The sequence below is a fragment of the uncultured Maricaulis sp. genome, assembly GCF_905480005.1.
GTDB lineage: Bacteria > Pseudomonadota > Alphaproteobacteria > Caulobacterales > Maricaulaceae > Maricaulis.
Genome location: NZ_CAJQOO010000127.1, coordinates 1 through 44,956 on the forward strand (window position 1 = coordinate 1; position 44,956 = coordinate 44,956).

The following is a 44,956-nucleotide window of genomic DNA, read 5'->3' on the forward strand; positions in this document are numbered from 1 at the left end:
CGGGCGGCGAGCATCGCCGTGAGTCCCATGATGACAAGGCTGCCGAAAACCGGCGGGACCGACAGGTCGGCGATCAGATTGTCCCAGACAAGCAGGACCATGATGGCCAGCCAGACGAGGATGACCGCCTGAACCATCACCCGCAGCCAGGCCAGTTCCCGGCGTTCGGTGTTGGAGAACTGGTCGTGCAGGGCGCGTCGATAGGCCCGCAACCGGTTCAGGATCCGCCAGACATACACCGCGGATACCAGATTCCAGCCCAATACCAGGACGAATACACCCAGCACGGCCAAGGCCGCGTGGAGACCGTCTGGCAACTCGCCGGTCGCCAGGATGGCGGCGACGCTTTGCGCCGGCAGCGTCCAGATCAATACGGCATTTGCCAGGGCCAGAACCGGTCCGGCCAGGTGCCAGGCCGAGATCGACCCTCGCCCCACCGGCTCGCGGCGGGTCAGAGCCCGGACATAACCCCAGAACAAAGGCGGAAGCGTGTACAGCCCGACCAGTATCAGGCCGGCCATCAGCGCCAGGCCATCGGGCCGGATGGCGAGGATCACCGGGCTGATGGCGAGGGTGGCGAGCGTGCCAAACAAGCCGGCCAACCAGTTGCGCGGCACGTCGCCGGACTGACCGGTCAACACGACCATCACGCACAGCAATGCCTGGCCGGCGGCGGCCGAAGCGAGAATGAGCGGTAGCAGGTCGGTGACGGCAAGTGCGTTCATATTGGCGATCGATCTCTGCCTGGTGCTGCTTGTCCGGTGTCCGCGCCTGCAGGATTGGGCGCGAGAGATAACGCGCGTGGCCAGACTGCCACCCTCGCTCTCTGACACAGCCAATATCGGGAATCCAGCATGTCATCCGAATTGCTTTCACTGTTCCACATCCTGTCCGGCACGATCTGTGTCGGCGCCGGTGGAGTCGCTTTCCTCGCCCCCAAGGGCAAGCCGGTACACCGGGCCGCAGGCACGGTCTTCCTGGTCTCGATGCTGGCGACAGCCCTGTCCGGCGCCGTGATCGGGATACTGGAACCGGAACGTCTCCTGATCACCGCCTTCGCCGGTCTTCTGGCCGCCTATCTGGTGCTCACCGGCTGGCGCACTGCGCGCTGGCGGAGCAACCGGCCCGGCGGTTTTGAGTGGAATGCGATGGCCGCCATTCTTGCTTGCATGGCCGGATTGGTGACGCTGGCCGTTCTGGCCCTGCAGTCGGAAAGCGGGCGCCTGCTCGGCTTTGCCGCCGAGGACTATCTGATGCTGGCGATGATGTCGGCCCTGGGCGCGGTCGCCGACCTGACCTTGCTGATGCGCGGTCCTGTGTCGCGGCCCCATCGCATCGCGCGTCACCTCTGGCGCATGGGTCTGGCCTATTTCATCGCTGTCGGCTCTTTCTTCACCGGGCCGGGCGCCCGGGTCTTCCCCGAGGCGTTGCGGGAGAGCGGACTGCTATCGGCGCCCGAGGGTATAACGGCCCTGATGATCCTGGTCTTCCTTGTCCGGACCCTGCTCAAGCGGTCACCCCGTCACCCGGGAGGAGCGTCATGATCAGTGCCATCGGCAATCTGCCGCTCGTCGGACAGCTCCATTTCCTCGTCGGCGTGATCTGCCTTCTTGCTGGCGCCACAGCCTTCATGGTTCGGAAGGGCCGCCACCCCCATCGCCTGGCCGGGCGGGTCTTTGCCGTCTGCATGCTGCTGCTTTGTGCCAGTGGCCTGTATATGAGCCTGTCGCGCTCAATCCTGTTCACGGCCTTCCTCGCCCTGCTGGCCGGGCATGCCGTGACGACCGGCTGGATGGCCGCCGCCCGGATCACCGGCCTGGCCGAGCGGGTTGCCGCTGGCGCGATTTCCCTTGTTGCAATCGCCTCTGCCGGCTCCGGCCTGTTGGTCGCCAACCTGCCCTCGGGCACATTGAACGACTTGCCGCCGGTGGCTTTCTACAGCCTTGGCGGCGTGGCGCTCTGGATTGCCGGCATTGATGTGCTGGCGCTGCGGCGCGGGTCTGCGGATGACCGCCAAAGGCTGACCCGGCATATCTGGCGCATGGGCTTTGCCCTCTTCATCGCCAGCTTCATCTTCTTCTTCGGCAATAACAACGTCCTGCCGCCCGTCCTGCGCTCGCCGATCGCGCTCCTGGCGCCGGTCCTGACCGTGATCGGCCTGACGCTGTATGCGAGTGTGCGGATGCGCTTCGGCCGCCGCCCTGCATTCCCATCCAGGATGAAAATGCAGGGACGGCGAAAGGAGGCCGGCTAGATCACAGCCTCACCGGCCGGTTCGCGCATGTTGTAGCTCGACGCCATGACCCGCCCATAGGCGCCGCCATTGGCGATCAGGATAACGTCGCCTTCCTCGGTTTCCGGCATCAGGCGCTGGGCGCCGAGGCGGTCGGCGGTTTCGCAGATCGGGCCGACAATGTCGGCGATCCAGGCGGGCGCTTCGTCGAGCCGTGTGAGATTGACGATCTCGTGGCGGGCGCCATAGAGGGCCGGGCGGATGAGGGAATTCATGCCCGTATTGATGCCGACAAAGCGCGCATCCGGCGTGTGTTTGAGCTGGGTCACGCGGGCCAGCAGCACGCCTGACTCGGCCGAGATATAGCGGCCCGGCTCGATCCAGAGCTGGTATTTCGGATGCGCCGTCTTGAGATCGGTGAGGACCTGGTCGAGCGCATCCATGTCGATCCGGCGCACGCCGGAGGCCTCGTCGACCGAGAGGCCGCCGCCGAGATCGAGGATTTCGACATCCGGCATGTCGCGGGCGGTCTCCACCAGGAAGAGGCCAACCCGGCGCCAGTGATCGGGATCGGAAATGCCCGAGCCGGAGTGGACGTGCAGGCCGTTGATGATGGCGCCGGCCCTGGCGGCCAGGGTCTTGGCTTCGGCCAGCTCGTCGGCATGCAGGCCGAATTTGGCTTCCGGCCCGGCGGTGCGGACATGTTTGTGATGACCTTCCGGGCGCTGGGGATTGATCCGCAGCGTGATCTTGCGGCCCTTGAAAATCTCCGGCCAGGCGCGCAGCGGGTGCAGGCCGTCGAGGGTCAGGTGGACCCCCATGTCCAGCGCGTCCGCATATTCCGCCCTTGGCGCGAAATTCGGCGTGAAGAGGATGCGGTCGACGGGCAGGTCCGGCACCGCCTTGCGGGCCGCCTGGACTTCCTTGATCGAGACGCATTCCACGCCCAGCCCGGCTTCGACCGCGGTGCGGATCATGTCGGGATGGCCATTGGCCTTCATCGCATACCAGCCGCGATCAAGCCCCTTGAGACCGGCGACGGCGGAGGCGCGGGCCTTCACGGTCTCGAGGTCATAGACATAGGTGGCGCCATCGACCGGGCAGAGATCGAGCAGGGCCTGACGCCTGGCGCGCCACCAGGTGCCGGTGCCGGGCGGGGCGGTCTCGGTCAGATTCTCACCGATCTCGCGCCAGGACGGGCCAAAGGTCTTGTCCATCGGCCGCGGCTGGATGAGCTGGTCATGCAGGCGGCGGCAGAGCGGCTTGCCCTGGTCAGCATCGACTACAACGGTGAGATTGAGGTCATTGGCGGCCTGGGAGACCAGACGCACCGGGTAGTGGGCGAAGGCTTCCATGGCCGGGCCGAACTGGGCGAGGAGGGCGCGCACCCCGCGTCCGACCAGGCTGACGGCGGCGCAATTCTCGATGATCTCGACGCGGGCAATCGCGGCGAGATCATCCTCCAGCGCGCCGAGCACGTCCGGCGTCAGGCCGGGATCATCATCCAGCGAGACCGTGACGGAAGTCTCCGAGGTCGAGACCAGATCGATCGAGACGCCATGGCGGGAGAAGGGCTCGAACGCCTTGGCGAGGAAGCCCGAGGCGCGCCACATGCCGTCTGTCTCCAGCGTGATCAGACGGACGCCCTGCTTCACGGAAACCGCCTTGAGGCGCGGCGCGTCTTCCGACGGGGTTTCCGAGATCGTGGTGCCGGACATGTCCGGGCGATGGGTGCACAGGACCTGCATCTCGATCCCGGCCTTGCGGACCGGCGAAATTGCACGCGGGTGCAACACGCCGGCGCCCATGGAGGCAAGCTCCTGGGCCTCGGCATAGGCGAGCGAACGGATCTGGCGGGCCGCACCGGTGAGGCGCGGATCGGCCGAGAAGAAGCCGGGGACATCGGTCCAGATTTCCAGACGTTCGGCGGCCAGCTTGGCCGCGAAATAGCTGGCTGACGTGTCAGATCCACCGCGGCCGAGAAGGGCGGTATCGCCATCCTCGCGCCGGGCGATGAAGCCCTGGGTGACGATGACCGGCGGCAGGTCGGCGCACAGGCGTTGCAGCGCGTCGTCCGCCTCGTGCTCACAATCCACGGCGAGATAGCCGCGCGCGCCGGAGGCGGGCAGGGCGGCGAGTTGGTCGCGGGCATCGAGCCAGATCGAGTCCAGCCCGCCATGGGCCAGCCAGGCCTGGCCGAGACGGGTCGCCATCAGCTCGCCCTGGGCCATGATGCGGGCCTTGAGGCGCGGACTGGCATCTCCGGTCAGCGCCAGACCGGCCCGCAGACGCGTCAGGGCCTCGAAATGGGGCGCCAGCAGGGCGTCGCCATTCACACCGAGCTCGGCGGCGAGTTCCAGATGGCGCGTCTTGATCGCGGCCAGCTCGTCCTCGCCGGCACCACTGACAGCTTTCTCGACCAGCGTGTCGAGCAGGTTGGAGATCGTCGCGATGGCGGAATGGACGACGAAGACGCGTTTGCCTTCCGCGCGCACGGCTTCAATCCGTTTGGAGATCACACGCCAATCAGCCAGCGATTTAACGCTGGTGCCGCCAAATTTCAGGACGACCCAATTTTGCGCATGTTCCATGTTGAATTCTCCGTTTCGCAGCCCTTGCAGGGCAACGCGCGTGCATATCCGCTCGCGCGTCGATAGCCAACGCCTGAATACGATTGTCCTGCGGTTTTGGCAGCCTGCATTTCCGGGAAGCGGCTTTGCCCTTTATCCGGGCGGGAAAATCGGGCATGAGAACGGCGATGAAAAAAGACTATAAGGTTGCAAGAACACCCGCTGAAGCGGTGGAGCAGCTCGAAGCGCTCTACCAATCGTCCGTTGAACGCCTCCAGACCGCGTTGAAATCCTTCCTTGATGGCGGACCGCCGCCATCCCATGACGACCGCCAGGCTGGGGCGTTTGTCTATCCCGAACTGCGTGTGACCTATGAGCCGGACGGCCCGCCGCCGCCGGTCAGCCGCGCCTTCGGCAAATTCACCGATACCGGGCTTTATGCCTCGACCATCACCAAGCCGGCCCTGTTTGCCGACTATCTGATCGAGCAGCTGACCCTGCTGGCCGACCAGTATGAGATCACCATCGAGACCGGGCCGTCAGAGACGGAAATCCCGTTCTCCTATGTACTCGACGGGGCCGATGGTCTGGATATGGACGCGGCCTCGCCGGCCGAGCTGGTCCGTCATTTCCCCTATGCCGACCTGTCCAAGGTCAATGATGACCTGCCCAACGGCCTTAAAGTCATGCAGCAGGGCGCGGTGAAACCGCTCTCCCTGTTCGAGGCACCGCGGGTCGATTATTCGCTGCAGCGGCTGCGCCACTACACCGGCACGCCCTATGAAGACACGCAGCAATTCATCCTCTTCACCAATTACCACCGCTATGTCGACGCCTTCACCGCCTGGGCCATCCGCCAGCTGAAGGAAGACAATCACTACGAATCCTTCTCGGCGGCAGGCAATGTCAGCGTTGATGCCGACACACCGAACGCGCATGCCGTGGTCGAGGGCGCGCCCTGGCGCCGCTTCCAGATGCCGGCCTACCACCTGAAGGCTCCGGGCGGTCGCGGCATCACCCTGGTCAATATCGGGGTCGGCCCGTCGAATGCGAAGACGATCACCGACCATCTCGCCGTCCTGCGCCCGCAATGCTGGCTGATGATCGGCCATTGCGGTGGTCTGCGTCATTCCCAACGCCTGGGCGATTATGTGCTGGCCCACGCCTATCTGCGCTATGACGCGGTGCTGGATGAGGACATGCCGGTGGAAGTCCCGATCCCGCCGATCGCGGAAATCCAGATCGCGCTGGAACAGGGCGTGGCCTCGGTCTCCGGTGATAGTGGCGAAACCCTGAAATCGCGCCTGCGTACCGGCACGGTTGCCACCTATGCCGACCGGAACTGGGAACTCCGATACGCCGCCCAGGCCAAGCGGATCAACCAGTCCCGCGCTATCGCCGTGGACATGGAATCCGCCACCATCGCCGCCAATGGCCTGCGCCTGCGGGTGCCCTATGGCACGCTGCTCTGTGTCTCGGACAAGCCGCTGCATGGCGAGCTGAAACTGCCGGGTGCGGCCAATCTCTTCTACCAGCGCTCGGTCTCCGAACACCTCGCCGCCGGGATCGAGACGGTGGAAATCCTGAAGCGCGATGAGGGCGCGGCCCTGCATTCGCGCAAGCTGCGAAGCTTTGACGAGCCGCCATTCCGCTAGGGGCAGGGGAGGGACATGTGCCCGAGGCGCGTGTCCCTGATCCGCTTCAAGGCATCGATCGGGGGCTTCCGCGCCGGGCGTGGAACGACCACGCAGCGCCCTTCCTGTTGTTGTCGCCGCGCAAGTCTGGCTAGTGTGGGTTCAAACAATCCGGAACCCGCGCATGTCGACTGCCACCCCTCCGTCTCTGCCCTCCTGGTTTGGCCGCGCCCTTGTCGAGGGCGTGCTGATCGTCTTTGCCGTGGTGCTCGGTTTCATTGCCAATGAATGGCGCGAGGATGTGGCCGACCGGCGTGCGGCCGACGCGGCAATGGGGCGGGTGGTCGCCGAGATCGAGGCGAATATCGCCGCGCTCCAGGACGTGGTCGGCTATCATGAAGCTGTCGTCGAGCGGATCGGTGCGCAACTGGCGGCGATCGAGGCCGGTGAGGCGCCGGCGGACGGGGTCCTGTTCGATGCGGTGATTGCGGTGATGGATCGCGGCGTGAACGCGCCCGGCCTGTCCAGCTTCGCCTGGGAACACGCCCAACAGCATGGCCGGCTCGATATCCTGCCCTATGAACGCGTCGCGGCTGTGGCCCGGGTCTATGAAATGCAGGGCAATGGCGTCAGTGCCACCTGGCGCCAGATCGTCGAGCTGCTCTTTGCGGGACCGGAAATCATGCGCGCGGAAGACCTGCGTCCCAGCCTGCGCTTCACCCAGATCGGCTTTGCCGAGCTGGCCTCGCAGGAACGCTTCCTGATCAGCCAGTATGAGCGTCTTCTGCTGGAAATGGGCGAGGGCGCGGACGAGACGCAAGGGTGATCCGTCGGCAGCGTATTCAGCCGTGGACGGAAATTGTCGGGCTGCAGCCTTGCCGTCGGGCAGGTGATTGCGTACCTCCGATACATGACTCGCATCACACCCCTCGAAGGCGTCCATAATTTCCGGCACTTTCACGGCTATGAAGGCCTGGACGGTGCACGTGTGAAGGACGGGCTTTATCGCTCCGGACATTTCTCGCGTGCCAGCGAGATGGACTGGGATCATATCGGCGGGCTTGGCATCCAGGTCGTCGCCGATCTGCGCAAGCCGCGCGAGCGCACCAATGAACCCTCCAACTGGCCCGATCCGATCGCCCCGCGGGTGCTGGCGTCCGACAAGGGTGATAGCGGCGAGCCGCCGCATCTGCGCTTTCTTCGCTTGGGTGTGCATACGCCGGAGGGCGTGCATGACTACATGCTGTCCGCCTATCGCCGCATCCCGATGGAGAGCGGCAATCAGGATGTGTATCGCGACTCCTATCGCGCGCTGGCGACGGGCGATGCGGAGCGTGGTTTCCTGGTCCATTGCGCGGCCGGCAAGGACCGGACCGGGATTTTCTGCGCGCTCATTCTCGACGAGCTCGGTGTCGACCGCGACGAGGTGATTGCCGATTATGAGATGACCAATGAGGCGGTCGATTTCGACGCCATCATCCCGCGTATCCGCGAACGCATCCAGGCCGAGCACGGCCAGGCCATGGCACCGGAGATGATGCGTATCTTCCTGGGCGTCGACGGCGACTATCTGCGTCAGGCCTTCGAGACAATGGGCGGTGTGGACCATTATGTGCGGACGCATCTCGGCATTACCGAGGATGAGCGGGCGGCCCTGCGGGCGCGCTGGCTGACCGGCTAGGCCTGTCGCCCCATGGCTGGACCGATCCATCAGCATCGCCTCCCATGGCAGAACCCGATTGATGTGTTCGCACCCTGGGCACAATTGCCCCATGCCCTGCTCCTGCATGATGGCCGGCATGGCCGGTCGCGGATCTTTGTGGCGCCCGATGAAATAGCGAGTGGTGCGGACCGGGACGCGTTCGACGCCGTTGCCGCGCGCGGTCGGGTGGATGGCGGGCTGTGGGCCGGTCTGTTTGGCTATGACCTTGCTGCCGCCTTCGAGCGCCTGCCCCATCTCGATCCGCGCTGGCCACCGCTCGCCGTGGCCCGTTATCCGGCCTGGATCGAGTTCGACCGTGAGGCCCGGCAGGTCGAGGTCAAGGGCGTTGAAAAGGGAGCCGTCGCCGACCTGCTCGCGGCAGTCCGCCAGTCAGGCCCGGCGCCGGAAATCCCCGAGACTGATGGCGCGGCGAGCTGGCAGTCGCGCTGGTCGAGCGATCGGTATCTCGCCGCAGCCAGGCGCGCGCGCGACTATGTTCATGCCGGCGACGTCTTCCAGGTCAATCTCTCCCAGGCCTTCGACGTGACGCTGGACCCGGCCGATCATCCCTATGCCGTCTTCCGGCGCCTGGCCGAGCAATCCCCGGCCCCGCATGCGGCCTATCTCTGCCTCGATCCCGATCACATCGTGATGACCAATTCACCCGAACGCTTCCTCCGGGTTTCATCCGGTCATGTCGAAGCGCGGCCGATCAAGGGAACGCGGCGGCGGGCTGCCGATCCGGTCGAGGATCAGCGCCTGTCCGCGGAATTGTCGGCCAGCGCCAAGGACCGGGCGGAAAACCTGATGATCGTGGATCTCATGCGCAATGACCTGTCGCGGGTTTGCGCGCCGGGCTCTGTCTCGGTGCCCGTGCTGTGCGAGATCGAGTCCTATGCCAATGTCCATCACCTGGTTTCGGTGGTGGAGGGCGATCTGGCCGAGGGCAGTGATGTGTTCGACCTCCTGGCTGCAAGCTTCCCGCCCGGCTCCATCACCGGCGCACCCAAGGTGCGGGCGATGGAGATTATCTCGGAACTGGAAGGCGAGCCGCGCGGCGCCTATTGCGGTGCGCTGGGCTGGATTGACAGTGAGGGCGGCGATATGGACCTCAATGTGATGATCCGCACGGCCGCGCTGCGCCGTGAGGGGGCAGGCTGGCGCGCCAGTCTGCGCTCCGGCGGCGGGATTGTCGCCGACAGCGAGCCGATGTCGGAATATGAGGAAACACTGACCAAGGTCTCGGCCCTGCGCCGGGCTCTGGGAGCGGATGCGGAATGAGCGGAATTGCTTTCAAGGATGGCGACTGGATCGAGACTGCCCGCACCGGCTGGGGCCTCGAGGATCGCGGCGGCCTCCTGGGCGATGGCTTGTTCGAGACGCTGCATGTGATCAAGGGCAAGGCGGTCCGCTTTGACCGCCACATGGCGCGGCTGGCGCGCAGCGCAAGCGAGCTGGGTCTGCCCGGTCCACGCGATGCCGACGGGATTGCCGAGTTGATTGGCGAACTGGCCGCCCGCAATGCCCTGAAAGATGCGGTCGTCCGCCTGACCCTGACCGCCGGCGCCGGGCCGCGCGGACTTGAACGGCCGGACGAATTGGTGCCGTCCCTGACCCTGACCGCGGCGCCGCGCAAGGCCCCGCCGGCCAGTGTCGCGCTCTCCCTCAGCGAAATCCGCCGCTCACCGGCCAGCCTGACCGCACGCCACAAGACGCTGTCCTACATGGACAATGTCCAGGCCCGGCGGCAGGCGCGCGGGCAGGGGGCAGACATGGCGCTCCTCACCGATACGCGCGGCAATCTGTCGGGCGGTGATTGTGCCAATCTGTTCTGGCTGACGAGCGGGGAGGTCTTTACCCCGGCCACTGCGTGCGGCGTGCTGGCCGGAACAGTGCGGGCGGAGATCCTTGATTCCATGCCGGTCGAGGCCGGCGCGTTTCCGGTCGATATGCTGGCGGGGGCGGAGACGGTCTTCGTGACCAATGCAGTCTTTGGCGCGGTGCCGGTCACCACGCTGGACGGACGTCCGGTGGGTTCGGGTGAATTGCCGGCGAAGATCGCGGCGATCTTTGCCTGATCAGCCGCGCGAGACGACGATCGATCGACGCGGACGCAGATAGAAGATTTCGGAAATATTGAACTGGCTGACACCGAGTTCGCCGAACATGGTGTCATACTGGTAGTCGACCTCAACCATGATGACCGAGCGGTTGGGCTCCAGAACACCGCCGGGGATGGAGATCGAGCTGCCTTCGGAATAGGGCGCCATCCCGGTGGCGTCCGACCACTGGACCTCCACCGACCCATCGGAATCCATCATCACCGAGGTGATGCGGATCTCGAGCGGGGTCGGGTCGAAGGGGGCCACGATGACGGTGCCGGCATTGAGAATGTCGCCGATCTCGTCATCGGTGATCACATCGTCCTGCGCGACCAGATCGGCCAGGGCGCTGGAGATGGAGGTGATCTTGCGGTCGATGGACAGCGCCAGGCTGATCTCGACCGATCCCAGATAAAGCAGGATCATGAAGGGCGCGATCAGGGCGAACTCCACCGCGGTGACACCACGGCGATCACCGGCCAGACGGCGCAGGGTGCGGGCGAGCGATTTAATCATCGAAGGGCTCGTTCCGGAAAACGGTCGCCGACGTGATCAGGCGCTGATTATTTTCCATGTTTGACAGGGCGCCGCCGAAATTCGGGGTCATCAGGGACCAGCGGTAGAAGACGCGGACCAGGACAATGTCGCCGGCATCGCCGGGATCCCAGCCAAAATCGCCTGTATTCAGAGAGCCATCGGCCGCGACCGGGCTCGACTGATCGACATTGTCGAAGTCTTCAAAGACCTGCACGTCGATCTCCAGATTGTCGCAATCGGCCACGACGGAGATGAGGTCGCAGACTTCCTGGCGGAAACCGGCTTGTGACATGCCGCCGGTCTGGGCTTCGCCGGTGCGTATCTTCCGGGCGGCTTCAAGCACCGCGTTCTCCAGCACCGTCCCGGTAAAGAAGACTGCCGCGATTTCGATCATCGCGAAGAGCAAGAAGAAGAACGGGGCCGCAATCATCGCGAACTCGACTGCCGTTGCGCCATCTTCGGCACGGCAAAAGCGGGCAATGCGCGTGGCTTGCCGCTTGTCTGTCGGGTCTTGAGACGCGCTGGTCATCGGTTCTGTCCTGAAAACCCGGTCATGCCGGGCCTCTCCCTGATCGATTGGGGGCCGTCTTTACTGAGGGGCGTCGCCGGACATCGCCATGTCGGCAGTGGACAGGCGGCTGCGTTGCTGATCGGACAGCGCTTCGGTGCGCTCCACATCACCGCCGGTGCGCGGGATCTCGTCGCAGACCGCACCGCAGGACAGTGTCGACTGGTTCGGGCCGCGGAAGAGGGCGACCTGTCCTTCGACCGGATTGGAGACGACGATGTCGCGCTCATAGATGATCCGGCCGACCCGATCGATGGCGATCACATTGGTGCGGCCCTGCAGGCGGCCCGTCACGACAAGCGTGCGGCCGTCATGAACGAGGGCATCGGCGATCGAGGGATTGCCGACCACGATGGCCGAGGCCTCGGCGGGGAGGCGGATGACTTCAGCATGCTCCACCGGAACAGCAAGGTCGTGAGCGGCCGCGGGGGCGACGCAGACAATCGCCAGGGTGAAGGCGGTGGCAATCCGGTTGAACATTTTGGCGCTCCGTGACGCTTCAGGAAACTGGAGGCCATCCTCGCGCGCGCGTCTGAATCTTTTCTAAACGGGGCTGCATTTATTTGAATGCTTTGGTCGAGAGCGCCGTTATTCAAATGTTAACTATAGCGCACGTTCCGACAAATATATATTTTGGTAACCACGAATTTTTACTCCGCTGAAATCCTTCTCGTGTTTATTGGTCAGCGTTCAGGAGAGGTCGGGACGGATCGGCTCCTGATGGTTGGGTACCTACACGGGAGTAAACAAATGAAAATGATTTCTCGCTTCTTCAAAGACGAATCCGGCGCTACCGCGATTGAGTACGGCCTGATTGCCGCCCTCATCGCCGTTGTCATCATCGGTGCTGTTACGGCACTCGGTACGGGCGTCAGCAACAACTTCAACACGGTTGCCGGCTCGCTCTAAAGCGTCCGTCACTCGTGACAAGTTCGGCGGGGTCGCTCCATTCGGAGCGGCCCCGTTTCGTTTTGCCAACCGCTCATTAAGTTTCGCCCGTCACCTTGCCGGTCAGGGAAAGACGGGGATGAGCGCGATGCTGTTGCAGATCACGATCTTGGTGCTGGCCGGGCTGATGCTTGCGGCCGCCTTTTTCGACGCCAGCAAATTCATCATTCCAAACTGGTTGGTCGGGCTTGTCCTTCTGACCTTCCCGATCGCCGCGCTGGCGTCTGGTCTGGGCTGGTCCGAGGCCGGCAATCACCTGCTTGGCGGCCTGGTGGCGCTGGTTATCGGTTTCGCCCTGTTTGCGCCGGGCTGGATTGGCGGCGGCGATGCCAAATTGTTTGCGGCTGCGGCCCTGTGGTTCGGTTGGCCCGAAATCATCGCTTTTCTTATCCATACCGTGATGGCCGGGGGCGTTCTGGTTCTTCTCCTTCTGGCCCTGCGCTGGCTGGCGCCGCGCATTCCGGCCCTGGCCGGCAAAATCGAGGGTACGGCGCTGGCGGTAAAAGCCCCGGTCCCTTACGGAATCGCGATTGCGGCCGGAGTTTTCTGGAGCTTGCCCAAAACCGCTTTCTGGCAGGCCTTTTAGGCGTATCTGAGCGGTGTTTTACGGGCTCTGAGAAAAGGGGCCGTTAGGGCGCATTCTCCCGATAGCATTAACGCGACTTTGAGGAATTCAGCGTCTCCTAGCACATGTATTCGTGTGCCTGAGAGGTTCGAGACGCTCAATGAACGCCGTCCGCATCGCCATTCTTGCAGCCGCCGCCATCGCCGCGGTCGCGGTCGCCTTTTTCGTCCGCCAGGCCATGTCCAGCAACGAATCTCCGCAAGTCGTGCAGGTTGAGGAACGCCCCTCGGTCCGCATTCTTGCCGCCCGCCGCGACGTCGCCATCGGCGAACGAATCAGCGCGGCCGACTTCTACTGGCAAGCCTGGCCCGATGAGGCGGTCGCGCCAGGATATGTCGTGGAGAACCGTGGTCAGGGCATTGAGGACTTCGCAGGATCGGTGGTTCGGGCCCCGATCAGCCAGGGCGAGCCGATCACAGGCCGCCGTCTTGTCCAGCCCGGCGATGCCGGCTTCATGGCGGCCGTCCTGACACCGGGCATGCGCGCGGTTGCCGTACCGATCTCGGCCGAGACCGGCGCCGGCGGCTTCATCCTGCCGAATGATCGTGTCGACGTGATTGTTTCCTTCGAGGAAGAGTCCGAAGGCCGCCGCGGCTCCAGCCGCTCCTTCGTGGCGCGCACCATTGTCGAGAACGCCCGCGTTCTGGCGATCGACCAATCCTTCGCCAGCGATGACGAAGACGAGGTTGCGGTTGGTGAGACTGCCACACTCGAGCTGACCCCGGACCAGGCGCGTGCTGTCTCGGTTGCTGTGGCCCGCGGCGAGATCGCCCTGGTTCTGCGCAGCCTGACCGACAATACCGGTGACCCGGTCCTGGTCTCCGGCGGCGAGCTGCCGGAAGCCGCAGCCCAGTCCTATGAGGAGCGCCGTTCGAGCTCCGTCACCCTGATCCGCTATGGCCGCTCCCAGCAAGTTGCGCTGGGTGGCGACGAATGAGGACCGAGATGATGATCCGCACCCTTCTCCTGCTGGCCAGCCTGGCCGTCAGCGCTCCGGCGGTCGCACAGCCGACCGACACAGAGCGCGGCAATACCATGCAGGTCTATATCCGCGAACCGGGGAATGGTCCGGTCTCGGAACATCTCGATCTGCCCCTGTCCAAGGCCGCCGTGATCCATCTGCCGGTCGATGTCGCCGATGTTCTGGTGACCAATCCCAGCGTCGTCGAAGCCATCGTGCGCACGCCGCGCCGCGCCTATATCATGGGCATGGGTATCGGTCAGACGAATGCCTTCTTCTTTGATGCCAATGGACAATTGATCCTGGATCTCAATCTGCGCGTTGAGCGCGACCTGACACCGCTCCAGGAGTCGCTTGATCGCTTCCTGCCGGCCGCGCGGGTCGAGGTCGAGGCCATGAATGATCACATCGTGCTGTCGGGCCGGGCGCCCAGCGCGGCCGATGCCGACGCGGCGCTGCGCATCGCCCAGCGCTGGGTCGATGATCCGGCCCACATCCTGTCCATGATCACCGTCGAAGCCCGCGAACAGGTCATGCTGAAAGTCCGGATCGTTGAGATGCAGCGCACCATCGTGCGGCAGCTCGGCGTCAATCTGTCGACGGCCGGCAGCTCCGGCGAATTCGGCTTCGACATTGCCACCTCTCCGGACTTCTCGCGCGTCGGTCGCTTCCTGGGCGGTACGTCCGCCGCGATTGACTGGGTCAGCGGCAATACGGGCGGCGTGGAAAACGTCACCACCCTGTTGCAGGCGATGGAACGCGTCGGTCTGGTGCGAACCCTTGCCGAGCCGAATCTGACGGCGATCACGGGCGAGAGCGCGAACTTCCTGGCCGGTGGTGAATTCCCGGTGCCTGTCGGACGCGATCGCGACGGCAATATCATCATTGAATACAAGCCCTTCGGTGTCGGCTTGGGCTTTACGCCCGTGGTCCTGTCCGAAGGCCGCATCTCGCTGCGCATCTCGACGGAAGTGTCGGAACTGACGAGCCAGGGCTCGCTGACCTTCCAGTCGAACAATGTCACGGATGACGACGGAAATATCATCGGCACGGTGCCGGGCCTGACCATTCCGGCCCTGAATGTGAACCGCGCCGAGACCACTGTGGAACTGCCCTCGGGTGGCAGCCTCGTCCTGGCCGGTCTGATCCAGGAAGAGACGCGCCAGAATCTCGATGGTGTTCCCGGTGTCCAGAACCTGCCGGTGCTGGGATCGCTGTTCCGTTCGCGGGATTACGAGAACCAGGAAACCGAACTGGTCGTGTTGGTGACGCCTTACCTGGTGGACCCGACGAATCCGAACCAGATGCAGACGCCTGCGGACGGCTTCCGCAATGCCAGTGAGGCTTCGGCCCTGCTCTTCGGCCGCATCAATCGCGCCTATTCGGTCCCCGGATCGGATACGGGCGAGCGTGGCTGGAGCGGGCCGGTTGGCTTCCTGTTCGAGTAGTGGAGTTGGTGATGGTGGCCTACAAAAAGAATATCGGTGCCCTGATCGGTCTGGCGAGCCTCGTCTCGCTCGGAGCCTGCGCGACACATACGCCGCCGGCGGGACTGAATGTACCGCAAGCCACGGCCGTCGCGGAAACCTACCGCGCCGAATTCGCCGTCGATGAACGTGATAATGGCCTGACCTGGGCCCAGCAAAGCGTGCTGGCCTCGGTCGCTGCGGAATACAAGGCGCGCGGCCATGGTCCGCTGGTGATCAGCTATCCCCAGGGTGCCGCCAATGAGGACGCCGCAATCGGCGCCATCGCCGAGGCCCGCAGCTTTTTCTATGAGCAGGGCATCGACTGGCGCGTGATAACGGGCGGGGCTTATGACGCCCGCGGCCAGCGCCATGGCGAGCTGATCTTCTCCTTTACGCGATATGCCGCCCAGGCGCCGCGCGAATGCAATGGCAGCTGGGACAATATGGCGATGGAGTTCGACAATCAGCACCACAGCAATTTCGGCTGTGCGATGGCGGTGAACCTGGCAGCCATGGTCGCCGATCCGCGCGATCTCGTCGCGCCGCGCGACATGGAGCCGGGCGATACCGGTCGCCGCCAGACCGTGATTGACGGCTATCGGGCCGGCGAATCCACCGCCAGCGAGCGCAGTGATTACGAAAGCGGCGCGGTGTCCCGCGTCGCCAGCGGCAATTAGGGAGGGCCAGTCATGACCGATGCCAATCGCGCAATGAAGCAAGACCCCTTCCTGGACGGTGATGATCCCTTTCTGGATGCAGCCGATGTCGAACGCCTTCTGCTCGGTGAAGCGACGCGGGAAGACATGAACCGCGCGCCGGCGCCGCAGGAAACCGCGGATGATCTCGGCGGGGATGACCCCTTCCTGTCCGAAACTGCGGTCGAGCCGGCAGCGGCTGAGCCGGCCCGGGCGCCGCAGGATCGTGTGATCGACCCGGTTTTCGAAGATCTCCAGGATGAAGTCGCCGCGATGTCGGTCGGCGAAACCCTGTATGGCGAAGTCGATAGTGACGTGCCGGACCAGCCGGTCCCGCGCATCTCGGTCGGCGCTTTCTGCGAACGTCCGGAAACCGGCGCCCTGATCCATAATGCCGCCGGTGATCGCCGCCTTGCCAAGGCGCATGTGACGGTCGAGCTGGGTGGTCTGCCAGCCGCGATCGAGCGTTATCATGACGAGACGACGCCGAACCTGCTGATCATCGAGAGCGGCATGCGAGGGCGCGGCCTGTTTGACCAGCTCGAGGAGCTGGCCGGTGTCTGCGATCCGGAAACCAAGGTCATCATCGTTGGCGCCGCCAATGATATCAGCCTCTATCGTGAGCTGATGAAGCGGGGCGTCAGCGAGTATCTGGTGCCGCCCATGACACCGATGCATGTCATCCGCACCATTTCCGAGCTCTTCCTCGACCCGGAACAGCCCTTTGCCGGCAAGTCGATTGCCTTCATCGGCGCCAAGGGCGGCGTCGGCTCCTCGACCATCGCGCACAATTGCACCTGGGCCATGACCGAGAGCATGCAGTCGGACGCCGTCCTGGTCGATCTCGATCTGTCCTTCGGAACGGCCGGTCTCGACTTCAATCAGGACCCCGCCCAGACATTGGGCGATGCCCTGGCCGAGCCGGACCGTCTGGATGACGCACTGCTGGACCGCCTCCTGGTGCGCTGTACCGATCGCCTGAGCCTGTTCTCTGCGCCGGCCACGCTCGACAAGGAATGGGATTTCAACGCCCAGGACTATGAGACGGTGCTGGAGAAAGTCCGCCGCCAGGCGCCTTATGTGGCTCTCGACCTGCCGCATATGTGGACGCCCTGGGTGAAGCAGACCCTGCTGGCCGCTGATCAGGTTGTGGTCACGGTTGCCCCGGATCTGGCGTCCCTGCGCAATGCCAAGAATCTGTTCGATCTCGTGGCCGGTGCCCGTCCCAATGACGAGCCGCCGCGCGTGGTGATCAATATGGCGGGCATGCCCAAGCGCCCGGAAATCCCGGTCAAGGATTTCGCCGAAGCGCTCGGGACGCCGCCGACCCTGGTCCTGCCTTTCGAACCGCAATTATTCGGCAAGGCCGCCAATAACGGCCAGATGATCACCGAACTCGATCCCAAGTCGAAAGCGGCGGAGGGCTTCTCGCATCTCGCCAGCCTCGTCTCCGGCCGGACACCGGTGGCGCCGCCCAAACGTTCCTTCATCGCGAAACTTTTCGGAGGCTAGAGAGCCCATGTTCGGCAAGCGTGCCGGAGGCCCGACACCCACACCCGCACCGATGACGCCGCCGACGGCTGCGCCCAAGGATGAGGCGCGTCCGGAGCCGGCTGCGCGTCGTGAGGGCCAGGCAGCACCGGCGGCCAAGCCTGCCGCGGCGGCGCCCAAGCCGGTCGCGAAGCCGGCGCCCGGTGCCTATTCCGGACCGAAAGCGGCCAAGCGGACGGCCCGCATTGCCGAAACCGGCGGGCGTTCCGAAGAATATTACGCGATCAAGACGACGATCTTCAACGCCCTGATCGACACCATTGATCTGGGCCAGCTGGCGCGGCTGGACAATGAGACGGCGGCCGAGGAAATCCGCGACATCGTGACCGAGATCATCTCGATCAAGAACGTCGCCATGTCGATCGCCGAGCAGGAGCAATTGCTCCAGGATATCTGTAATGATGTCCTCGGCTTCGGTCCGCTCGAGCCGCTTCTGGCGCGCGATGACATCGCCGACATCATGGTCAATGGCGCCGACCGGGTCTTCATTGAGGTCAACGGCAAGGTCGAGGAAACGAATATCCGTTTCCGCGATAACGGCCAGCTGATGAATATCTGTCAGCGCATCGTCAGCCAGGTCGGCCGCCGCGTCGACGAGAGCTCGCCGATCTGTGACGCCCGCCTGATGGACGGCTCGCGTGTCAACGTGATTGCCCCGCCGCTGGCGCTGGACGGTCCGACGCTGACCATTCGTAAGTTCAAGAAGGACAAGCTGCAGATGCAGAACCTGGTGGAGTTCGGCTCCATCACGCCGGAAGGCGCCAAGGTTCTCTCCATCATCGGGGCATCGCGCTGTAACGTCCTGATCTCCGGCGGTACCGGTTCGGGCAAGACGACCCTGCTCAACTGCATGACCGGTTTCATCGAGGAAGACGAGCGCGTCGTCACCTGCGAAGACGCCGCCGAACTCCAGCTTCAGCAGCCGCATGTGGTGCGCCTGGAGACCCGCCCGCCGAACCTGGAAGGTTCGGGGCAGGTGACCATGCGCGACCTGGTCAAGAACTGCCTGCGTATGCGTCCCGAGCGGATCATCGTCGGTGAGGTGCGTGGCCCGGAGGCGTTTGACCTCCTGCAGGCCATGAATACCGGTCATGACGGGTCCATGGGCACGCTGCACGCCAACTCGCCCCGTGAGGCCATGTCGCGGATCGAGTCGATGATCACGATGGGCGGCTATAACCTGCCCGCCAAGACGATCCGCGAGATGATTGTCGGGTCTATCGACGTCATTGTTCAGGCTGCCCGCCTGCGCGACGGGTCGCGGAAAATCACCCATATCACCGAAGTGGTCGGGATGGAGGGCGATGTCATCGTCACCCAGGACCTCTTCCTCTACGAGATCAAGGGCGAGGACGAGCACGGCGATATTGTCGGCCAGCACGCCTCGACCGGTATTGCCCGCCCGAAATTCTGGGATCGCGCCCGCTATTTCGGCCTGGAGCGCGAGCTCGCGAATGCGCTCGATGCATCGGAGGCCTGATTGCGATGAATGAGGACATGATCATTGTGCTCGCTGCGGCGGCTGCCTTCATGGCGGTCGGCGGCGTCGGCTGGGTCGTGGCCGGCGCGGCGGGTGATGTGCAATCGAAAAAGCGGATGAACCGCGCAGTACATGGGGGCCTGCAGCGCGGGCGACGCCATATATCGGCGCTCGACCAGGCCGCCCAACGCAAGCGTCAGGTCCAGGAATCGCTCAAGGATCTGGAACAGAGGCAGCGCGACCAGCGCAAGAAATCCCTGTCCATCAAGGCCCGCATCCAGCAGGCCGGCATGTCGTTCACGCCAGCCGTCTTCTGGATGATTTCCGCCGGTCTCGCCGTGGCTGGCTTGTTGATAGCCCTGATCACCGGTCAGAATCTGGCCGTCACCGGCGGCATCACGGTCATCGCCGGCCTCGGCATGCCACGCTGGTGGCTGGGCCTGGCGCGTGGCCGTCGGCAGAAGCAGTTCTCGGGCGAGTTTGCCAATGCGCTCGACGTCATCACCCGCGGTGTGAAGTCCGGCCTGCCGCTGAATGAGTGTCTCAAGATCCTCGCCAAGGAAAGCCCGGAGCCGGTGCGGACCGAATTCGAGAAACTGGTCGAGGGTATCGCTGTCGGTGTTTCCCTGCCGGACGGTCTCGACCGGATGTGCGAACGCATGCCGCTGCCCGAGCTCAACTTTTTCCGCACCGTGCTGATCATCCAGCAGAAGACCGGCGGTAATCTCGCCGAGACGCTGGGCAATCTGTCCATCGTGCTGCGCTCGCGCAAGATGATGCGCGAGAAGATCGGGGCGCTGTCCTCGGAAGCCAAGTCATCGGCCGCGATTATCGGCTCGCTGCCGCCGGGCGTTCTCGGCATCGTCTATGCCACCACCCCCTCCTATATGGGCCAGATGTTCGTGGACCCGACCGGTCAGCTGATGCTGCTCGGCGGTGTGACCTGGATGTTCATCGGCATCATGGTCATGCGCGGCATGATCAACTTCAAGATCTGAGGCGGGCATGTTCGGAATCGGCTTCACAGAGATACGCGACTTCCTGACCGACCCGCAGAGCCTGATTGCCCTGGTGGCGGCTGTGCTGGTCTTCGCGACCATTGTCACCCTGTCGGCGCCGGCCCTGAGCACGGACAAGCTCGACAAGCGGATCAAGTCGGTCAACAACCGCCGCGAAGAGCTGCGCCGCAAGAGCCGCGAAGCGATGGAAGCCGTGGCCCGTGGGGGCAAGGGATCGATCCGCGGCGCGGAGGCCAAGGGCCTGGTGCGCCAGGTCGTGGACGCGCTCAATCTGCAAAAGGCCTTCGAAGATCCGGCCTTGCAGGAAAAGCTGGCGCAGGCTGGCATGCGCGGCAGCCGTCCGGCCGTAACCTTCTATTTCTTCCGCCTGCTCTCGCCCTTCATCCTGTTCGGGCTGGCGCTGGCCTATGTCTTCCTGATCAATGATTTCGGCCTGCCGCAAATCACGCGGATCTGCTTTTCCTTCGGGCTGGGCCTGCTGGGCTATTACGCGCCCAATCTCTATCTCTCCAATCTCGCCGCCAAGCGCCAGCAATCGATCATGGGTGCGTTTCCTGACGCGCTCGACCTGCTGCTGATCTGTGTCGAGAGTGGCATGTCGATCGAGGCAGCCTTCCACAAGGTCTCCAGCGAGGTCGGGTCGCAATCGATCGAGCTGGGCGAGGAATTGTCCCTGACCACGGCTGAATTGTCCTATTTGCAGGATCGCCGGATGGCCTATGAGAATCTCGCCAAGCGCACCAATCACCCCGGGGTGAAGGCGGTTTGTACCTCTTTGATCCAGGCCGAGCGCTACGGTACGCCGCTGGGGCAGGCCCTGCGTGTCATGGCGAAGGAAAACCGGGACATGCGCCTGGCGGCAGCCGAGAAGAAGGCGGCCTCCCTTCCGGCCAAGCTGACCGTGCCGATGATCATCTTCTTCCTGCCGGTCTTGTTCGTGGTCATCCTCGGTCCGGCCATTATCCGCTTCAATAGCATGTGACGAATCCGTTCTGGCGCGCTACTTGAATAGCACCATGCATGTTGAACAGGTGGACACAGTCCATGTTTTCCGGGCGCAAGACAGCCGACCAGCTCCGTGACGAGATCCGCAATGCGGATGCCGCCGTGGGCGAAGCGATGAGCGCGCTCGCCATCAATGATGTCGCGACTGCGCGTCAGGCGCTTTCGGCTGCGCCGCGGACCCATTTCGTCGACATGGGCTGGAAGGTCGGGCTTGCCGGCGCGATGATCGAGCTCAAGGCCGGCAAGATGAAGGCCGGCCTGCAGAAGCTGATCGCCGTCTGTTCGCGTCTCGATGACACTGACCTGTCCCGCGACGACAAGAATTATCTCCGCCTCTATGCCCTCTACCGGGGCAGTGACGCGTCGAAGGATGGCCGCGCGCCGGTCGAGTTGCGTGAGCTGGTCGAGGATTTCCGCTTCGACCACACGCTGGTGACGCCGCTCTTGCGCAAGGACTTCCCGCTCAAGGCGCTTGATGAGGCCGAGCCGGCACCGCCGCCCCCGCCGCCCCCACCGCCCGTGCCGAGTGATGCCGACTGAATATTTCTATTCCGCCGCGCTGCGCTTTCAGTATGGTTTCCGGAGGGGCGAGGCGATTTTTCGGTAGAACGGGATCACTCCATGAAAATCACGCGCGAGTTCGCGCTCTATTGGGGCACGGTCCTGTTATGCGGATACGGGGCGGTCACCTATGGCCGCTGGGGCCTGCTCGAACTGCTTGTCAGGACCGGCACCTGGCCGTCCGACTGGTTCGAATTTGATGCCTATGGCTATGTCGCCAGCATGTCGGTCTTGCAGGAAGTCGTCTTCGTGCTGGCCACGCTCTGCGCCCTGACGGCCTTTGCGCTGCTAGTGCTGCGCTCACGCTGGTCGGCTGCGATGTATGGCGCCTTCTTCCTCGCATCCATGGTCGACTGGCTGTTGCTCGTCGGCAATCCGTTCATCGGCATGGGGCTGAACGGCTATTTCGGGATCACGGTCAATCTGATCGCCCTGTCGGCGGTCATCATGATCACCTCGATGGGCTTGCTGAAGGGGCGACCGGCCCGGCGCTAGTTCTCGCGCACCGCGTCATAGCGGCGATTGGTGGTCAGCATGGCGCGGATATAGGCCATGTTGGCCTCGGCCATTTGCGGAGACACATCGACGCGGGCCAGTTCCTCGGCTTCGGCGAAACGGCCCTGGAGGGCGATCACGAGCGCCAGATTCTGGCGCACCGTCGCGTCCGCGCCCGGGCGCACCATCGCCTCGCGCAGCATGCGCTCTGCTGTGTCAGCCTCGCCGGCAGTGACGTAGGACATGGCCATATTGGACAGGATGGACGGTTCGCCAGGGGCGAGGTTCAACGCGTCACGGAAGGCATTGCGGGCGGCTTCGCTCTGCCCGGCCTGTTCCAGGGCAATGCCCAGCGCATTGTGGGTCTGCCAGCGACCGCTATCAATCTGGGCGGCCCGGCGCAGCGATTCGATCCCGGCGGCACCGCGCCCACCGGCGGCAAGCGCACTGCCATGGGCCAGAAGGACATCGGCATTGTCCGGATAGAGCGCCAGCGTCTGGCGGGCGACCTCGCTTGCGCGCTGGTAATTGCCGAGCTGGCGCAGGGCGCGGGACAATTCCAGCGCGGCTTCCAGATCCGACGGGTTGAGATCATGGGCTTCGGCCCAGAAGGCGGCCTGGGTGAGCAGGTCCTGGCTGCGCACGGCCTGTCGCTCGCTGGCCGAGGCCGGCACGATCGTGTTGGCATTCATCGTGTCGATGACGGCCTGTTCCTGTTCGGTCGGTGCCGTCGTCGCACAGGCTGCCAGAAACAGGGCGCCAAGCGGGGCGAGAAGGATGTGTTTGCGCATGGTAAAAGCCGGACCACTGTTGAGCATGTCTTGAATCTGGGCTGCGCCGGTCAAGAATGGGTTAATCCATCCGACTGAACCGGACTTGCAAAAGGATATGTCATGACCGCCCTGATTGCCGCCGCCACCAATGCCCGGATACTGCGCCTTGTCGGCGAGGCTGACGCGGCCTCCGCAATCGCGGCGCTGCCCGCGGATCAGCGTTCGCTGGCAGCCGGATTCAAGGGCAAGCCCGGCCAGATCGTACTGCTGCCCGATGGCGGTGACGCCCAGGCGCTGTACGGGATCGGCAAGGGCGGTGATGCCTTCGTGCTGGGCGGCGCGGCGCTGACCCTGCCGCAGGGCGCGTGGCAGCTGGAAGGCCTGCCTGCCGATATCGATCCCACACTGGCGACCACGGCCTGGGCACTCGGTAGCTACAGTTTCACTATCTACAAGCCGGCCGCGCGCGAACCGGCCCAACTGGTCGCGCCCGAGGGGGCGGATCTCGACGAGGCGAAATCAATCGCCGCAGCCGTTCATCTGACCCGCGATCTCGTCAATACGCCCGCCGATCGCATGGGGCCGGAGGGGCTGGAAGCGGCTTTCCGTGATCTCGCCGAGACGTTCGGAGCGACAGTGCGTGTGACCCGCGGCGATGACCTGCTCGCGCAGAATTATCCCATGATCCATGCCGTTGGCCGGGCGGCCGGCGAGGCGCCGCGCCTGCTCGAGCTGGAATGGGGTGATGAGCGCCATCCGCGTCTTGCCCTTGTCGGCAAGGGCGTGTGTTTCGACACGGGGGGGCTCGACCTGAAGGCGGCGCAATTCATGCGCCTGATGAAGAAGGATATGGGCGGCGCGGCCAATGCGATGGGGCTGGCCCGCATGGTGATGGCCGGCAATCTGCCCGTGCGCCTCCACCTGCTCGTGCCCGCGGTCGAGAATGCGGTCGGGGCCGGGGCTTTCCGCCCGGGCGACATCCTCGACAGCCGGCAGGGGCTCACTGTCGAGATCGACAATACCGATGCCGAGGGGCGTCTGGTGCTGGGCGACGCCCTGACCCGCGCGACCGAGGAGGAGGTCGATCTCCTGCTCGATTTTGCCACGCTGACCGGCGCAGCCCGCGTCGCCCTGGGGCCGGAAGTCGCCCCTTTCTATACTGATGACGACGCGGTCGCGGAGAGCTTGGCCCGCAGTGCCGGCAAGGTCGCCGACCCGCTTTGGCGCATGCCGCTGTGGGATGGCTATGAAAGCGAGATGGACGGTGACATCTCCGATCTCGTGAACAGTGCCGCCACACCGATGGCCGGATCGATCACGGCTGCGCTCTTCCTGCGCCGTTTCGTCGGCGAGGCCAGCTGGGTGCATTTTGACATTTTCGCCTGGAATCCGAAGGCGCGTCCGGGGCGTCCCAAGGGCGGCGACATGCATGCCGCCCGCGCCGTTTACCAAATGCTCAAGGAGCGCTTCCAGAATAAGGGCTGATCAAGCCGATCGGACTGATTCTTGGAGACCGGTATGCCGTCACAGGCGATGACATCGCTTGAGATGATGAGACGCGTGTCAGCGGACGCGGTGCGAGGCGCCGCGGCCGACCTGACCGCGCGTCAATTTGCGCTGCTTCTGGCCATCTTCATGAAACCGGGCCCGCATGCCATTCGCGATCTTGCGCGCCAGCTCGACCTGCCCAAGCCAGCGGTCACACGGGCGCTGGACGTGCTCGAACGCCAGGGCTTTGTCAGGCGCAAGCGGGACCGCGCCGACAAGCGGGATGTTTCGGTGCATCGCACTGTAAAGGGGGCGGTTTTCCTGTACGATTACGGCGAAACCGTCGCTCATCGTGCCGAGGAAACGCGTACATGTCCCAGCTGGATCCCCGCCTCACAGCCGCCCGCCCGGACCTCGCATCCGCTGAATTGAAGGGCCAGGTCGAGGCAGAGCGCTTCGTCGAGCCGGTCGATCACCAGGCGATCTGTGCTGCGGTGCCGATCCGCAAGGCGCCTGACCCGTCTGCCGCCATGGATGACCAATTGCTGGCCGGTGATGTCTTTGCCGTGCTCGAACAGCGCGAGGGCTGGGCCTGGGGGCAATCGCGGGCCGATGGTTATGTCGGCTGGGTCGAGATGGCCTGTCTGTCGCCGGACCTGCGGCCCGTCGATCGCAAGGTCACCGTCCTGCGCACCTATGCCTTCTCAGAGCCCAGCATCAAGTCGGTGCCCAATCACCTGCTCAGCCTGAATGCCGGTTTCGCGGCGGGGCGCCGCGAGGGGCGCTTTGTCGAGGCTGTCGGTCTGGGTTGGGTGATCGAGGCGCATGCGGCACCGCTGGAGGCAATGGCCGGTGATTTCGTCGCGGTCGCCGAAGCCTTCCTCGGAGCCCCTTATCTGTGGGGGGGCAAGGAGAGCCTGGGGCTGGATTGCTCCGGCCTGGTCCAGATGTCGCTGCAGGCATCCGGTCAGGCGATCGGGCGGGACGCCGATCAGCAGGAGGCCGCGCTCAAGGCCGTCTGGCGTGACGTGACAGACAATCCGGAGCGTGAGCGCGGGGATGTCGTCTTCTGGCCCGGCCATGTCGGGATCATGACCGATAGCGAGCATTTCCTGCACGCCAATGCCTCGACGATGGATGTGACGCTGGAACCCTTCGCCGAAGCCGAGGCGCGCATACGGGCGGCGGAGAATCCTGTTCGGGCCATCTATCGGCAGCCCTGATCGGCACGCGCAAAACCCGCTGACAAAGAAAGATCCCCGGACAAAGAAAAAGCCCCGGACGATGTCCGGGGCTTGATCATGTCGCGATGGCGAAAGGGCTATTCGCCGCCTTCGGTGTCCTGCTGGGCTTGTTCAGCCATGTCGTCAGCGGCTTCGTCCATGCTGCCCATGGCGTCTTCCACGGCTTCGGCCGGGGCGTCGACCGGCAAGGGGGCCGGAAGCGGCATCGGATTGTCCGACAGGGAGCGCATATAGGCGATCAGCTCGAGGCGGGTGTCGTCATTGCCGAGACCGCGGTAGGACATCGCCGTTCCGGACGCATAGCCGGACGGGTTCTCGATGAAGGCGTCGAGCGCTTCATAGGTCCAGGCACCATCCAGGGATTGCAGCGCTGCGGAGTAGCTGAAGCCGTCGCGCGAGGCGATGTCTGTTCCGACAACACCCCAGAGGTTCGGGCCAACGCCATCGGCGCCACCTTGATCAAAGCTGTGGCAAGCGGCGCAGCGGCGGGCTGCGCGTTCGCCGGCACCGATATCAGCGGCAGCCAGAACCAGACCGTAATCGGTCGGGCCTTCGACGATCACTTCGGTGGTCGCGCCAGCGCCGATCGCGGCCCAGTCAACCGGGTAAGCGGTGTTCTCGGCCGTCAGCTCATGCGCAGCGTGGGAAGGAACCAGCATATGCCCCAGTTCCATGATCGCCAGGACCGCCAATACTGTTGCCAGCACGACGCCGGCAACCTTGTTCCAGAAGAGTTCGCCCATGGACGCCCCCAAATTCAATCAGGTTGAAAATCGATCCGTGTTTGGCACGCACCGCGCCATCAGGCAACACCGCAACGCGCTCAGATACTGCGGTAACACGACGCACGGGCGAAACCCGTCCGGTTTGGCGGTCTGCCATCGGCTGGCTAGATCGCCTCGTCGGCCCAGAGTTCGGCCAGTCGGCGGGCAATGGCGATGGAGGGCGGCATGGCCGCGTCGGGATGGCGCCCGGCCAGCATGTCGCGCACCTCGTCGCGGCTGAACCAGCGGGCCTGTTCCAGCTCGTGCGGATCGATGGTCACCGTGGCATCCAGAATGGGCGCGACGAGGCCGATCATCAACGAGGAGGGGAAGGGCCAGGGTTGCCCCATCACATAGCGGATGCCGGCAATGTCGGCCTTGACGCCCGCCTCTTCCTCGAGTTCGCGGGCGCAGGCTTCTTCCAGTGTCTCGGCGGGTTCCACAAAGCCGGCCAGGGCCGACCACATGCCTTCCGGCCAGGCTTCCTGGCGACCGAGAAGGCAGCGGTCTCCGTCCACGGCCAGCATGATCACGACCGGGTCGACGCGCGGATAGTGTTCGCTTTCGCAGCTGTCACAGACCCGGCGCGCGCCGCCCGACTTCACACGGGTTGCTGCGCCGCAGGTCGCGCAAAAGCCATGGCGACCGTGCCAGGCATGCAGGGCCTTGGCCTGGGCGTAGATCGCCGCCTCATCCTGGCTCAGGGCCATCGCGGCCTGGCGCGCGGGCAGAATTTCGGCATCCAGCGGCAATTGGTCGGCACTGGCCAGGGTGACCGCGAAACACGGACTGCCCTTGTAGTGACCCAGGAAGAGCGCGGTGGACATGTCTGCCTGTGGCGCGATCTCGGTGCGGCGGAACCAGTATAGCGCCGTGCCGCCTTGCAGGGCCGGGTCGCCGTCCAGCGTGACCAGCCACCAGCCGTCATCACCGGTCAGCAGATCCGACAGGGCCGCCTCATCGCGTCTCAGCAGGTCGCCACGGTCCAGCGGGGATCCGGCAAACACCAGCGGGTCACGGCCGGCGAGGATGGAGCGATCATTCATGGGCAATATCCGAACGCGGTGTGGTCTGGGTGCAGGCATAGATACGTTTGACCAGGCCTTCAACATGGCGTGCGTCCGGACGGCTGATGTCCGCCTCTTGCTTTTGAGAATGAGTCGCAATTATATGGGTGCAGGAGGTATCGATATGGCTTGTAATTTTCATGGCAATGCCCGCGACGTGGCCGCGGCACCCGAAGCGGCGGCCCACGCCCGGATCGCGGTCAGTGACTGGCTCGAAACCCAGGCCCGGGTGATCGGATACTGGCGTGATGTCCTGGTCGCGGCGGGCGGAAATCTGGCCCTGATCGAGGCCCTCGACGATCATGCCCGCTTCCTCGCCGCGGCTTCGCATCGGGGCGAGGGCGATTTCCTGCAGACCCAATGACGCCACGCCTTGCACGCCAGCCTCAGGCACGCGATATAGGGGGCGGAAGATCGGCGGTGGACGAGCGCCTCGCCAACCCGGTCAGATCCGGAAGGAAGCAGCCGTAACGAGTTTTGCTCGGGTCGCTGTCCGGTCTTCCACTTTACTCCGCCCCGCAGGCTCCGGCGACGGACGGCGGCCCTGGAACACCCGACCCGATGAGCTGTCATGGATGATACGCCGCTCCCGACTGATGCCGACGGAGCGGGCGACGTCCTGATGCCCGGGCTCGATCTGCCCACGGACGGCCCGACACCGGGCTACCAGGTCCTGGCGCGCAAATATCGCCCGCACACCTTTGAAGACCTGATCGGCCAGGACGCCATGGTGCGGACCCTGACCAATGCCTTTGCCGCCGGCCGCATCGCGCACGCCTACATGCTCACCGGCGTTCGCGGCGTCGGCAAGACCACCACCGCGCGGCTGATCGCCCGCGCGTTGAACTTCCAGACCGACGAGATTGATGCGCCGTCGATGACACTGGGCGAAACCGGCCGTCATTGTGAGGCCATCGCCCGCTCGGCCCATGTCGATGTCATGGAGATGGATGCCGCATCGCGGACCGGTGTCGGCGATATCCGCGAAATCCTCGAAGGCGTCCGCTATGCCCCGGTCTCGGCGCGCTACAAGGTCTACATCATTGATGAGGTCCACATGCTCTCGACCTCGGCCTTCAACGCCTTGTTGAAGACGCTCGAGGAACCGCCGGAGCATGCCAAATTCATTTTCGCGACGACGGAGATCCGCAAAGTCCCGGTGACGGTGTTGTCGCGTTGCCAGCGTTTTGACCTCAAGCGGATTGATCGCGAAGTCCTGACAGATCATCTCGAGCGCATTTGCGGGCTCGAAAAAGCCTCGGTCGAGCGCGATGGCCTGTCCCTGATTGCCCGCGCCGCCGAGGGCTCGGTGCGTGATGCGCTCTCCCTGCTGGACCAGGCCATTGTCCAGGGCAGCGAGGCCGATGGCCCGGTCAGCGCGCCGCAAATTCGCGACATGCTGGGCCTGGCGGACCGGGCCCGCGTGCTCGACCTGCTCGAACAGACCCTGACCGGCAAGACGGCTGATGCCCTCGCCGAGCTGGAATCCCTGCATGATGCCGGCGGCGACCCCGTCGTGATCACGCGTGACCTGCTGGACTATGTCCATGCCACGGCGCGCGTGAAGGCGGCCGGTCCCGAGGCTGATCTGGGCGAGGCTGCCGACACGGTGGCCCGGATCGTCACCCTCGCCGAAAGCCTGTCCCTGGGGCAGCTGACCCGGATGTGGAAAATACTCCTGACAGGTCTTGATGATGTCCGCGCTGCGCCTGATGCGCTGGCGGCGGCCGAGATGACGGTTCTGCGCCTGGCCTCGGCCGCGGCCCTGCCCCCGCCAGAGGACGCGGCCCGATTGCTCGCCGGCATGCCGCGCGCATCCGGTCCGACGGAGGCGCCGGGAAAGCCTGAGCCGGCCGCCGCGCCGGCCGAGCCGGCGGCTGCCGAACCGGTTACACACCATCGCGCCCTCAACGCGCCGGAAGCCGCCAGCTCTGTCGAGCAGGATGCGCCGGCCATTTCCGGTCCCCAGACCTGGGAAGCGCTGATGGCGATGCTGCGCGAGAAGCGCGATATTGCCCTGCAATCGGACATGGAACGCCATGTCCGTCCGGCCGCCTTCAAGCCAGGCTCATTCAGCTTCCAGCCCCTTGAGGACGCCCCGCGCGACCTCGCCCAGCGCCTGTCGCGCCGCCTTCTGGAATGGACCGGTGAACGCTGGATGATCCTGGCGGATGCGGGTCTGAAGGGCGGCGAGACCTGGCATGAGCGCAAGCAGCGGCTGAAAGCCGAACGCCTCGAGGCGGCGCGTCATGACCCGGCGGTCACCGAAGCCCTGCGGCTCTTCCCCGGCGCCGAGATCGTCGCCGTGCGCGACCCGGAGCCGCGCGATGACACAAACAACACGGAAACAACGGAGAAACGCGCATGAAGGACCTGATGGGCCTGATGAAGCAGGCGCAGGCCATGCAGGAGAAGATGACCGAGGCCCAGGCCCGGCTCGACGAGACGCAGGTTGTCGGAGAGGCTGGCGCCGGCCTGGTCAAGGTCGTGCTGACCGCCAAGGGCGACATGATCTCGGTTGATCTCGACAAGAGCATCATGGATCCGGAGGAGCCGGAAATCCTCGAGGATCTGCTCAAGGCCGCCCATGCCGACGCCCGTCGCAAGGGCGAGGCCGCACAGCAGGAAGTCCTGAAGGACGCTGCCGGTGGCCTGCAATTGCCGCCCGGCATGCAGATGCCCTTCTAGCGCCCGGCCCGCTGATGAAATCCGCCTCCGCCGGCCCCGAGATCGAAAGACTGATTACCCTGCTGGCCAAGTTGCCGGGCCTCGGCCCGCGCTCGGCGCGGCGGGCGGCCCTGCACCTGCTCGGCAAGAAGGACGCATTGATGCGCCCACTCGCCGATGCGCTGGCCGATGCCGCGGACAAGATCCGCGCGTGCGCCGAGTGCGGCAATCTCGATGTCGCAGACCCGTGCACGGTCTGTGCGGCCCCCAACCGGCTCGAGAACGCCATATGTGTCGTCGAGACAGTGGGTGATCTTTGGGCGCTGGAACGGGCCGGCGCATTCAAGGGCCGCTATCATGTCCTTGGCGGCGTGCTGTCGGCGCTGGATGGGGTGCGTCCGGAAGACCTCAATATCGCCAAGCTGGTCGAACGGGCTGCGCGCGAGGAGGTCAGCGAGATCGTCCTCGCCCTCAATGCCACGGTCGATGGCCAGACGACGGCGCATTATCTCGCCGACCGGATGACGGATTGTTCTGTCTCCATCACTTCACTGGCGCGTGGCGTCCCGGTCGGTGGCGAGCTTGACTATCTTGATGACGGCACCCTGGCCGCCGCCTTTCGCAGCCGCTCAAGCGTCTGAATACGCTGACTATTGCCGATTTCCCCTGTTCAAGGGACAAAATCGATCTACCCTCTTCCAGGCTTTCGGAGGAGAGGGGCGTGGACACAGCACCGGATCATTCGAATTTGGACATGCCGCCGGACCGGGTGACACGTCGCGCCTTTATCCTGTTTTTCTGCGTCGGCCTGTTCATGGTCTCCCTCGTGCTCGCGGCCATCACGGCCGTCAAGATCCAGGCTTTCCATTTCGGGCCGCTGACAGTTCTTGTGCCGGCCGGCACCATCGCCTTCGGTCTGACCTATCTGGCAACGGATGTGATCTCGGAAGTCTGGGGCCGCGGCTATGCGCTCTGCGTCGTCTTCTCGGGCCTGCTGATGCGCTTCCTGATCCTCATCCTGCTGCTCTATGCGATGCATGCCGAGGATGTGATCCCCTTCATCACGGTCGGCGGGAACTGGACAGAGACCCAGCAGGCGGCATTCGTCGAGGTTTTCTCGTCCGGCAATCGCACGAATTTCGCCGGCATGGTCGCTTTCGGCGTCAGCGCGCTGGCAGATGTCCTGATCTTCCATCATTTGCGTCAAAGGGATGCCGGCAAGAACCGGCTCTGGCTGCGCAATAATATCTCGACCATGGTGTCGCAGACGGTCAACAGCGCCATCTTCATCTCGGTCGCCTTTGCCGGCGTCCAGACCTGGTCGGTGATTGGCAGCCTGATCCTCGGCCAGGTGATCGTGAAGCTGTCGGTGGCTGCCTTTGACACGCCGATCGTCTATCTTTTGCGCAATATCGCAGAAGGACGGAAACTGACCGATCTTCGCGGCTAGTCCGGAGCGGGCCTGGTCAGGGAATGACGGGGGTTAGGCGCAACAGGGCACCATCGCGATCATCGGTCAGCAGGTAGAGATAGCCGTCTGCGCCGTTGGCCACATCGCGAATACGAGCGCCGAAATCGTCCAGCAGGCTTTCCGTCGCGATGATGCGGTCCCCCTCGATTTCCAGCCGCACCAGCCGCTCACTGACGAGTCCGCCGACGAAGGCGTCTCCCTGCCAGTTCTCGAAGGCGTCGCCAGTATAGAAGGCGAGGCCTGACGGGGCGATGGACGGGTCCCAATACCAGACCGGCTGTTCCAGGCCCTCGCCATGGGTGGCGTCCGAGATCGGCGTGCCGTCGTAATTCATGCCATAGGTGACCAGCGGCCAGCCATAATTGCGCCCGGGATTGATCAGATTGATCTCGTCGCCGCCACGCGGGCCATGTTCGTGCGCCCAGACCGAACCGGTTTGCGGATTGAGGGCGATGCCCTGGACATTGCGGTGACCATAGGAATGGATTTCCGGCAGGGCGCCGCTCAGGGACACGAAGGCATTGTCGAAGGGCACGCTGCCATCCTCATTGAGGCGAATAATCGTCCCGAGATGATTGCCGAGATTCTGGGCCTCCTGGCGATAGAGCCCGCCTTCCCCGAGGGTCAGCAATAAAGTCCCGTCCGCCAGGAAGATGACGCGGCCGCCAAAATGCATGCCGCGATCCTTGTCGACATTCACACGAAACAGGGTCTCAACCGCCTCGAGTTCGGTCGCATCGGCGTTCAGTCGACCGCGGGCGAGGGCCGTGTGATTGCGATCGCCGCGCCCGGCGCTGTAGGCGAAATAGAGCAGCCGGTTGGTCTCGAAATCCGGATGCACAGCGAGGCCGAGAAGGCCGCCCTGACGAATGGCCAATATGTCCGGGAGGCCGGTGATGTCCGCTTCGCGCAGCGCGCCGTCCTCGATCAGGCGCAGCCGGCCGGGCCGTTCGGACACCAGCATATTGCCGTCCGGCATGACGGCGATCGACCACGGATATTCCAGCCCGTCAGCAACGGTCTCGACGATGAAGTCGGCCTGCTGCGTCTCGAATATGGGATCTTGCGCCTCACCCGGCGCGGTCAGGGCAATCATGGCGGCCAGCGCTGCGAAGACGCGCATCGTGTTATTCCCTCTCTTCATCGGGACCGAACACGAGACTAGCGCACTTGCGCGCCGACGGCAGGGGCGACGGCATCAAAACCTGCAGATTCAGGAAACATCGTTAAAGCGCGATGGATCCTGCGAAGCTCGCGAGGCGCGGAGCCAGCTGTGGCTGGAAGGCGCTGACCTGGGCCCAGCGTCGACGCAAGCGACCCGGCAATTCGCCAAGTTTCCCCGGGGCCCGTTCCGCCATCTGTTCGGTCATCTCCCAGGTCCGTATGCCAAGGGCTGCCAGGCCCGGCGCCAGAACGCGCCCGGGCGCGAGCGCCGCGGTGTCGTTGGCGTAGTATTTCTTGTAGTGATCGCCACCACTGCCCAGATCGATCCGGCGCAGGCCGCGTTCATGCGCCTGTTCCATCAGCCCGTGCAGCAAAAGCAGGCCCGGCGAATAGCGCGACAAGTCCGGATCATAGGCCGGGAACCAGGAATGGTAGATGTCCGCGCCCACAAGACCGAACTCGACGGCGGCCAGTCGATCACCGAACCAGAGCGCGGCGGTCAGGCCGGAAAACTCCTGCCCTTCACGGCGACGCAGGTCGCGCAGTACGCGCTGGACCCAGTCGATACCGAAGACGTTGAGCTTGCCGGTCTCGCGATACTGTTTCTGCTTCCATTCGGCGAGGGCGTTGAAGGCGGTTCCGTCCGGATCACCGAGCGTGACACGCATTGGTCCGAAATCGCGCTCTGCGGCACGGGCTCGCCGCGCCGCTTTCTTGAAATGATCCTTGTGGAGCGCCTTGCGGTCCTCGAGGAAGGCCGCGCCATCCGTGCCAAGGTCCGCGATATGGCTGTAGGCGGTGGCTGTTGCTGATGGATCGGTGCTTGCGGTCGGCTGGTGCCAATTGTCGAAGACCAGAGCAGAGCCGCCGGCAGCACGGACCAGCGCCTTGCGGGCAATGCGGCTCGGCTCGGCGGCAATCACGCCCTGATAATCGCTCATCGGTGCGCCGACCGGGCGGACAATGCCGCCATGGGCGGTGTGGTGCGGGAAGAATCCGATCGTTTCGCCATTCTCCTCGATCACGGCGACGCGCACATCCGGGCGGGTCCGGGCCACGGTTTCAGCGAATTCGAACCGGAAATAGGGGCTGATGAGCTTGCCATTCGGGCACGCCCACTCATTCCACTGCACGATTTGCTTCGCGGAAATGTCCTCGATTGAAACGATTTGCGTTCGCACTTTGTCCCTCCCGACACGTTCCCCCCTTTCCAAGCAAGGTGCGGGCCGTTTTGGGGGCTGGGCCTTGATTGGGGTGACCAGTTTTGTCTGCGGCGCGTGACACGCTGTCGGCGGAGGCGGTCTGCCAGCTGGCCGCTGCGACCCGACTCATCCAGAATGTCCTGCAATCAGGAAGGCGACAGACACCGTGACCCTCACCGATATCTCCCCGGAAACCTGGCTTGTTCTGGCCGGAATGGCCGTCCTTCTTGGCGTGATGCTCGTGATCTGGCTGCGTCCGCGCGGCGCGGCGTCCGAAGCCGGCCCGGATCCGGAGCTGGAACGGCTGCGTGCGGAGCGCGATGACTGGCGCATGCGTCAGGAAGAGGGGGCGGCGGCGCTGGCTGCGGCACGCGAAGCGCTGGCGCGCCTGGAAGGCGTAACCGCCGAGCGAGACGGTCTTCGCACCAAGCTGGAAACGGTGACAGAGGAGCGCAACAGCCTCAATGCCCGTCACGAATCCCTGAAGACCGAGCATGACGCCACCCAGCGCCATCACGGTGAGAAACTGGCTGAGCTCGAAAAGGCGCGCGAGCGTCTCAGCGAGCAATTCAAGCTGACGGCGAATGACATACTCAAGGCGTCCGGCGCCGAGTTGAACAAGCAGAGCACGGAGAATCTGCAGACCCTGCTCAAACCCCTGCGTGAGCAATTGTCGGAATTTCGCACCAAGGTCGAGACCGATGCCAAGGAGCGTCATGGCCATGCCGGCGAGATCAAGCAATTGATGGAAACCGTGCGCAAGGATGCGGCGCGGATGTCGGATGATGCGCAGAAGCTGGCCAATGCGCTGCGCTCCTCGTCCAAGGTCCAGGGCGATTGGGGCGAGATGGTTCTGGCGAGCATTCTCGAGCGCGCCGGCCTGCGCGAGAATGAGCACTACGTCACCCAGTCGACCGAGCGCAATGAAGAGGGCGCGCTCCTGCGTCCCGACGTGATTGTGAAAATGCCGGGCGACCACCAGCTGGTCATCGATTCCAAGGTCTCGCTCACCGCTTTCGAGCGGTGTGTGAATGCCGAGGATGACGAGGCTCGCAATGCGGCTTTGAAACAGCACCTCGCCTCGGTTCGGGCGCATATCAAGGCGCTCGGCGAGAAGGATTATGCCAAGCTCTATGAGGGCGTGAATTTCACCCTCATGTTCATTCCGCTGGAAGGTGCGGCGTCGCTCGCCCTGCAGAATGATCCCGAATTGTCGAGCTATGCCTGGGACCGCAATGTCATGATCGCGACGCCGACCACGCTGATGATGGCGATGCGGACGGTCGGCAATCTGTGGACGATCGACCGCCAGAATCGTCATGCCATCGACATCGCCGACCGAGCCGGAGCGCTCTACGACAAGTTCGAGGGGTTTGTCGGCGACCTGGAAACCGTCGGCAAGCGGATCGATGGCGCGAAGGATGCCTGGGCCGCGGCCAAGGGCAAGCTGGTCGAGGGACGCGGCAATCTCGTGCGCCAGACCGAAATGCTCAAATCACTCGGTGCCAATGCCCGCAAATCCCTGCCGGCCGAGTATCTCGATGCGGCCGGTGCGGAGGAGGCAGAGACCGACGACACGCCCAAGCCTGCTCTGACAGCTCCGGAAGCGGTCGATTCTTGATCCTTTAAGCGTGCACGACTATCTAGGGTTCATGGCTGTTCTTGAAATCCGCACCGTTCCCGATCCCGTCCTCAAAGAGGTGTCGCAACCTGTTGAGAAGGTTGATGATGATCTCCGTCAGCTGATGGATGACATGCTGCAGACCATGTATGCCGCGGACGGCATTGGCCTGGCCGCCATCCAGGTCGGCGTGCCCAAGCGTGTCATCGTGATGGATCTCGCCGGCCCCGACGAGGAGCCGCAACCGCGCTATTTCGTCAATCCGGTCCTCTCGGATCCGTCTGACTCGCTGAAGCCCTATGAAGAGGGCTGCCTGTCCGTGCCGACCGTGTTTGACGAGGTCGAGCGCCCGGACCGGATCCGCATCCAGTTTCTCGATTATGACGGGAATGAATGCGAGGAGATCGCCGAGGACATGTTCGCGGTCTGCATCCAGCACGAGATGGACCATCTCGAGGGCGTGCTCTTCATCGACTATCTCTCCCGCCTGAAGCGCCAGCGTGCGGTCCAGAAGGTGAAGAAGATCGAGAAGTCCAAGGACCGCGACGCGGCCTGACCCTGGCAAGAGAATTGGTCGCATGCACAGTTTTGAGTTTGACCTCGACGTTGACGAACAAATGGCTGTGTCTCGCCGCCTAGGCAGTCGTATGGTGCGACCGGTCTCACGATTTCTCATGTTCGTAGTGATGTTTGTGGTCGGCGCTGGGCTGATGATGGCCTCGTTTGGGCTGGCGTTTATCAGCCTGCAGTTCATCGGATTGGAGGACTTCGCTTTCTTGCTCGCCCTTCCATTGTTTTTCCTCTGTTGGGGAAAGGTCGGAGTCCGTGTCTGCCAAGCCTTCATGCGCCGAGTGACAAATGCTCAAGACCATCAGGGCGAGCGCGTTGATGTCACGGTCTCCGATGCCGGCGTGACTTGGGCGACTCCCGGCGCGCGGACTGAACTCGAATGGCGGGCCGTTGAAGCCGTCTATGACGAGCGCGAAGCCGTCATGTTTCGGACCGGGGGCCTATGCTACTACATTCCCAGTCGACTTTTCTCGAGCCCGGCTGCACGGGCTGATCTGATTGAGATGTGCCGATCAGCCCTTGGCCCGGTTGCACTCAAGCGTAGCCACCTCTGATCCTGTCATGCCCGTCAGTCATTTCGTGAGCCATGCCGGATTTCGCGGCGAGCAAACCAGACTAGCTGAAATCCAACACCCAAGGGCATTGGAACGATGCGTAGCGTCCTGCTGCGCCGCGTAGTCTTTGCTGAGTGCCATGCGGGATTGACCCTAGCCTCGCCCGTGAGGCTCCGCAAAATTGATCAGCGGTCCGGCCGGCACGATCCTGGTCGGATTGATCGTCCCGTGGCTGGCATAATAATGCTTCTGGGCATGCTCGAAATTGCACGTCCCGGCGATGCCGGGCTGCTGGTAGAGATCGCGCGTATAGGCCCACAGATTGGGGTAATCGACCAGGCGCCTCAGATTGCATTTGAAATGCCCGAAATAGACCAGGTCGAAGCGCAGGAGTGTCGGCAGGAGACGCCAGTCCGCCTCGGTTGGCGTGTCGCCGGTCAGATAGCGCGTCCGGCCCAGTAAATGCTCGAGATGGTCAAGCGTTTCGAAGAGCGGGAAGACCGCTTCTTCATAGGCCGCCTGGCTGGTCGCGAAGCCGGATCTGTAGACGCCGTTATTGACCGTCTCGTAGATACGTTCATTGAGGGCATCAATGTCAGCCCGCTTGTCGTCCGGATAGTAATCGCCCGCTTTCGCGCCGACCGCGTCGAAGGCCGAATTGAACATGCGGATGATCTCGGCGCTCTCATTGGAGACGATACGCCCGGTCTTCCTGTCCCACAGGACGGGGACGGTGACGCGGCCTGAATACTCCGGCTCGGCTGCCAGATAGACCTGATACATCAGGTCCTTGCCCTGAAGCTGATCGCCGACAATTCCGTCCTCGTCGCGCGCGAAGGTCCAGCCCTGTTCGGCCATGTTCCAGTGCACGACCGAAACCGGGATCATTGCGTCCAGCCCTTTCAGCGCGCGGTAGATCAGCGTGCGGTGTGCCCAGGGGCAGGCATAGGAGACATAGAGGTGATAGCGGTCCGGCTCGGCCTTGAATCCAGCGCTGCCGGTCGGGCCGGCGGCTCCGTCCGGCGTCACCCAATTGCGCAACTGGGCCTCCGAGCGTTCGAAACGCCCGCCGGACGTGTCGGTGTCATACCAGGTGTCATGCCAATGGCCGTCGACGAGCAGACCCATGGTCTCTCCGATCAGATTGCTGTGGGGAAGGGTTCGGCCCCGCCCGGCATTATCGCCGGGCAGGTCCGGGGGGATGTCAGAACTTGCCGGCCTGGAAGTCGCGCACCGCCTGGTGCAGTTCCGCTTCGGTATTCATGACGAAGGGGCCGTAGCGGGCGACCGGTTCATTGATAGGCTTGCCCGCCACCAGCAGCAGGCTGGCGCCTTCGGGCCCGGCCTTCAGCTCGATCCGGTCGCCATCTTCCAGCACGCCGAGATCGGGATCATCAACACGGCCTTCGCCGGATGAGACAGACCCCTTGTAGACCGCGATGAAGGCGGTGTGATCGGGATCGATATCCTCTTCCAGCCGGGCGCCGGGTTCGAGCACGATGTCGATCAGGGTGGGCTGGATGGCGACGGATTTCGCCGGACCGGTCACGCCGGTCGAGCTCGATCCGGCGAGCACGCGCAGGCGCGCCCCCGAACGGGTCTCGACGGGCACTTCGCTCTTGTCAAACTCCTGATAGCCGGGGTCGGTCATCTTCAAAGCGCCCGGCAGATTGACCCAGAGCTGGAAACCCCAGAGCCGGCCATTATCCTGTTCGGGAATCTCCGAATGTACGATGCCGCGACCGGCTGTCATCCACTGGATGCCGCCGCCTTCGATGACGCCGGCATGGCCCTTATTGTCGCCGTGGCGCATCTTGCCATCGAGCATGATGGTCACGGTCTCGAACCCGCGATGCGGGTGGTTCGGGAAGCCGGCCATGTAATCGGCGCTGTCGTCCGAGCGAATCTGGTCCAGCATGAGGAAGGGGTCGAGCTCCATCAGGCCGCGATGCCCCAGCATCCGGGTGAGCTTGACGCCGGCCCCGTCCGAGGTCGGAAGGCCGCGCGAGACCTTGGTGATCCGGCGCGTCCTGGTGAGGGTATCGGTCGCGGTCATGAAGCTGCGTTCCTGTCCTGTGCCCGCTTGGGTGTTGTTTCACCTGGCAATGTAGGGATTTTCTCTGCGAGTGCCATGGAAACTGGCGAAAGAGATTGTTTCCATTGTGGAAGCGATCAGGCAGGCTGTCGGTAGTTTGAGGAGTGAATCATGCGCTTGGCTGTCCTGTTATCCCTGCCCCTGGCTCTCGCGGCCTGTTCGAACGAACGACCGGCTGCCGAGGCGGATCTGTTTGACCGGCTCTCGGCCCTGTGCGGCCAGGCGTTTGAAGGCCGGGTCGTCAGCGATGATCCCCGGGATGCCGATTGGGCATCACAGGTTTTGACCATGCATGTGCGGGAATGCTCGGCGTCGGAAATCCGCATTCCCTTGCATGTTGGCGAGGACCGTTCGCGGACCTGGGTCATCACCCGCGAGGCGGCCGGTCTTCAGCTCAAGCATGATCACCGCCATGAAGACGGCAGCGAAGATGTTCTGACCCAGTATGGCGGCATGACCATCACGGCGCCCACCGAGACGCGCGCCGAATTCCCGGCTGACCAGTTCTCCCGGATGCTGTTCGATCGCGAAGGTATTGCCGCGTCGATGGCGAATGTCTGGTCCATCACGCTGGCCGAAACCCGCTTCACCTATGCGCTGGATCGCCCCGACCGTCACTTCGAGGCCGAGTTTGACCTGACCGTGCCGGTTGATGCGCCGCCGCCGCCCTGGGGCGCGGAATAACCGCAAACCGTCTTGACGGCAGGGCCGTGTTCGCGCTCAAACCCGCGGCATGACCTTACGCCTTGCCTTCATGGGCACGCCGGATTTCGCGGCGCGCTCTCTCGCTGAAATCGCTGCCGCCGGCCATGAGGTCGCGCGGGTCTATACCCAGCCGCCGCGTCGCCGGGGGCGGGGGCAATCCGAGCAGAAGACGCCGGTTCACCAGCTCGCCGAAATACTGGGTATCCCGGTGTCGACGCCAGAGAGCTTCCGCGACCCCGCGGTGATCGAGGACTTCGCCAGCCTCGACCTCGATCTGGCCGCGGTTGTCGCCTACGGCCAGATCCTGCCGCAAGCCGCGCTTGATGCGCCGCGTCTGGGCTGTCTCAACCTGCACGCCTCCCTGCTGCCGCGCTGGCGCGGTGCCGCGCCGATCCAGCGTGCGATCATGGCCGGCGACACGCTGACGGGTGTCCAGCTGCAACAGATGGAGGCAGGTCTCGATACCGGTCCGATCCTGTTGTCGGAGACCGTTCGCATTGCCCCGGCCGAAACCGCATCCAGCCTGCACGACAAGCTGCGCGATGCCGGTGCGCTGATGTGGCCGCGTGCTCTGTCGGCGCTGGAACGCGGATCGCTGGAAGCCGTGCCGCAATCCGATGAGGGCGCGACCTACGCGAAGAAGATTTCCGCGACCGAGGCCCGCATCGACTGGACCCGCGCGGCCGGCGAGCTGTCCGCCCATATTCGTGGCCTGTCGCCCTTTCCCGGCGCCTGGTTCGAACTGCCGACCGAAAAGGGTCCGGTCCGGACCAAGGTATTGATGGTCGAGGCGGTCGACGGCGCAGGTGCGCCCGGGACGGTTCTTGAGGGTTTGACCGTGGCCTGCGGCGACGGCGCCCTGTCGCTCACCCGTCTGCAGCGCGAAGGCAAGGGCGCCATGGATGCGGCGACCTTCCTCAATGGCAATCAAGTCCCGGCCGGGATGGTGCTGGGCTGATGCCGCGCTACAAGATCACCATCGAGTATGATGGCCGTCCTTTCTCGGGCTGGCAGCGTCAGGACAATGCGCCCTCCGTCCAGGAATGCCTCGAGCGCGCGGCAACCAGGCTGGATGGGGCACCGGTCCTCGTCTATGGCGCCGGTCGGACCGATAGTGGTGTGCATGCGCTGGCCCAGGTGGCGCATCTCGACCTCACCAAGGCGCTGACCGCGGACAAGGTGCGTGACGCCATCAATTACCACCTCAAGCCGGAACCGGTCGCGGTGACCGAGGCCGAGCCGGTGGGTGACGAATTCCATGCCCGCTTCTCGGCCAGCCAGCGCCATTATCTCTATCGCATGATCGATCGCCGGGCGCCGCTGACGCTGGATCGGGGACAGGTCTGGCGGGTGACGCGAAAGCTTGATGCCGAGGCCATGCATCATGCCGCCCAGGCGCTGGTCGGGTCGCATGATTTCACGACTTTCCGCGATGCCCATTGCCAGGCCGAGAGCCCGGTGAAGACGCTCGATGCGATCTCGGTCTCGCGTTATGGCGAAGAGGTGCAGCTGACCTGTTCGGCGCGCTCCTTCCTGCACCGCCAGGTCCGCTCCATGGTCGGCTCCCTGGTCGAGGTCGGGGTCGGCAAATGGTCCGCCCGGGATTTCAAGGATGCGCTCGACGCGGCGGATCGCAGCCGCTGCGGCCCGGTCGCCCCGGCCGATGGCCTTTATCTGACCGCGGTCGATTATCCCGCCTAGGCCGGTCCTAGTTTGCGGCGAATGCCTGGCTGATTGCGACAAGAATGATATTGGACACCAGCAGCGGGACGGCAGCGGTGAAGGCCGCCGTGATGGTCGGCAGGCCCAGTGTCACATAGGCAATGCGCCAGTGAACGAGGATGCGCAGATAGCCATAGAGGTAGAAGAGGAAGTCGCGCAGCTCGGCATTGATGACGCCGATCACCTGCAAGGACAGGATGGCGGCGATCACGCCATAGAGCCAGACGACACCCCAATTATGCACCACGACCCAGGGCAGGAAACGGTGTTGCGCCCCGACAATCATCACGGCGAGCGCGGCTGCGATGGGGAAGCTGACCCAGGTCGCGAGGACGACCGAGAACTGGATAAAGGCGTCGATCCGCACGCCGAGAAACTCGCGTTCAAAATAGATCAGGATCACCAGCGGCAGCGCCAGGAGCAGGCCGCCGAAAGACCGCCAGAAACCGGTCAATGAGACATCGAAACAGGCCTCGCCACCCGGGCGGAAAGTGAGGAGACGCAAGGCCCCCTGCATGCCGAGCCAGCCTTCTGCGATCAGCCTTATCATGCGGGTGGGCTCCGGAAATAACCATCCAGGATGCGGGTATAGATCCGCGTCAGTGTCTCGATATCGCTGATCGCCACGCGCTCATCAACCTGGTGCATTGTCGCGCCGACCAGGCCGAATTCGGCAACCGGGGCGTAGAGCTGGATGAAGCGGGCATCACTGGTGCCGCCGCCTGTGGTCAGGGCCGGGCGACGTCCGGTCTCGGCTTCCACACCGTCCTGCAACAGGGTGGTGAAAGGTCCGGCCGGAGTCAGGAAGGCTTCGCCGGTGACATGAATGTCGACATCGATATGCCCATCGAAATTGAAGTCGACGAGGGTGGCTTCCTCGCGGATCCACTCGCTCAACGCATCGCCGGTATGGGCGATATTGAAGCGGATATTGAAACGTGCCGAAGCGCTAGCGGGAATGACATTGGTGGTCGGATTGCCGACATCCACCGAGGTCACTTCCAGATTGGAGGGCTGAAAGGGCGAGACGCCGTCATCCAGCTTGCGCGCCAACAGGCGGCCGAGCAGGTCGAGCAGGGGCGGGATCGGGTTTTCCGCGCGCTCGGGATAGGCGACATGGCCCTGGCGACCGGTGACGGTCAGCGTGCAATTGAGCGAGCCGCGCCGGCCGGACTTGATCGTATCGCCCAGCGCGTTCGGATTGGTCGGCTCGCCGACGAGGCAATGATCGAATGTCTCGCCCTCTTCGGCGAGCGCCTTGAGGACAGCCTTGGTGCCATGGATGGCCGGGCCTTCCTCATCGCCGGTGATCAGGAAGGCGATTGAACCGTCGGGCTCGCCGGCCGTGTCCAGATAGCGGCGGACCGAGGCGACCATGGCGGCGATCGCGCCTTTCATGTCAGCGGCGCCGCGCCCCCACAAAAACCCGTCCTCGGCCGCTTCGGCGCCGAAGGGTGGTTTCTGCCAGTCATCCGCCGCGCCAGGCGGAACCACATCGGTATGGCCGGCAAACAGGAAGCAGGGCGATGCAGTGCCGCGCCGGGCATAAAGATTGTCGACCTCGCCGAACGGGTAGCGCCGGCAGGCAAAACCCAGTTGTTCCAGCGCCGCCTCCAGCACGCCAAGCGCCCCGGCATCGGCCGGGGTGATGGACGGGCGCCGGATCAGGGCCTGGGCCAATGGCAGCGGGTTGGTGAGATCGTCAGTCGTGCTCATAGGGCAAACATAGCCAGTTCGCGCCTCCAAGCCAGATCAGGGACGCAGCGATTTTTCCATGGCGAAGCGTCTGAACGCGACGCCGCGGATCGCGACCTCTTCCTGTTCGGTGACCGCATAGCCCATGGCCGCGAATGCGGGCTGCGCCATCAGGCTGGCATGGACGTGCAGACGTGTCTGCCCGGTCCGGCGCGCTTCCTGCTCGATGGCATCATGCAGGGCCCGGAACACGCCCTTGCCCTGCCAGTCGGGCCGGATGTAGGCGAAATCGACATAGTCGGGCGCCTCGAGAGTCATGAAACCGACAAGCGTGCCAGCCTGTTCGGCGATCATGACCGTCTGGCTGGCGAGGCGCGTATCCCAGTCGGCACCCTTGCGGGGTTCCGGCACCCAGGCAGCCTGCTGTTCGGCCGTGTAACGGCTCGGCCCGTTGCGGACCGCGTCATGCATGACGTCGCCCAGACCAATATTGTCCGCGGCCTCGCCGCGACGAATCCGGATGGCTGTGTCCATGCTGATATCCGGCAGGCTTAGTGCGAGCGACCGTGGGTCTCGCGATAGCGCTCCATCGAGACCGAGATCTTGAAGGTCTCGCGATATTTCGGGGAGCCGACCGGACGCGGCGGCTTCTGCGAGGTCAGGGCCAGGATGCGTTCCAGCGTGTCGTGCGCGGCACCGGACTGGCCCGCCCCGATATAGGCGTGCAGCTCGACCAGCGCGTCGGACAGCGGGTCGCCGCCGCGGACGATGAAGTAGGGCTCGTCCGAGCCCATGCGGTGCAGGATGTCGAATTCGGACGGATTGTCAGCCGAGCCATATGGTGCGGCCGGATCCTTGGCGGCCGGCTTGTCCTTGGTCATGTCGTCGCTCATGGCGCGCCCCTTGATTGATGTTTGTGCCATGTGACCAGATTCGAGGGCAAAGCGGTAGCGGCGGATCAGCGCAGCGTTGCTGTCGGGGCGATGGCGATCCGGCGCGGCGCGCGCTAGACAGGGGGGATGTCATCCATCGCCCCCAAGAAAATCGCCATAATCGGTGCCGGCCCGTCCGGGCTGATCGCGGCCGAGCATCTCGCCACCATTGGTCACGCCGTCGAGGTCTTCGAACGCATGCCGACACCGGGGCGAAAATTCCTGATGGCCGGACGGGGCGGGCTCAACCTGACCCATTCCGAACCGCTGCCCGGTTTCCTTGGCCGCTATCGCGAGGCGGGCGACTGGCTGGGCCCGGTGATCGTGCAGCATGATCCCGCAGCATTGCGGTCCTGGGCCGACACTCTTGGCCAGGCGACTTTCATCGGTTCGTCGGGGCGGGTCTTCCCGGAAGCGATGAAGGCCTCGCCCCTGCTTCGTGCCTGGCGGGCCCGGTTGGAGGACTTGGATGTCGCCCTGCATCTTCGCCATGACTGGACCGGCTGGAATGAGGCCGGTGCGCTGACATTCGACACACCCGAAGGCCCCGGGACTATCGAGGCGGATGCCACGCTGCTCGCGCTTGGCGGGGCCAGCTGGCCACGTCTCGGCTCGGATGGCGGCTGGGCCGAACGCCTGGCTGAAAAAGGGGTGGAGACAGTGCCCTTCTCCGCCTCCAATTGCGGCGTGGAAATGGCCTGGAGCCCGATCACGCAGGACCGTTTTGCCGGTGCCCCCCTCAAGTCAATTGCGCTGAGCCTGGGTGAGGAGCGTGTCGCGGGCGAGGCGATGATTGCGCGTTACGGCCTGGAAGGCGGGGCTGTCTATGCCTTGTCGGGCCCCATCCGTGAACACCTGGCGGCCGGCGAGGCGGTGACGCTTTCGCTCGATATCAAACCCCATCGCGATCAGGCCGATCTGGCGCAATGGCTGGGTCGTGCCCGCAAGGGGCAATCCCTGACCAATACGCTTCGAAAGGCCGGCCTGACACCGCAGGCCGTATCGGTCCTGCGCGATGCGGTTCCCGATTTGCCTCGCGATCCGGACGCCCTCGCCGCGCTGATCAA

50 protein-coding genes and 1 other RNA gene are annotated in these 44,956 nt (G+C 64.2%); 34 read left to right on the forward strand and 17 right to left on the reverse strand.

Translation table 11 applies throughout. The features are described from left to right. The coding region (locus QZ266_RS11270) for a hypothetical protein (RefSeq protein WP_295695202.1) at positions 1 to 725 on the reverse strand (725 nt) is incomplete at its 3' end. Between the two features lie 129 nt (positions 726 to 854). On the opposite strand from QZ266_RS11270, the gene QZ266_RS11275 reads away from it, so the two are divergent. Together QZ266_RS11275 and QZ266_RS11280 are read left to right on the forward strand one after the other, a co-directional pair. Further along, the gene (locus QZ266_RS11275; RefSeq protein WP_295695203.1) at positions 855 to 1,544 is read left to right on the forward strand and encodes a DUF2306 domain-containing protein; all 690 of its coding nucleotides are present in this window, start codon (positions 855 to 857) and stop codon (positions 1,542 to 1,544) included. Then, positions 1,541 to 2,254: a hypothetical protein gene (locus tag QZ266_RS11280; protein WP_295695205.1), complete on the forward strand. Its 714-nt coding sequence runs from the start codon at positions 1,541 to 1,543 to the stop codon at positions 2,252 to 2,254. The genes QZ266_RS11275 and QZ266_RS11280 overlap by 4 nt, the downstream gene beginning before the upstream one ends. Here the strand turns inward: QZ266_RS11280 and QZ266_RS11285 are convergent. Continuing rightward, positions 2,251 to 4,824, reverse strand: a complete 2,574-nt coding sequence (locus QZ266_RS11285; protein ID WP_295695207.1) for a bifunctional aspartate kinase/diaminopimelate decarboxylase — start codon at positions 4,822 to 4,824, stop codon at positions 2,251 to 2,253. The two genes, QZ266_RS11280 and QZ266_RS11285, sit on opposite strands and share 4 nt — an antisense overlap. Positions 4,825 to 4,991: 167 nt before the next feature. Between QZ266_RS11285 and QZ266_RS11290 the strand changes: the two genes are divergently transcribed. The 5 genes from QZ266_RS11290 (at position 4,992) to QZ266_RS11310 (ending at position 10,217) form a co-directional block, all read left to right on the forward strand. Next, positions 4,992 to 6,458: an AMP nucleosidase gene (locus QZ266_RS11290; RefSeq protein WP_295695209.1), complete on the forward strand. Its 1,467-nt coding sequence runs from the start codon at positions 4,992 to 4,994 to the stop codon at positions 6,456 to 6,458. A 163-nt stretch (positions 6,459 to 6,621) separates the two neighbouring features. After that, on the forward strand, positions 6,622 to 7,263 hold the full coding sequence (locus QZ266_RS11295; protein ID WP_295695210.1) for a hypothetical protein: 642 nt from the start codon (positions 6,622 to 6,624) through the stop codon (positions 7,261 to 7,263). Positions 7,264 to 7,347: 84 nt separating this feature from the next. Continuing rightward, entirely contained in the window at positions 7,348 to 8,118 is a 771-nt protein-coding gene (locus tag QZ266_RS11300; RefSeq protein WP_295695212.1) for a tyrosine-protein phosphatase, read from the forward strand. 12 nt (positions 8,119 to 8,130) lie between these two features. Beyond that, positions 8,131 to 9,420 carry an aminodeoxychorismate synthase component I gene (gene pabB / locus QZ266_RS11305; RefSeq protein ID WP_295695214.1) on the forward strand — a complete coding sequence of 430 codons (1,290 nt, stop codon included), beginning with the start codon at positions 8,131 to 8,133 and terminating at the stop codon, positions 9,418 to 9,420. Beyond that, on the forward strand, positions 9,417 to 10,217 hold the full coding sequence (locus QZ266_RS11310; RefSeq protein WP_295695216.1) for an aminotransferase class IV: 801 nt from the start codon (positions 9,417 to 9,419) through the stop codon (positions 10,215 to 10,217). The genes pabB and QZ266_RS11310 overlap by 4 nt, the downstream gene beginning before the upstream one ends. On the opposite strand, the gene QZ266_RS11315 is transcribed toward QZ266_RS11310, so the two are convergent. The 3 genes from QZ266_RS11315 to QZ266_RS11325 are packed head-to-tail and all read right to left on the reverse strand — an operon-like array spanning position 10,218 to position 11,826. Further along, positions 10,218 to 10,757, reverse strand: coding sequence for a TadE/TadG family type IV pilus assembly protein (locus QZ266_RS11315; protein ID WP_295695217.1), 540 nt, complete (start codon positions 10,755 to 10,757; stop codon positions 10,218 to 10,220). Then, a complete protein-coding gene (locus tag QZ266_RS11320) occupies positions 10,750 to 11,307 on the reverse strand; it encodes a TadE/TadG family type IV pilus assembly protein (protein WP_295695219.1) in 558 nt (185 codons plus the stop codon). Before QZ266_RS11320 ends, QZ266_RS11315 begins: the two co-directional genes overlap by 8 nt. A 60-nt stretch (positions 11,308 to 11,367) precedes the next feature. Then, positions 11,368 to 11,826 (reverse strand): pilus assembly protein N-terminal domain-containing protein, encoded by a 459-nt coding sequence (locus QZ266_RS11325; RefSeq protein WP_295695221.1) that lies wholly within the window; start codon positions 11,824 to 11,826, stop codon positions 11,368 to 11,370. 270 nt (positions 11,827 to 12,096) lie between these two features. On the opposite strand from QZ266_RS11325, the gene QZ266_RS11330 reads away from it, so the two are divergent. The 11 genes from QZ266_RS11330 to QZ266_RS11380 all read left to right on the forward strand — a co-directional run bounded on the left by QZ266_RS11330 (position 12,097) and on the right by QZ266_RS11380 (position 22,155). Then, entirely contained in the window at positions 12,097 to 12,255 is a 159-nt protein-coding gene (locus QZ266_RS11330; RefSeq protein ID WP_295695223.1) for a Flp family type IVb pilin, read from the forward strand. A gap of 118 nt (positions 12,256 to 12,373) precedes the next feature. Beyond that, positions 12,374 to 12,880, forward strand: coding sequence for a prepilin peptidase (locus QZ266_RS11335; RefSeq protein WP_295695224.1), 507 nt, complete (start codon positions 12,374 to 12,376; stop codon positions 12,878 to 12,880). Positions 12,881 to 13,019: 139 nt separating this feature from the next. Further along, complete coding sequence (gene cpaB / locus QZ266_RS11340; RefSeq protein ID WP_295695226.1) at positions 13,020 to 13,856, forward strand: Flp pilus assembly protein CpaB; 837 nt, start codon at positions 13,020 to 13,022, stop codon at positions 13,854 to 13,856. A gap of 8 nt (positions 13,857 to 13,864) precedes the next feature. Further along, positions 13,865 to 15,328 (forward strand): type II and III secretion system protein family protein, encoded by a 1,464-nt coding sequence (locus tag QZ266_RS11345; RefSeq protein WP_295695228.1) that lies wholly within the window; start codon positions 13,865 to 13,867, stop codon positions 15,326 to 15,328. Between the two features lie 11 nt (positions 15,329 to 15,339). Next, positions 15,340 to 16,026 carry a CpaD family pilus assembly protein gene (locus QZ266_RS11350; protein ID WP_295695229.1) on the forward strand — a complete coding sequence of 229 codons (687 nt, stop codon included), beginning with the start codon at positions 15,340 to 15,342 and terminating at the stop codon, positions 16,024 to 16,026. A gap of 12 nt (positions 16,027 to 16,038) precedes the next feature. Next, a complete protein-coding gene (locus QZ266_RS11355; RefSeq protein WP_295695231.1) occupies positions 16,039 to 17,556 on the forward strand; it encodes an AAA family ATPase in 1,518 nt (505 codons plus the stop codon). Between the two features lie 52 nt (positions 17,557 to 17,608). Further along, positions 17,609 to 19,075 carry a CpaF family protein gene (locus tag QZ266_RS11360; protein WP_367178239.1) on the forward strand — a complete coding sequence of 489 codons (1,467 nt, stop codon included), beginning with the start codon at positions 17,609 to 17,611 and terminating at the stop codon, positions 19,073 to 19,075. Between the two features lie 5 nt (positions 19,076 to 19,080). Beyond that, the gene (locus QZ266_RS11365; RefSeq protein ID WP_295695234.1) at positions 19,081 to 20,073 is read left to right on the forward strand and encodes a type II secretion system F family protein; all 993 of its coding nucleotides are present in this window, start codon (positions 19,081 to 19,083) and stop codon (positions 20,071 to 20,073) included. 7 nt (positions 20,074 to 20,080) lie between these two features. Continuing rightward, on the forward strand, positions 20,081 to 21,076 hold the full coding sequence (locus QZ266_RS11370; protein ID WP_295695236.1) for a type II secretion system F family protein: 996 nt from the start codon (positions 20,081 to 20,083) through the stop codon (positions 21,074 to 21,076). Positions 21,077 to 21,138: 62 nt separating this feature from the next. Continuing rightward, entirely contained in the window at positions 21,139 to 21,639 is a 501-nt protein-coding gene (locus tag QZ266_RS11375; protein WP_295695237.1) for a hypothetical protein, read from the forward strand. Between the two features lie 81 nt (positions 21,640 to 21,720). Then, a complete protein-coding gene (locus QZ266_RS11380) occupies positions 21,721 to 22,155 on the forward strand; it encodes a hypothetical protein (RefSeq protein ID WP_295695239.1) in 435 nt (144 codons plus the stop codon). On the opposite strand, the gene QZ266_RS11385 is transcribed toward QZ266_RS11380, so the two are convergent. After that, positions 22,152 to 22,946: a tetratricopeptide repeat protein gene (locus tag QZ266_RS11385; protein ID WP_295695241.1), complete on the reverse strand. Its 795-nt coding sequence runs from the start codon at positions 22,944 to 22,946 to the stop codon at positions 22,152 to 22,154. The two genes, QZ266_RS11380 and QZ266_RS11385, sit on opposite strands and share 4 nt — an antisense overlap. 102 nt (positions 22,947 to 23,048) lie before the next feature. Between QZ266_RS11385 and QZ266_RS11390 the strand changes: the two genes are divergently transcribed. From QZ266_RS11390 to QZ266_RS11400, 3 genes are read left to right on the forward strand one after another with little or no spacing between them, the layout of a single operon-like run. Beyond that, positions 23,049 to 24,413, forward strand: a complete 1,365-nt coding sequence (locus tag QZ266_RS11390) for a M17 family metallopeptidase (RefSeq protein ID WP_295695243.1) — start codon at positions 23,049 to 23,051, stop codon at positions 24,411 to 24,413. Between the two features lie 33 nt (positions 24,414 to 24,446). Next, positions 24,447 to 24,848 (forward strand): MarR family transcriptional regulator, encoded by a 402-nt coding sequence (locus QZ266_RS11395; RefSeq protein WP_295695245.1) that lies wholly within the window; start codon positions 24,447 to 24,449, stop codon positions 24,846 to 24,848. Beyond that, on the forward strand, positions 24,788 to 25,639 hold the full coding sequence (locus QZ266_RS11400) for an NlpC/P60 family protein (protein WP_295695247.1): 852 nt from the start codon (positions 24,788 to 24,790) through the stop codon (positions 25,637 to 25,639). Before QZ266_RS11395 ends, QZ266_RS11400 begins: the two co-directional genes overlap by 61 nt. Positions 25,640 to 25,737: 98 nt before the next feature. Here the strand turns inward: QZ266_RS11400 and QZ266_RS11405 are convergent, their stop codons facing one another. The 3 genes from QZ266_RS11405 to QZ266_RS11415 form a co-directional block, all read right to left on the reverse strand. Next, a complete protein-coding gene (locus tag QZ266_RS11405) occupies positions 25,738 to 26,403 on the reverse strand; it encodes a cytochrome c family protein (protein WP_295695249.1) in 666 nt (221 codons plus the stop codon). Between the two features lie 146 nt (positions 26,404 to 26,549). Next, positions 26,550 to 27,470 carry an NAD(+) diphosphatase gene (gene nudC / locus QZ266_RS11410; protein ID WP_295695251.1) on the reverse strand — a complete coding sequence of 307 codons (921 nt, stop codon included), beginning with the start codon at positions 27,468 to 27,470 and terminating at the stop codon, positions 26,550 to 26,552. Then, positions 27,463 to 27,633 carry a hypothetical protein gene (locus tag QZ266_RS11415; RefSeq protein WP_295695253.1) on the reverse strand — a complete coding sequence of 57 codons (171 nt, stop codon included), beginning with the start codon at positions 27,631 to 27,633 and terminating at the stop codon, positions 27,463 to 27,465. The genes nudC and QZ266_RS11415 overlap by 8 nt, the downstream gene beginning before the upstream one ends. On the opposite strand from QZ266_RS11415, the gene QZ266_RS11420 reads away from it, so the two are divergent. From QZ266_RS11420 to QZ266_RS11445, 6 genes are all read left to right on the forward strand, one after another. Beyond that, positions 27,616 to 27,855 carry a hypothetical protein gene (locus QZ266_RS11420; RefSeq protein WP_295695254.1) on the forward strand — a complete coding sequence of 80 codons (240 nt, stop codon included), beginning with the start codon at positions 27,616 to 27,618 and terminating at the stop codon, positions 27,853 to 27,855. The two genes, QZ266_RS11415 and QZ266_RS11420, sit on opposite strands and share 18 nt — an antisense overlap. 44 nt (positions 27,856 to 27,899) lie before the next feature. After that, an RNA gene (ffs, locus tag QZ266_RS11425) (signal recognition particle sRNA small type) lies at positions 27,900 to 27,997 on the forward strand. A gap of 65 nt (positions 27,998 to 28,062) precedes the next feature. Continuing rightward, the gene (locus tag QZ266_RS11430) at positions 28,063 to 29,859 is read left to right on the forward strand and encodes a DNA polymerase III subunit gamma/tau (RefSeq protein WP_295695256.1); all 1,797 of its coding nucleotides are present in this window, start codon (positions 28,063 to 28,065) and stop codon (positions 29,857 to 29,859) included. After that, entirely contained in the window at positions 29,856 to 30,179 is a 324-nt protein-coding gene (locus QZ266_RS11435; protein ID WP_295695257.1) for a YbaB/EbfC family nucleoid-associated protein, read from the forward strand. The genes QZ266_RS11430 and QZ266_RS11435 overlap by 4 nt, the downstream gene beginning before the upstream one ends. Positions 30,180 to 30,193: 14 nt before the next feature. Next, the gene (gene recR / locus QZ266_RS11440) at positions 30,194 to 30,799 is read left to right on the forward strand and encodes a recombination mediator RecR (protein ID WP_295695259.1); all 606 of its coding nucleotides are present in this window, start codon (positions 30,194 to 30,196) and stop codon (positions 30,797 to 30,799) included. Positions 30,800 to 30,879: 80 nt separating this feature from the next. Continuing rightward, on the forward strand, positions 30,880 to 31,608 hold the full coding sequence (locus QZ266_RS11445) for a queuosine precursor transporter (protein WP_295695261.1): 729 nt from the start codon (positions 30,880 to 30,882) through the stop codon (positions 31,606 to 31,608). A 16-nt stretch (positions 31,609 to 31,624) separates the two neighbouring features. Here QZ266_RS11445 and QZ266_RS11450 read toward each other — a convergent pair whose 3' ends face one another. Continuing rightward, complete coding sequence (locus QZ266_RS11450; protein WP_295695263.1) at positions 31,625 to 32,752, reverse strand: PQQ-dependent sugar dehydrogenase; 1,128 nt, start codon at positions 32,750 to 32,752, stop codon at positions 31,625 to 31,627. Positions 32,753 to 32,855: 103 nt separating this feature from the next. Then, positions 32,856 to 33,974, reverse strand: a complete 1,119-nt coding sequence (locus QZ266_RS11455; protein WP_295695265.1) for a GNAT family N-acetyltransferase — start codon at positions 33,972 to 33,974, stop codon at positions 32,856 to 32,858. A gap of 187 nt (positions 33,975 to 34,161) precedes the next feature. On the opposite strand from QZ266_RS11455, the gene rmuC reads away from it, so the two are divergent. The 3 genes from rmuC to QZ266_RS11470 are packed head-to-tail and all read left to right on the forward strand — an operon-like array spanning position 34,162 to position 36,740. Then, on the forward strand, positions 34,162 to 35,616 hold the full coding sequence (gene rmuC / locus QZ266_RS11460) for a DNA recombination protein RmuC (RefSeq protein ID WP_295695267.1): 1,455 nt from the start codon (positions 34,162 to 34,164) through the stop codon (positions 35,614 to 35,616). A 31-nt stretch (positions 35,617 to 35,647) separates the two neighbouring features. Further along, on the forward strand, positions 35,648 to 36,172 hold the full coding sequence (gene def / locus QZ266_RS11465) for a peptide deformylase (protein WP_295695269.1): 525 nt from the start codon (positions 35,648 to 35,650) through the stop codon (positions 36,170 to 36,172). 22 nt (positions 36,173 to 36,194) lie between these two features. Continuing rightward, positions 36,195 to 36,740 (forward strand): YcxB family protein, encoded by a 546-nt coding sequence (locus QZ266_RS11470; RefSeq protein ID WP_295695271.1) that lies wholly within the window; start codon positions 36,195 to 36,197, stop codon positions 36,738 to 36,740. A gap of 153 nt (positions 36,741 to 36,893) precedes the next feature. Here QZ266_RS11470 and QZ266_RS11475 read toward each other — a convergent pair whose 3' ends face one another. Together QZ266_RS11475 and QZ266_RS11480 are read right to left on the reverse strand one after the other, a co-directional pair. Then, the gene (locus QZ266_RS11475) at positions 36,894 to 37,868 is read right to left on the reverse strand and encodes a glutathione S-transferase family protein (protein WP_295695272.1); all 975 of its coding nucleotides are present in this window, start codon (positions 37,866 to 37,868) and stop codon (positions 36,894 to 36,896) included. 76 nt (positions 37,869 to 37,944) lie between these two features. Further along, the gene (locus tag QZ266_RS11480) at positions 37,945 to 38,796 is read right to left on the reverse strand and encodes a pirin family protein (protein ID WP_295695275.1); all 852 of its coding nucleotides are present in this window, start codon (positions 38,794 to 38,796) and stop codon (positions 37,945 to 37,947) included. Positions 38,797 to 38,946: 150 nt separating this feature from the next. Between QZ266_RS11480 and QZ266_RS11485 the strand changes: the two genes are divergently transcribed. The 3 genes from QZ266_RS11485 to truA are packed head-to-tail and all read left to right on the forward strand — an operon-like array spanning position 38,947 to position 41,241. Next, positions 38,947 to 39,519 carry a hypothetical protein gene (locus QZ266_RS11485; RefSeq protein WP_295695277.1) on the forward strand — a complete coding sequence of 191 codons (573 nt, stop codon included), beginning with the start codon at positions 38,947 to 38,949 and terminating at the stop codon, positions 39,517 to 39,519. 49 nt (positions 39,520 to 39,568) lie between these two features. After that, the gene (fmt, locus tag QZ266_RS11490; protein ID WP_295695279.1) at positions 39,569 to 40,498 is read left to right on the forward strand and encodes a methionyl-tRNA formyltransferase; all 930 of its coding nucleotides are present in this window, start codon (positions 39,569 to 39,571) and stop codon (positions 40,496 to 40,498) included. Further along, complete coding sequence (gene truA / locus QZ266_RS11495) at positions 40,498 to 41,241, forward strand: tRNA pseudouridine(38-40) synthase TruA (RefSeq protein ID WP_295695281.1); 744 nt, start codon at positions 40,498 to 40,500, stop codon at positions 41,239 to 41,241. Before fmt ends, truA begins: the two co-directional genes overlap by 1 nt. A gap of 7 nt (positions 41,242 to 41,248) precedes the next feature. Here truA and QZ266_RS11500 read toward each other — a convergent pair whose 3' ends face one another. Genes QZ266_RS11500 through QZ266_RS11515 form a run of 4 tightly spaced genes read right to left on the reverse strand, consistent with a single transcriptional unit; the run spans position 41,249 to position 43,850 of the window. After that, positions 41,249 to 41,812, reverse strand: a complete 564-nt coding sequence (locus QZ266_RS11500; protein WP_295695283.1) for a hypothetical protein — start codon at positions 41,810 to 41,812, stop codon at positions 41,249 to 41,251. Continuing rightward, positions 41,809 to 42,978 (reverse strand): succinyl-diaminopimelate desuccinylase, encoded by a 1,170-nt coding sequence (dapE, locus tag QZ266_RS11505; protein ID WP_295695285.1) that lies wholly within the window; start codon positions 42,976 to 42,978, stop codon positions 41,809 to 41,811. The genes QZ266_RS11500 and dapE overlap by 4 nt, the downstream gene beginning before the upstream one ends. 36 nt (positions 42,979 to 43,014) lie before the next feature. Beyond that, positions 43,015 to 43,491: a GNAT family N-acetyltransferase gene (locus QZ266_RS11510; protein ID WP_295695287.1), complete on the reverse strand. Its 477-nt coding sequence runs from the start codon at positions 43,489 to 43,491 to the stop codon at positions 43,015 to 43,017. 17 nt (positions 43,492 to 43,508) lie between these two features. Further along, on the reverse strand, positions 43,509 to 43,850 hold the full coding sequence (locus QZ266_RS11515) for an aspartate decarboxylase (protein WP_295695289.1): 342 nt from the start codon (positions 43,848 to 43,850) through the stop codon (positions 43,509 to 43,511). A 126-nt stretch (positions 43,851 to 43,976) separates the two neighbouring features. Here QZ266_RS11515 and QZ266_RS11520 point away from each other — a divergent pair. Then, on the forward strand, positions 43,977 to 44,956 hold a 980-nt coding region (locus QZ266_RS11520; RefSeq protein ID WP_295695291.1), incomplete at its 3' end, for a TIGR03862 family flavoprotein.

Excerpts from the sequence above, each read along its gene's own strand:
- QZ266_RS11275 (WP_295695203.1), top strand. The coding sequence starts at position 855 with ATGTCATCCGAATTGCTTTCACTGTTCCACATCCTGTCCGGCACGATC.
- QZ266_RS11280 (WP_295695205.1), top strand. The coding sequence starts at position 1,541 with ATGATCAGTGCCATCGGCAATCTGCCGCTCGTCGGACAGCTCCATTTC.
- QZ266_RS11285 (WP_295695207.1), bottom strand. The coding sequence starts at position 4,824 with ATGGAACATGCGCAAAATTGGGTCGTCCTGAAATTTGGCGGCACCAGC.
- QZ266_RS11290 (WP_295695209.1), top strand. The coding sequence starts at position 4,992 with ATGAAAAAAGACTATAAGGTTGCAAGAACACCCGCTGAAGCGGTGGAG.
- QZ266_RS11295 (WP_295695210.1), top strand. The coding sequence starts at position 6,622 with ATGTCGACTGCCACCCCTCCGTCTCTGCCCTCCTGGTTTGGCCGCGCC.
- QZ266_RS11300 (WP_295695212.1), top strand. The coding sequence starts at position 7,348 with ATGACTCGCATCACACCCCTCGAAGGCGTCCATAATTTCCGGCACTTT.
- pabB (WP_295695214.1), top strand. The coding sequence starts at position 8,131 with ATGGCTGGACCGATCCATCAGCATCGCCTCCCATGGCAGAACCCGATT.
- QZ266_RS11310 (WP_295695216.1), top strand. The coding sequence starts at position 9,417 with ATGAGCGGAATTGCTTTCAAGGATGGCGACTGGATCGAGACTGCCCGC.
- QZ266_RS11315 (WP_295695217.1), bottom strand. The coding sequence starts at position 10,757 with ATGATTAAATCGCTCGCCCGCACCCTGCGCCGTCTGGCCGGTGATCGC.
- QZ266_RS11320 (WP_295695219.1), bottom strand. The coding sequence starts at position 11,307 with ATGACCAGCGCGTCTCAAGACCCGACAGACAAGCGGCAAGCCACGCGC.
- QZ266_RS11325 (WP_295695221.1), bottom strand. The coding sequence starts at position 11,826 with ATGTTCAACCGGATTGCCACCGCCTTCACCCTGGCGATTGTCTGCGTC.
- QZ266_RS11330 (WP_295695223.1), top strand. The coding sequence starts at position 12,097 with ATGAAAATGATTTCTCGCTTCTTCAAAGACGAATCCGGCGCTACCGCG.
- QZ266_RS11335 (WP_295695224.1), top strand. The coding sequence starts at position 12,374 with ATGAGCGCGATGCTGTTGCAGATCACGATCTTGGTGCTGGCCGGGCTG.
- cpaB (WP_295695226.1), top strand. The coding sequence starts at position 13,020 with ATGAACGCCGTCCGCATCGCCATTCTTGCAGCCGCCGCCATCGCCGCG.
- QZ266_RS11345 (WP_295695228.1), top strand. The coding sequence starts at position 13,865 with ATGATGATCCGCACCCTTCTCCTGCTGGCCAGCCTGGCCGTCAGCGCT.
- QZ266_RS11350 (WP_295695229.1), top strand. The coding sequence starts at position 15,340 with ATGGTGGCCTACAAAAAGAATATCGGTGCCCTGATCGGTCTGGCGAGC.
- QZ266_RS11355 (WP_295695231.1), top strand. The coding sequence starts at position 16,039 with ATGACCGATGCCAATCGCGCAATGAAGCAAGACCCCTTCCTGGACGGT.
- QZ266_RS11360 (WP_367178239.1), top strand. The coding sequence starts at position 17,609 with ATGACGCCGCCGACGGCTGCGCCCAAGGATGAGGCGCGTCCGGAGCCG.
- QZ266_RS11365 (WP_295695234.1), top strand. The coding sequence starts at position 19,081 with ATGAATGAGGACATGATCATTGTGCTCGCTGCGGCGGCTGCCTTCATG.
- QZ266_RS11370 (WP_295695236.1), top strand. The coding sequence starts at position 20,081 with ATGTTCGGAATCGGCTTCACAGAGATACGCGACTTCCTGACCGACCCG.
- QZ266_RS11375 (WP_295695237.1), top strand. The coding sequence starts at position 21,139 with ATGTTTTCCGGGCGCAAGACAGCCGACCAGCTCCGTGACGAGATCCGC.
- QZ266_RS11380 (WP_295695239.1), top strand. The coding sequence starts at position 21,721 with ATGAAAATCACGCGCGAGTTCGCGCTCTATTGGGGCACGGTCCTGTTA.
- QZ266_RS11385 (WP_295695241.1), bottom strand. The coding sequence starts at position 22,946 with ATGCGCAAACACATCCTTCTCGCCCCGCTTGGCGCCCTGTTTCTGGCA.
- QZ266_RS11390 (WP_295695243.1), top strand. The coding sequence starts at position 23,049 with ATGACCGCCCTGATTGCCGCCGCCACCAATGCCCGGATACTGCGCCTT.
- QZ266_RS11395 (WP_295695245.1), top strand. The coding sequence starts at position 24,447 with ATGCCGTCACAGGCGATGACATCGCTTGAGATGATGAGACGCGTGTCA.
- QZ266_RS11400 (WP_295695247.1), top strand. The coding sequence starts at position 24,788 with ATGTCCCAGCTGGATCCCCGCCTCACAGCCGCCCGCCCGGACCTCGCA.
- QZ266_RS11405 (WP_295695249.1), bottom strand. The coding sequence starts at position 26,403 with ATGGGCGAACTCTTCTGGAACAAGGTTGCCGGCGTCGTGCTGGCAACA.
- nudC (WP_295695251.1), bottom strand. The coding sequence starts at position 27,470 with ATGAATGATCGCTCCATCCTCGCCGGCCGTGACCCGCTGGTGTTTGCC.
- QZ266_RS11420 (WP_295695254.1), top strand. The coding sequence starts at position 27,616 with ATGGCTTGTAATTTTCATGGCAATGCCCGCGACGTGGCCGCGGCACCC.
- QZ266_RS11415 (WP_295695253.1), bottom strand. The coding sequence starts at position 27,633 with ATGAAAATTACAAGCCATATCGATACCTCCTGCACCCATATAATTGCG.
- QZ266_RS11430 (WP_295695256.1), top strand. The coding sequence starts at position 28,063 with ATGGATGATACGCCGCTCCCGACTGATGCCGACGGAGCGGGCGACGTC.
- QZ266_RS11435 (WP_295695257.1), top strand. The coding sequence starts at position 29,856 with ATGAAGGACCTGATGGGCCTGATGAAGCAGGCGCAGGCCATGCAGGAG.
- recR (WP_295695259.1), top strand. The coding sequence starts at position 30,194 with ATGAAATCCGCCTCCGCCGGCCCCGAGATCGAAAGACTGATTACCCTG.
- QZ266_RS11450 (WP_295695263.1), bottom strand. The coding sequence starts at position 32,752 with ATGCGCGTCTTCGCAGCGCTGGCCGCCATGATTGCCCTGACCGCGCCG.
- def (WP_295695269.1), top strand. The coding sequence starts at position 35,648 with ATGGCTGTTCTTGAAATCCGCACCGTTCCCGATCCCGTCCTCAAAGAG.
- QZ266_RS11470 (WP_295695271.1), top strand. The coding sequence starts at position 36,195 with ATGCACAGTTTTGAGTTTGACCTCGACGTTGACGAACAAATGGCTGTG.
- QZ266_RS11475 (WP_295695272.1), bottom strand. The coding sequence starts at position 37,868 with ATGGGTCTGCTCGTCGACGGCCATTGGCATGACACCTGGTATGACACC.
- QZ266_RS11480 (WP_295695275.1), bottom strand. The coding sequence starts at position 38,796 with ATGACCGCGACCGATACCCTCACCAGGACGCGCCGGATCACCAAGGTC.
- QZ266_RS11485 (WP_295695277.1), top strand. The coding sequence starts at position 38,947 with ATGCGCTTGGCTGTCCTGTTATCCCTGCCCCTGGCTCTCGCGGCCTGT.
- fmt (WP_295695279.1), top strand. The coding sequence starts at position 39,569 with ATGACCTTACGCCTTGCCTTCATGGGCACGCCGGATTTCGCGGCGCGC.
- truA (WP_295695281.1), top strand. The coding sequence starts at position 40,498 with ATGCCGCGCTACAAGATCACCATCGAGTATGATGGCCGTCCTTTCTCG.
- QZ266_RS11500 (WP_295695283.1), bottom strand. The coding sequence starts at position 41,812 with ATGATAAGGCTGATCGCAGAAGGCTGGCTCGGCATGCAGGGGGCCTTG.
- dapE (WP_295695285.1), bottom strand. The coding sequence starts at position 42,978 with ATGAGCACGACTGACGATCTCACCAACCCGCTGCCATTGGCCCAGGCC.
- QZ266_RS11510 (WP_295695287.1), bottom strand. The coding sequence starts at position 43,491 with ATGGACACAGCCATCCGGATTCGTCGCGGCGAGGCCGCGGACAATATT.
- QZ266_RS11515 (WP_295695289.1), bottom strand. The coding sequence starts at position 43,850 with ATGAGCGACGACATGACCAAGGACAAGCCGGCCGCCAAGGATCCGGCC.